This is a genomic window from Acinetobacter boissieri (assembly GCF_900096955.1).
Taxonomy (GTDB): Bacteria; Pseudomonadota; Gammaproteobacteria; order Pseudomonadales; family Moraxellaceae; genus Acinetobacter; species Acinetobacter boissieri.
This window is the reverse complement of sequence record NZ_FMYL01000006.1, coordinates 57,672-115,342: the sequence shown is the minus strand read 5'-3', so window position 1 is coordinate 115,342 and position 57,671 is coordinate 57,672. Positions and strand designations below refer to the sequence as shown.

The following is a 57,671-nucleotide window of genomic DNA, read 5'->3' as shown; positions in this document are numbered from 1 at the left end:
ATAATACGTTTTGTTAAATACATTATTGAGTGTCGCTTGGAAACGTAAATTACTGTTTGCTTCATAGTAAGCATTAACGTTCGCTATGGTATATGCAGGCAAATTAAAGCCATTGTCTGCCATGCTACCTGAGCGTGAAGACATGTACTGTACATTACCACCTAAACCAATTTTTTGCTCGCCAGATTGCCACAAGTCATAGCTTGCTAACACGTTTGCACTGTTTTTAGGGCTATTTAAAATACGTGCGCCTTGATAATCACCTTTTTCAACTTTGGCATGAGTATAAGTATATGCAAGCTTCAGGTTCAAACGTTCAGTCGGTTGAGCCGACAAGTCTAACTCAACACCACGACTTTTTTCTTCGCCGTTGGCCATATTAAATGCCGGATCTAAAGGATTGGCAGCCAACACATTTTGTTTTTTCACGTGGAACACTGACATTGATGAGGTCAATAAACCATCTAGTAGTTTTGCTTTTGCACCTAACTCATACGTCCACGATTTTTCCGGATCAAAACCATTGCCATTAATATCTAGGCCTGAGTTTAAGTGAAATGCCTGTCCTGCACTGGCAAACACAGACCATTGATCATTCACTAAATAATTGATTGATGCTCTTGGACTAAAGTGTGTAAAGTTGTCTTTACCTAAGCCATTGGTTCTTTTGTTCAAGAGTGATTGCTTGTAATAGTCTAAACGACCACCTAACAACACAGACCAATGTGGATCTAATTCAATAAAATCACTTAAGGTTAACGCCGCATTTTTTTGAACTTCTTTCGTACTCGATACTGTACTAGTCACATCTGGTAAATTGGTTGTATAAACAGGATTATAAATGTTAATAAAATAAGAATTGGCACGATAACGTTTTAGAGTGTTTTCAAGCGTTAACTCACTTAATGTTGTCCCAATCACCACTTTATGTTCAATACTACCTGTAGCAAACTCACCCAAAAGATCATGGTTGAGTAAATAACTGGTCGAATGGTTATCACGTAAACGACGTTCTCGGTTTAAGTTTCCATTGCTTGCAACTTCTTGCAAACGTGCTTCAGTTGAATACCCTGTTAAACTGTTATCTTTATAAGTGAATGAGGCTTGGCTTTTCCACGCATCATTCCACAGATGTTCAACACGTAATTGCTGTAAATAGTCTTTCATGGTCAGCAGACCATCATTTTTTTGACCTAAAAATCGACTGATTGGAATCACACCAAGCTGATTATTTACAGCGACTACACCACGGTCAAACTGGGTGTGAATGGTTGAATATTCACTGTCATAATCCACTTGTGTTTGCTCTGACGGTTTCCATGTCAGTTGTGGCGCAACAAATACACGATCATTCTTTACAAAATCTCGAAAACTATGATTGTTTTCATATGCCGCATCGAAACGGTAAGCTAAAGTATCTGTAATGGCATTGGTTGAACCAACTGCAACACGGTATTGGTCGTGTGAGCCTGCACGTGCAGAAACTTCATGCTCAGGACTAAATTTTGGTTTTTTAGTGACAACATTTAGCGTACCACCTGGGTCGCCTGCCCCATACATGGCCGCTTCAGGGCCTTTTAAAAATTCAACTTGCTGAATATTAGACATATCTCTTGAAGCAGATAAACCTAAATTATTAATACCATTACGTAAACTTGATGCACCAATGGTTTGATCCGTATAAAAACCTCGCACCGAATAGTTATCCCATAACCCACCAAATGGATTCAGTACAGATACGCCACTCACCACAGCCAATGTATCGCTAATACGCTGCGCATTGGTATCTTGTAATACTTTCTCAGAAACAACAGCCACATTTTTTGGCGTTTTCATGGGGTCAATTGCGAATTTGGTAGATGCGCTTGAAGGCTTACCTGCATAAGGCACTTTGACTGTGCTGTCTGACTTAAATGAAAGAGAATCTAATACCGCAACATCTTGATGATTGGTCGCTTTTTGTTCTTCTGCTTGCGTCAAAGGCGTCACGCAAAGAAGAGATAAAGGTACAAGGTTGAGCCATTGTTTCATGTGGTTTAACTTCGATAAAGTTTACGTTATAATGTAACATTGTAACTATAATTTATACAAAAATTCAATATTTATTTAAGGTTGATCATGGTCTAAAGATAATAATGTAGAACCTATCAATTATTTTATAAATAATAAATTACAGTTAACATATTAAAAATAAAAAACTTTTAAATTAGATAAATGGAAACCATCCTTATTTTTTTTATGTGGTTGTTTCTGATAAAAAAATATGTATTTTTATGATTTTTTTAGATTATATGCGTAAAATCCAACATCGTTTGGCGTTTTTATTTAATACAGTGTGTGGAACAAATATCTAGAAATGTATATTTTTCGTCAAAAAATATGGCATATTGTGATGCATATGCTTTGTGTCACTTTGTCACTCAGCGCATGCAGTGTACCTACATCTGTAGCCGAATCTGACCATTCTGCTATTTTATCTGCCCACATACAGGTCACAGATGCTTTAAACCACACAGTGACATTAACACGCCCTGCACAGCGTATTGTTGTGTTATTTGAAGCCAGTCTAGACGACTTATACATGCTCGGTGCAGGCAATGCTGTGGTGGGTATACCTGCTAAAATTTACCATTCACCAAACCTTTTTGCAGCCTATCGTTTACTTGATTCACGTATTGCACAACAAAAAATTGCGACCCCAAGTAGCTGGGAAGCATCGACCAATTTAGAAAGCATTGTGGCATTACAGCCCGATTTAGTTTTAGTCAACTCAGGACAACAAGACGTCATAGAACTGCTAAAAAGCATGCACATTGCCGTTTATGCAGTACAGTCAGAAAATTATCCCCAAACGCGTAAAGAACTGCTTGATCTTGGAGAGCTCACTGGAACATCGAATCGAGCTAATCAATTAACGCATTTTATTGAACATGAAATTAAAACCATGCAGAACAGCAGTCGTACCCCTCCAAAGCAGGTTTATTACGCTTGGTCAGGTGGACGTATTTTTTCAACTTCTGGGCGTAACTCTATGCCAAATACTGTAATGACGTTGGCAGGTACTGAAAATATTATTAAAATAGATGTAGACCAGCCCACAGTGAACCCAGAACATTTAATTGAATGGAATCCAGACGTGATTTTGCTATGGAACTCTAATCCAGAGCTTATTTATGCACGTCCCGAATTACATGCCCTAAAGGCTGTACAAAACAAACATGTATTCAGCTTAAATCCAAGTTTTTTATTTAACCCACATACGCCAAAAATTTTACTGGCTGCCAATCAGCTACATCATTGGGTCAACCCATCAGCACACTCCGTTACGCACGCTAGCCAAGATCAAAAACGTATTTTAAGCATGTTTTATGGCCCAATCATTGCAGAGCAGTTACTGCAACTTGCTAAAAATACGTAAGGATATATTTTGAAAACCTCTGTTTTTTACATGATTTATGTGTTTCCTATTCCATTTATTATTTTTTCTTTACTCATTGGACCCTCACAGCAATTTGACTGTATAGATTATGCCCATGCATTGATTAGCTTTGTCTTACCCTCACACTACTTTAGCCAATACCATGCCAATGATCTTGCTATGATGCAAAATATTATTATAAATATTCGCATGCCTCGGGTGTTTTTAACTTTTTTAGTGGGTGCTGCACTCGCCTCTTCAGGCAATGCTTTACAAGCGCTGTTTCGTAATCCATTGGTCGACTCTTATATTTTAGGCATATCATCTGGGGCGGCACTTGGGGCAGCTTTGGCATTGCTTACCCAGTGGTTACCAGTACAAATTTCAGCCTTTATTTTTGGCATTTTTGCCGTGTGTCTAACATATACTTTTGCACAACAACGCTATGAAAAAAGTTCTGTGGTCGTGATTTTACTGTCAGGCATGATTGTGTCGGGTTTATTTATTGCAGGACTGAGTATTGTGCAGTATTTAAGTGATCCTTATAAACTTCAAGCAATTGTACAATGGACCATGGGTAACTTACATCAAGCGACATGGAGCAAAGTACATCAAGCAGTACTTCCGATTTCGGTATCACTGCTTGTTTTATATATTTTACGTTGGCGTTTAAACTTACTGGCTTTGGGTCATTTAGAAGCACAAGCTGTAGGAGTCGACCCCAAAAAAGATCAGTTTATTGTGATTCTTTGCGTGACTCTAGCCACGTCTTCTTCAGTGGCTGTCGCAGGAATTATTAGCTTATATGGCTTATTTCTCCCCCACCTTATTCGTATGATGATTGGTCCAAACAATGCCAAAACTGTACCTGCAAATATTTTTTTAGGTGGTTCTTTTTTACTACTCATTGACAATATTTCACGCACTTTTTCTAGCTTTGAAATTCCAATTGGTATTTTTACCATGCTACTTGGTGCACCCATCTTTTTATATTTAATTCGTCGCTACAACATGAACTGGGCGTAATCATGACCAATATTTATATTCGTGAATTAAGTTTTCAGTACCAAAATCGCCAAATATTAGACCATATTAATTTACAATTTAATGCAGAACGTTTTTCTGTGTTATTGGGTAAAAATGGCAGTGGTAAGTCAACTTTATTTAACCTTATGGCAGGCATTTACCCACTACAACAAGGTCAAATTTTATTTGAAACACAACCTTTACAGGTACTAAAAGGGACACAGCGGGCCAAACAGTTTGGTTTTTTGGCACAAAACCATCACAGTGTATTTAACTTTCAAGTACTCGATGTCGTATTAACTGGACGCAGTGCCTTTTCAGGCTATAAACCCTCTTCAACAGATCAAGATCAAGCCTTTGATGCTTTAAAATCTTTAGATATTCAACATTTAGCACAACGAGATTATACCACGCTCTCGGGCGGTGAGCGCCAATTGGTCATGATTGCACGAATTTTGACACAAAATCCGAAAGTCATTTTTTTAGACGAACCAACCAACCATTTAGATATGTACTATCAAGCATTTTTAATGGAAAAATTACAGCATTTAAGCCAACAAGGCTACACCATTGTTGCCATTATGCATGACCCTAATTTAGCATTTTTATATGCAGATGACTTTTTCTTTTTAAAACAGCAACAGATTATAAAAGCAGATAATAAAGACCAAGCTACTTGTCCTATACATCTACAGCAGGTTTACGGTTTGGCCTTTGAACAAGGATTCGTGGCAGGTGAACCCATGGTTATGCCCAAAAAAAACACATCAACATGAAGAGCAGGCTTTAAAACACAAGCGAGCACATAGCCCTGAAAGCTCAGTAGAACTCGAGAGTACGAGCTTTCCGTCTATTAAAGCCAAGGCTGTATCAACAATAGATAAGCCTAGACCACTTCCAACCACGTGTTGCTGGGTCTCTACTAATCGTACAAATTTGTCTCTTACCATTTGAAGTTGATGCTCAGGTATACCTAAACCACTATCATGTACTTCAACGATAACATTTTGATCTAAAAGCATCACTTTTACTAAAATATAGCCATTATCAGGTGCATACTTAATTGCATTGTCTAAAATATTTAAAAGAATACTTTCAATAGTGGCATAAGTTGCCCAAATATATGGTGTATTTAATTCTGGCTGAATATCTACATTAAAGTGCATACCTTTTCTAAGCAATGCAGGTTGCAGTTGACTGATCGACTGCCTTAAAACATCCAACAAATCTACAGCAACAAACTGCTCAACATTCATATCATCTTGATGTGCCAGTTTCATTAACTGTTCTACCAGCCGTGCCATACGCTGTGTACTGAGCTGCAAGTCCGCTAAATTATCTTGATAAATAGCACTAGCACTGTGTTGTTGTGTTCGCTGTAATAGCTCAACATGTAACTGTATGGCTGTTAATGGTGTTCTTAGCTCATGTGCTGCATTTGCAACAAATAATTGTTGTTGATTTTTCGCATATTGTATCCGCTCAAACAAATGATTTAATTCATTAATGGCAGGAATAATTTCTGTAGGCAGTTTAGCAATTTTTATTTCTGATAAATCAGAGTGATGGCGGTGAGAAAAAACCTGTTTTAAGTCTGCCAGTGGTCTTAAATGCTTTTTAATCAGGCGATGAAGTCCCCATACACCCAAAGGTACAAAAAACAAATACGGCAACAGCATATTCATAGCAAGCTCTTTTGCCAAAGCTACCCTTACACGCATAAGTTGGCTAATTTGTATTTGCTTAGCTCCAACAGGGCGAACATAAATTTTCAAGTCCCCCCGAGAAGTCATTTGGTTAGTAAAATAAGCACGTTGTGCTACGGGCATCAAATACCCGTGTGACAACCCCGTATGTTTTAATTCTGATTTTTCAACCACATCAATAAATACATCGGCTTCATTATAACGATATTGCGGATTAAACTCTGACGTTCTAAACTCTTGATTATGCCCCTCTAAAAAATTAGCCATTTCTTGCATTTGACGATCAATGACTTCTTGCGATTCTTCTAAAGAAATACGATAAGCCGAGATACCAATCAGTAATAATAACACCAAGCTAAAAATACAGATGGTGACAGACATTCGTTTACTGAGTGAATAACTATAATATTTGGCACGTAGTTTTTTTAACATATGCATGTCATCAATGATTTTTTCCATCTGAAGTATTTAAACAATACCCCAAGCCACGTACATTTCGAATTCGGTGTTTACCTAACTTTATACGTAAATTATAAATATGCACTTCAATCGTATTACTTTGAATATCATCGTCCCAATCATATAGTTTTTGTTCAAGCATATCTCTTGAGAAAATCTGATTGGGATACATCATCATCGGCTCAATAATTGCCCACTCTTTACTCGACAAAATAATCTGTGTGTCATGGTCAAAAAACCGATGTGTTTGTGGAAACATGGTCAATGTCCCCACTTTAAAACATACTTCTTCATCGCTATGTGCCACACCACGACGAATCACAACTTCGATACGAGCCAATAGTTCATCAAAAACAAAAGGCTTCACCAAATAATCATCTGCACCGAGTTTAAGCCCTTGTACTTTATCTTTCGTTTGGTCACGGGCACTTAAAATAATCACGCCTGTTTTGTGTAGATTGAGTGTTTTTCGTAAATACTGCAACACATCTATCCCATCGTACTCGGGTAACCCAAGATCAAGTAAAACAAGGTGATAAAACTGTTTAGACAAACAGTCTAATGCTTCCAACCCTGTTTTAGCCCAATCGACATGATAATTTTCATAACTCAAAAGCTGCATGGTTGTTTTACTAATCATTAAATCATCTTCAATGAGCAGTATTTTAATCATTTCAGTTTCCCTGACATTGATGCAGTAAGTCTAAGCTTAAATCTGCAACTTGGGTTTTTACATCAATTAAATTAAGTACTGTAGGAAATAGATTATCCTGACTCACAGCATCATGGCTTTTCGCTTTCAGGCATGCTGTACTTCGTACTTTATTTGGCCACTGCTCTGAGAACCATAGCATCATTGGAATATGTGTTTGCTCTTTTGGTGCAATTAAATATGGCGCACCGTGCAAGTACATGCCATTTTCACCTGTAGATTCACCATGATCAGATAAATAAAACATACTAGATGCCACAGGAAGTCCTTGCAACTGTTTCACGACACTACTAATAATATAGTCGGTATAAACAATCGTATTATCATACGTGTTAATGAGTTCCTCACGACTACACTTTTGAATACTGTTGGTTGCACATACTGGCTTAAATGTTTCAAATTCTTTTGGATAGCGTTTGTAATATGCAGGCCCATGACTACCGACTTGATGTAAAATAATCAATTGATTTTGTTTAAGTGCTTTCACATCTAAGGTACTTAAATAGTTATGGAGTCCTTGCAACAGTACTTCATCATAGCACTCACCACCTTCACACCACTGTTTATATTTCGGGTCATTTTCAGGAATAATTACGTGTTGAATACGGTCACATGCCCCTTTACACCCCGAATTATTATCTATCCAAGTCACTTCATAGCCTGCACGTTTTGCAATATCTAATAAACCTTCACGGTGCGAAGCCAAATCTTCATCGTATTGTTTTCTTGGCATACCAGAAAACATACAAGGTAAGGAAACAGAGGTCTGTGTTCCACAAGATGACGCTGCTGTAAAGTTAACTAAATCAAGCTTACTTAGCGTTGGATTCGTTGGACGATCATAACCATTCAGACTAAAACTTTGTGCACGACCTGTTTCACCCACAATAAGGACTACAATTTTTGGCTGCTGTGCTTGGCCTACAAATTTAGCATCTGTACCATAATGTACTAAGGGTGGATTCCCTTGTTTAAATTGCTTTTTAAAATAACTTGTACCATTTGCAATGATATTGAGTGGTGAAATTTGACCTTTTAATTCACGATGTTCTCTAAAAATAGGTGCATATTGGCTATAAAATGAAAATAGACCTAATCCTACGACAAATAATGCGATGAAACTAACGATAACTTTTTGATAAATAGTACTCAAAAAAGGTTTAGGCTGAATGCGAATACATAGCAGTACAAGAAGTGGAATGAAGAAAAACTCAATAAAATGTATGAAAAAAGGGATAGAAATTAAATCCTTTACTTCATTCACATCTGTTTGCATCACATTTTGAATTTGCTCTTTAGTAATATCTATGCCTAACTGATTGACAAAATAACTACTACTAGATGTAAGAATAATAAATAACAGTGCTATGATCTTTGCTGTACGATGCCATGAAATAAACTGTAATATAAATAAATAAAGACAGCTCAAAATAAGAAAAGTAACTGCTAAGAATACAAAATCATAAATACCATGAAAAGCACTGTACTCAGTGATTTTCTGATAAAAACGAAAATTTGCAAAACCTGACATCCATATCGCTAATAACAAATTAAACATGAATAAACTCATATTTAACTGTTTAAATTTAAAAGGTAAACGCATAATGACCATCTATATATTCACACATACGCTATTACAGCGTACAAAAATTAAGAGTTTATGAGTGCTCTACGGCAAGTGGCTTAAAACCTAAAAAAAATCTACGAAAAGCTTTATATATGATAAATGCAACAAGCCACGACCACCATAAAGACCACAAATTATGGCTTAAAAAGTGTGCGCCTCTGACCATTTGAACCCAGCTCATCATAAAACCAAGCACTAAGGCAATTGTTAGTCCAATACGTGCAAGCCGAGGGTAATCATGACGATATGCAAAAAATAAAATAATGAGGGAGAAACCACCAGAAGCATGTCCACCAGGGAAACATCTTGCACTTGTTTGCATATCTTGAAGCCACTGTACATGACCCAAATGAATACTCACCATAGACCAAGGACAAGCATGCGCAGAAAAAGATTTAAGTACTGCAATATAACTGACAGAGCAAGCCATTGAAAGTAGAACCATCATACATATTTTTTGTAATCTTGGATTCTTTTTATTCATCTTTAAATAGATCAAAATAATGAGGTGCATTACAGCAATAAAAATGACTACATATTTAAGCCCATAATGCCCAATTGATACCAAATATGGATTATTCATATAGGTATAGTCACCCACAGGACTTACCCAAGGTGCTGAAAAAAACTGATCTATACGACCACCGATAGGTATAAAAATATTTAAAACAGCACAGGACAAGCATAATAACCATATATTCCATAAATCTAATGCCGTTAGGCTATTTTTTGGCAAGACCATACACCTTTTATATTTAAAGATGCACGTATTAGAAAAGGCAAATATGAAGGTTTTATTAGCTATAAAGAACAGATATTCTGTTTTATGTCTACAATGACTCAAAGTAAATATGTCATTTAAAAGACAGCTTTCTACGATTTTTCGTACACGTTTAGACACCAAATAGCTCTACACCTGTAGTTTTAATTTTCGTTACAATAATGGAATCGCAAAGGAGCTGTACATTTCAAACTGAAGTGATGTACAAATGCGTAAGTATCACAGGATATGATACTTCTCTCGGTGAATATCATGAAGGTGCTTAATAGGATGTTAAGCACCTTCATACTCATCACTAAATATATTTTTGAATCTTTTGATTCGACTTCAATGTGTCCGATGGTGACTCTAAAAATAAACGCTTATAGTCATAAGCAAATTGTGAAAGATGCCAAAAACCGAAATGGGTGGCAATTGTACTAATTGAACTATTTGCTGTGATTTGAGCAAGCTCTTTTCTGACTTTATTTAATCTTAAATACTTTAAAAATAATGCTGGACTCATACCTGTACTCTTTTCAAAGCAACTTTGAAGTGTTCTTCTAGACGTATTGGTAATTGAACATAAATCAGAAATAGCAAAGAGTTGATCACAATGACTGTGCGTATACTCAATGACTCTATTCACAACAGATGTCGCTTTTTGAGTAGAGACCATTATTTTTTCAGGTTGATGATCAATGCTTTGAATAATCAGATCAAGCAGATCATCTTGTATTTGTGTCCGCGTACGTTCCGTTGCAACGAGCATTGGATGAGATAAAAGTGTATTTACCAAGGTTCCAATTTTAGGATAAATGGTTACCTCTATCTCCTTTTGAATAGTAAAGCCCGTGAGGAGCTTTTCTTTTGTAGCATCCTCAAAACACGAAATTGGAATACTCAGTCCTAAACAGACAGACTCTTCAGGAGTCATGAGCATGAGTTCTTTATTCCCCATAATCGCGATGATTTCATTGTGCTTTAAGTGTCTGCCTTGCCAAATGATTGGTATTTTATGATCTACATATAAACCAAGGTTAAGACAATTACGTCTTGCAGCGCCTTGTTGAAAGATAGAGGTTGAAAAACATTCGCGATAAAGGTCTATATTATTAAACGTTAGGCTATCAAGGGAACTTTTAAATTGACCTGTTGATATTTGATTATAAGATAATTCCCAATCTTGGAACATTTGTGCATGATGATTGATTTCAAGAATATTTGACGCTTTACAAAAACTATTTTGATGATCCATTGTTATGAATTCTATCTTTTAGGATAGTATTCAATAAGCAAAATACAGACCAATTTTGTGTAAATAGCACTCAAATATATAAGATTGCTATTTACACTTTATAATCGCAGTTAACGCTCTAAAATGGGAAGAGTTACTTTTTTATTTTGATATTTTACATGTAACGCTTTTAAAAACCCAAGTAAAATCGTACCAAGTATAATCCAAGGTAATGCCAGTAATACAGGAGATGATGACCCACTAATGACCTTCAGATTTTCAAACACATTAAATAGTACATAAGTCATACCTGCTGCAGAAATAGCAGGAGCAATGACTGCACTCCATTTAGAAACATTGAGATGTTTATTCATTTTAAAGAAACGAATAACAGCAAAACATACTCCAACTTGTAGTGCTAAAATAGCCATACTTCCAAGAACAGATGACCAAGCAAAAACATTATTCATGGGATCAAGTTTAAATAGTCCAAACAATAACAGCATAATGATCATGAATATCCCTTGTACAATCCCTGCCATATACGGTGTTTGATGCTTTTTATGAATATCTGAAAGCCTTGACCACGCTAATTTGTCCCGCCCCATCGTAAATAAATAGCGTGAAAGTGAGTTGTGAAATGCTTGATTGGCAGCAAAAAGACTGGTGACGAGTAATATAGACATTGCCTGTACAGCCCAATCTCCAAGTAACTGTTGTGTCATACTAAAAATAAGCGTTGTTGCATCAATTGATGCAAAATTTACTGTTTTACTCAAGCTCGTTAAATGCTGTATAACAGCCCAAGCACTAAATGAAAAGAATAAAGTGATTATAATGACTGCAATAAATGTTGCTCTAGAAATATTTTTCTCTGGGTTCTTACACTCTTCTGCATAAAGCGCTGTTGCTTCAAAACCAATAAAAGAACAGATGGCAAACACCATGGCAATACCAAAATTACCACTAAATAAAGTAGATGGTGCAAATGAACTAAATTCAATTGTTGATGTACGATGAAGAATCGCGTAATCAAGAAGCATGACAATACCAATTTCAAAAATCATCAACAATCCAAGGACTTTACCACCAATTTCTACTTTAGATATACCAAGCAGAATGACAATAATCTGCATGAATATTGAATATCCCCACCAAGGAATAGGCGAATGAATATGAAATGATTTAATAAGTTCATCTGTGAAAAAGCCAAACATTGCGCTGATTGCAAATTGCATGCAGATATAACCAAGAAGCGCTAAATTTAAGCCAGCTAAACCCGATGAGAAACCTAGTCCTTTACTAATATAAGCATAAAAAGCCCCCGATTCGGAAGTATGTTTGCTCATTGCAACAAAACCAAAGCTAAATAAAACCAGTAATATTCCTGCCAACAAATACACACCCGGAACACCTGCCCCATTTCCTAGCGAAAAAGCGACAGGAAGTACACCAACAATTCCTGTCAAAGGTGAGGCTGCAGCAACAACAAAGAAGACAATGGAAAATAGTCCAAGGCTTCCTGATTTTAATTTATTTTCTGATGACATTTTATCCTACCAATATTGACCTTTAATAACAGTCTAGATCGGTCGCTATTATAAGAGTTATCGAAATTGAGCAATTTTATATATAAAAGTTATTATTTAAATATCTTTCTTTAATAAAAAATGTTCTTATTAAATTAACTATGAATCATGTTTTTATAATAAATTTTTTTATAAAAATCTAATTTCAAACATAGTAAAGAAATTGCATCCATTAGGTGCAATCTCTTTACTATGTCTAAAAAATGCATTAAAAAGGAGCTTATTAAAAGATCACTTATTTTCAATGCAGTACTAAAAAATTAAGAATACGCCCAGTGCACGTAGTGTAAATGTATTTCTTTTCAATAAAAAATTTATATTTTTAGATTACATAACAAATTAGGAACAAAAATTGCATTAGCTATGTATATCATTTGGTCTTGGTAGATTCGTAATGACTGGCAACAATTGGAACTCTTTTGTAGATCATTTTCTAACAGGTATTGGCAAATCTGTTCCTTTTACAAAGTTTTTTGCTTATGAAACAGATATCAATCAATCTGAATTAAATTGGTTTAATTATCAAAATATTCCTGCACAAGCAATGGATATTTATCTCAATAAAATGTGTAAATATGACCCTGTATTTTTCAAAAACAATCTTGATAATACAGAAGAAATTATCTTGCTCAATACAAAGACAATTACACCTAGATATCAAAGTTTTTTAAAAAATATTCATGTAATTGATAATGTAGAGTTGGTATTTAAAACCAGCAATCAGACCATTAAAGGGATTAGTTTAATTCGTGGAGAAAATGAAAGACATTTTTCAGACCATGAACTCATGACAATTCAAAGTTGCCATGCGATTGCAAAGCACTCCTTAGACTGTATTCGTTTAGAACCACAACCTCAAAATATAGGTTTGAATAGTCCTACAGATTGTCTAACAAATAAAGAGAAAAAGGTTTTATCTTTATTACTTGAAGGAAAGAAAAATCAAGATATCGCAAACTTACTTTTTATTAGCCTTGCAACTGTAAAAACACACATACAGCATATTTTTAAAAAAATGTTCGTAAAAAGCAAATTTGAGTTAATGTCTAAATACTATCACCTAGATTATAAAATATAATTTAATAATAAAGCCATAGATTTTAAATAACGTAAAGACCTACTCATTTAATATAAAAAAGTAAGTCTTTATAAATAAAAATCTATTTTAAAAACGATTAAAACGATAAGGTTCTGGATCGACAATAGGTGTCTGATTTGAAACCAAGTCTGCCGCCAGTTGTCCTGCCGCAGGCGATGTGCCAAAACCATGCCCAGAAAATCCAGATGCAATGAATAACCCAGGAATTTGATCAATCGCCCCGATCACAGGGTTAGAATCCGGAGTTACATCAATCACACCAGCCCAAGCATTGGCAATTTCAAGTTTTGAAAATATAGGCCATGCTGTTTTAAGGTTTTCAATGGCCTCATTATTAAGCGCATGATCTGTTTCAGGATCCATTATTCTCATTTTTTCAAAGGGTGAGGTCTGTTGACCACGCCAACGCCGTGCTAAAGAAAAATCCTTAAGGCCGTATTGACCAACAGACAACCTAAGAAAACCACCCTGCCCACGTAACTGTTTTAAATAACGCATACCAATCAAAAGATGATCTAAGGTTAGAGGTGCTCTTAGCGCGCCACGTTGTGTAATAATGAATCCACCATCACGATGTTTTCGAAATGAAAAATCAGGGGCACCTAAAGAAATATCTGTAGGGCCTTTCATCGGTGTTGTACGAAGTACAGAACAAATTAAAGGCAGTGTTGGTAAGTTAACATTTAAATTACCTAAAAAACGCCGTGACCATAAACCACCTGCAAGTAATACACGGTCGCATTTAATTTCACCTTTTTCTGTAACAACACCACTCACCTCACCCGCTGAAAAAGTAAGCGTTCTTACTGCACAATTTTCAATAATAATTGCACCTTTAGAAATGGCAGCTTTAGCAATCGCACTTGAAGCAAGCGTTGGCTCTGCACAACCATCTGAAGGGGTATAAACCCCTCCTGCCCATTGTGTATTGCCATGAGGAACCAAATTAGAAATTTCACGTGACGAAAGTAATCTAGAGTCTAAATTTAACCCTTTGATACCATTAAACCAATGCTCATAACCCGCCATTTGAGTATCTGTACGTGTGGTAAACATAATCCCTGACTTTCGATACCCCACATCAGATTGAACACGCGCATTCATTTCAGCCCAAAGCCGATCAGAAGCTTGGGCAAGTGGAATATCTTCAGCAAGGCGACTCGTTTTTCTAATCCAACCTAAATTTCTTGAAGATTGTTCCCCTGCTATTTGTCCTTTTTCCAAAACTACAACAGGAATTTTTCTTTCAGCTAACGTAAGTGCCGCTGTTAGACCAACGATCCCTCCTCCAATAATGACCACTGTTGTTGTAGATGGAAATACATCAGATGTTGTTACTGGAGAAATTGTTGGTCTCATCTCTTTTCCTTTAACGCATAAAATGGGATTGAAGTTTAAAATGTCAGCTTTTTAATTTCTGCTTTTGAAGCATTTCTATAGGCAGTGACTTCAACTTCAACTTTGTAATAAGATGCAACAAGTGGAGAGTTAGTCACTGTAATCGTTGGATCAATTCCTTTGAATTGTTTACCAAAAATATCCATAACAACAAAAGTATCTTTAGGATTAGGTACAAAAATACGTGCTGCAATCACATCTTCCAAACTTGAATCTACGCGAACGAGTGCAGTTTCAATATTTTTAAAAACCTGTTTGGTTTGTTCCACAAGATCTTCTGGAATTTCCTTTGTATCTGGATTTCTTCCTGCGGTATTAGATACAAATATCCAATTATCTACACTAACTATTCTTGAATAACTATATTCATCTTCAAATTTTGACCCTGTTTTAACTTTAATTACTTGTGTCATCTTTAATTACTCCATTGTTTTTTAATTAACGTAAAACTGGGCTTTCCCATAAATTCAATTTCGTTCCAATACCTTTTGAAATGGCATTTCGATAAACGACTGTCCCCCAAGCCACATCTTCAACAGGCATACCTCCAACAGATAAAATGATAATTTCCTCATCATTTGTTCGACCAACAGCATCGCCTGATACAATTTTCCCTAAGTCTTCCAAATCTTCTTGCTGAATTTTTCCCTCATGAACCATGTCTAAAAATTTCATACCGATCATTGGAATTTGTAAATGTGCAGGCTTAGGCACTTCTTCATACCAAGCTTCATACATACCCGGGTTATCAAGTACTTTTCTGACACTCTTTTGATTCATTAATTCATCAGTATCTGAATATGCAGGCATTGCTAAGAATGCACCGGCTTTTATCCACTCATGTTTTACAAGGGTATACGTATCTAAATCCCCCATAACACCTGAATTGCAATAGGTCACAATATCTGAACCACGTACAGCATCTTCAATATTTTCTACAACCTGAATATTTTCAATTTGTGGATGACTCTCTTTTAGCCATTCAATAAATTCATGAATACTTTTTTCACTACGCCCTTTAATTTTGATGGTGTCTAAAAGTGGACAGACAGCAATAAATGCAGATACTGCTGTTTTGCCCATCACACCTGGACCAACTAAGCCAATGACTTTAGAATCTTTTCTGGCTAAATGTCTTGCACCTACACCGGGAATTGCCCCTGTACGATAAGCAGAAAGCAGATTTGCAGACATATATGCAAGTGGTGCGCCGGTATCCGCATCATTTAAAGCAAACATTAAAATAGAACGTGGCAGGCCTTTTTCTCGGTTTGCAATATTAGAGCCGTACCATTTCATACCAGCCGTACGGAAACTACCGCCTAAATAAGCAGGCATAGCCATGAAGCGTCTGTCGGCTGTTGGTTTTGGCATCGTTTCAAAAGGAGAATGCTCTGGGAAAGTTACCATTGCACCATGTGAGTCACTATTTGCTCCAGCCATACGGTAATCACCGCTATAAAGCAGACCAAACATTTCTTCCATGGTATCAACACAAGTTGGCATATCTGTAACGCCAGCTTTAATCATGTCTTGCTCAGAAAGGTAAATAAAATCAATATTTGTATCAGTCACTTAAGCCACCTGCACGTTATTTTTACAATGTTTAATATTTGTCTGTAGAATTAGCATATGAAATGTATGACTAAAAAAAAATCATCCTAAGGGATGATTTTTTGTTGCTGAGATATGAATTAATTCATATAATTCAATAATTGTTGAAATATTGAAATGTTTTGATCATGTAAATCCAAACCCAATATAAAATTAACAACGAAAGTTTAACAAAGCTATGACAATCAACAAATGCCGTATATCTGGCAAAAGATCGTATCGTAAGTGAATACTCACTTACTCCCATAAAGTACTTTAACAGTTGGAAAACTAGGAGATATAACAGATGTTGGTTATTCACTCTATATATTAAGTCAGCTTGCAACAATAGCAGTGGCACCCTACAATCTTTCAAAAGTGAAATATTGGATATGTCATGTTAGAAAAAAATGCTTTAAATGCATTTGCTGCGTTATCACAAGAAACGCGTTTACGAATTGTGCGTTTACTTGTCGTTGCAGGTGCTGAAGGCATGGCTGCTGGACATATTGCTGAGGCATTAGATGGTGCTGCACCGTCTAGGATTTCATTTCATTTAAGTCACTTAGAAAATGCAGGGTTGATCCATAGTCGCCGTGAAGGTCGGCAAATTATTTACTGTGCAATTTGGGCTACCCTTGCAGATCTTGTTGCCTTTTTAATGCATGACTGTTGCCAAGGCCACTGTGAATATTGCGATAAAGCAATAGAGCTATTTACGCAATGTACAGGTGAACCAACTGAAGGTTATATCAAAAAAGTAAGATAATTTTTATCTTCTTCATATAACTGAGCAAATATATTCATGGAAAAGTTACGCCATCGCCTTGAAGATAATCAAGTCAAAATTTACTTTACTAGCATATGCCTTGGGGCTATTTGGGGACTGATAATCCATGGCATATCAGATTTAGAACCTTTAATTAATCCAGCACTAGCCCTCATGTTATTCGTGACTTTTTTACAAGTCCCAATCACTGAAATTCGACATGCATTTAAAAATATAAGATTTATTTCTGCGTTATTTATAAGTAATTTTATTGCTTTACCACTGGTTACAGCAGGCCTTATACAGTTTTTACCTGACAATTCATTCATTCGGCTGGCTGTTTTATTCGTACTTTTAGCACCTTGTATTGATTACGTGATTACCTTTACTAGCATTGGCAAAGGTAATGCTAAGTTACTTTTAGCCATGACCCCCATACTTTTACTCACTCAAATGGTGCTACTTCCAATATATATTGGGGTATTATTAGGTAATAATGTATCAAAACTCATTGAAGTAGGACCATTTCTACATGCATTTATTTGGTTTATTATTGTACCGCTTACTCTTGCAGCTTTAGTTCAATGGTTAAGTAATAAAAGTACGTCATTTACTAAGTTCACTGTACCGCTTAATTTATTGCCTGTGCCTGCTACAGCATTAGTCTTGTTTATTGTATTGGCATCTGTCACACCTCAAATTAGACTCGCACAAAATGCGGCCTTACAGGCATTACCTATTTATATTGCCTTTGCTATTATTTCACCAGTAATCAGTTGGATAATTGCTTCTTTATTCAAGTTAGAAGCCTCTTCTGCAAGAGCAATTTCTTTTTCTGCAAGCTACAGAAACTCTTTAATTATTTTGCCTTTGGCCTTGGCAGTCCCAGGTAGTATGCCAATCATTCCTGCTGTCATTTTAACGCAAACTATTGTAGAGCTTTGCTTTTTACCAGTATATTTACGATGTATTCCCAAAATATTTCCATCTAGAGCATAAAAATCAACAATAAGAATAGTCTCGAAGATCAATATTTGAGACTATTTTGCCTAAAATATCATCACTATTTTTCATTAAAGTACGCACCTGACTGAATAATAAAATCTTCACTAATTTTCACTTTTTCAACTGCATTTTGACCACTTTTAGATAGTAAAGCTGCTAACAGTGCTTCTGAAATACTTATCCCTGATGAAATAGAAGGGAAGAATGATGGGCTTTCTATAGAAAACCAAAGGGTAGATATTGCATGTGTTACAAGCGGTGATGTTATATGATCTGTGATTGCAAAAACTTTACTCTTTGCTTTTTGTGCATGATCTGCGACTAAGGTAATTTCGCGTGAATATGGTGCAAATCCAACAACAATTACCGTATCTTCTTTTGAAAAATCACGCATGTACATTTCTAAGTTACTTGCTAAACCATCAATTAATATAATATTTTTATTAAACAATTTGTATACGTAAAATAAAGACCAAGCTATTGGAAAACTTGCCCTAAAGCCACAAATATAAATATGGCCTGTGGTATCCACTAAATTAACAAATTGCTGAAAAGAGTCTTTATTTCGTTGGTGTGTCGTCACTAGATTATTCATTTGTGACTCAAAAAATAGATCGTATAAGTTATGATTTGAATCATTCACTATTTTTTGTGCTTTTGATGTATAGCTGTGATCTCGTAGTCCATTTAAGATAATAAATTCATCTTTTAAGCTATTCCACCCCTCATAGCCTAAAAATTTTGCAAGTCTTAATAACGTTGCAGGCTTCACTTGAGCCTTTTGAGCAAAGCCACGCATCGACAATACTATTAACTCTTGCTCATTATCTAATATAAACTGTGCAGATCTTTTAAGTTCAGGAGATAATTCCGAAAAATGATCAAGTATTTTTTGTCTAGGATTCATATCAGCTTATCGTCATTAAATAGGCGGTCTTAATTTGGGTATATTACTCACTAAATAAGCCGACTTCACCTTTATTTTCACAACCGTTCCGATCTTGTCCATATAACTCCCAACTCACCTTACCTTCTTGAACAGTAAATATAATTGTCGCAATGGTATTTTCATTGTCTGAATCATGTTCAGATGTTCTATAAATTGGAAATTCTGCATTTTGAGTATCGGAAAGTGCCTGTAAACAATCTAGAGGGGTGATGTACTTTTTTTGGCTAAAAATTGATTCTAATCTGGATTGTCTTTCTTGCGAACTGGTTGTAATAATTTGTGCATCAAATGTTTTATAAACTACATGGTTTGCGTGTAATCCAATACTTTCTATTATACGTACATTACTCTGCTTATTAATCGCTTCGATACATATAGAAGAAGTCGGTTTACCCAATTTTTTCTGTACCAACGTATGATGAAAACCTCCAGACCTTGGATACAATAAGGTATCGACTACCTCTTGAATGTCTGTTTTATTAAGTACTTCTCGTGCAAGCACCTGACGAGGATAACCCATTGTTCTGTTTTTAATTCTTAAATTATTTACCGTATTAACAATACCAAAACAATTGACTGAGAAGGTATGCCCACATAAAGATGCAGGGTACGCAAAACTCAAAAAAGAGGCTCCATTTTCTGTAGTTACATTCGCTAAAAAGCAATCATCCATCAATTCAGGTAAACCATCTTCATTATGTGCAACAAGCATATTTCCAGCTGTATCTGTACCAATAATTGTTGTACAACCATCTGCAGTCGAGGAAAGAACATCTCCTCTACAATTCCATAAAAAAACGGTCATCACACTTTCATCTAAGCCTTTGGCAAGCCCCATAATTTCTTGCCAAATATCAGGAAAATCATTTTGCACCTTTTTTTTGAGCTCAAGCATATATAAGCTATCTTGAAACGGTTGTAATTGTTTCCATAACGCTGTGTGTTTTATTTTACAGTGCCAAGCTGCTTTACCCAATTGACCAAGTGCTTCACCAATATGAAAAGCGCTCCCCGAAATATTAAATATTTTCATTTAATTTAATAACCTAAGATACATTATGTAAAAATTCTTTTAATCGTTCACAGCCTAAACCTTTAACGATTAAATCCTCAGGGTGACCATCTTCAGCAATTGTACCTTGATCAATAAAAATAAGACGCGAAGCAACATCACGTGCAAAAGCAATTTCATGAGTTACTATAACCATGGTCATGCCATCTTTTGCCAATGATTGCATGACTTGCAATACTTCATGACGTAATTCTGGATCTAGTGCAGATGTTGGCTCATCAAACAACATCATTTTTGGCTTGATGGCAAGTGCTCTAGCAATTGCAACACGTTGTTGTTGTCCACCTGAAAGTTCAGATGGATAATGGTCCTCACGAGCAGATAGTCCAACTTGAGCCAACAATTCACGAGCAATTTTTTGTGCATCAGATTTACTTTTTTTTCTGACTTTTGTTGGACCAAACATCACATTTTCTAACGCTGTTAAGTGAGGAAATAAATGGAATTGTTGAAAAACCATTCCTGCTTCTTTACGAATTTCACATTCATTTAAATTTGGGTCGGTCATATGATGACCAGCAACTAGTAAAGTACCAGAAGAAATATCTTCTAATTTATTAATACACCGAAGTAAAGTTGATTTACCAGAGCCTGATGGTCCAATAATCACAACAACTTCCCCCTCATTAATTTTCAAATTAATGTCATGAAGAACTCTTGTTTCACCAAAGCTTTTCGATACTTGATCAAATTCAACAATACTCATAAAATTCTCATTTTCTTTTCAATGACTTTTAATAAGAAGCTTAAACACAAAGTGACAACTAAATATAAGATTGCAACCGCACTCCACACCTCTAGTGATCTAAAGTTACCTGCAATAATCTCCTGCCCTTGACGCGTCAGCTCACCTACACCAATCACAATAAACAAAGAGGTATCTTTAATGCTGACAATCCATTGATTCCCTAAGGCAGGAATCATACGTCTAAGTGCCAATGGGATAATAATATTCAGCATTGTTTCTTTAGATGATAATCCTAAAGCAAGCCCTGCCTCTTTAAAGCCTTGATTAATTGATAAAATAGAGCCCCTCGTAATTTCTCCAATATAAGCCCCTGAATTAATAGTAATGGTTACCACTGCCGCAGTAATTGGCTCTATATGTATAGGCAGGGCTAAAGGTAATGCAAAATAAATAAACATTACCTGTACCATAATAGGTGTACCCCGAATGACCTCAATATAGACCAGTGCTATTTTACTAACTAATTTACCGCCAGTCGCACGTGCAATTCCTGTAACAATACCAATAAAAAAACCGGCAATTAGACCTATGACTGAAATAAACAGCGTCAGTTTTAAACCCTGTAGTAATATAGGAATTGCTTGCCAAACATAAGATATTTCGAAGTCCATTATTTATTACCTTCTATTATTTATTAGTCGGTGCTTTATTAAACCATTTGATATAAATTTTATTATATGTACCATCTGCACGCAGTTCACCTAAAGCTTTATTCACCTTTAGGGTATAAGGGCTATTCTTCTGTAAAGCAAAGCCGTATTGTTGGGCAAGAATACTGTCTTTTTCACCAGCAGATTTAATTTTTCCATGACCTGCAGTTTTTACATAATAAAGAACATTCGGAGAGTCGTGGACGACTGCATCTAAATTACCTGCTTGTAAATCGAGATATGCATTGTCAATATTAGGGAATTCAACAAACTTTGCATTCACATGTGCTTTCATATAAGTTGCTGCAGCAGTTCCTTGCTTTAGACCTACTTTTTTGTTGGCTAGTTCGCTAAATTTACTAATAGTCATATTCGTTTTAACGGCCATCAATAAATCAGCATCATAATAAGAGGTACTAAAGTCAACAACCTGTCTTCTCACTGGCGTAATGGTCATACCAGCCATAGCAACATCTAGATTACGAGATTGTAGACCGGGAATTAAACCACCAAAATCCATTGGCTTAAGGTCATAAGCTACACCCATTTTTTTCGCAATCGCGTCCCATAAATCAATATCAAAGCCAACATACTTATTGCCTTCTTTAAACTCAAATGGTACGAATGCCGTATCTACGCCTACTCGTAATTTGTCTTGCGCCATCGCAGACATACTCAATGCACTCAGCATTAAAGATGAAACAGCTAAAATAAATTTCATATTTTTACGCATTTGATTACCTATTTTTTAAAGTGAGAAACAATGAATTTAATTGCAATACACATGCCAACTATTTATAGAGTAAATACATGATTTTTATTAAAAAAAAGACACAACAAATCACAAACAACTAGTGTTTTTTTTCACGTTTTTTAATAGTGCATTTTTTATATTTAGCACTACTTTAGTACTTAATGAATGAGCTTAAATCCTGTATCTACCTCTGGTGTTTGTGCTGCATTCATGACCATTGATAAAAAAGTGTAATAGCCATTCACACCAATTAAATCAATCACACCTTTTTCACCAAATAAAGTGATCGCACTTTTCCAAGTTGCATCATCTACACATTTATTTTCATGTAGCTCAGTACAAAACTGATAAATTAATCTTTCGTCAGCTTGTAAAGATGTTGGTTCAATTTTTTTATTGATACTCTCCACGTCCACAGCTTTTATGCCTTGAGTAATCGCCAGAGGTGCATGAATAGACCACTCAACAGATTGATTCCAATGTCTAGCAGTCATTAAAATTGCCAATTCAGTCAATCTAGGTCCTATAGCACTTGAGTATCTGAGATACTCACCTAACCTTTGTGCATGTTTAAGCATTTCTGGACTTCGAAGTAATGGTTCAAATGGCGGAAGAACTCTGCCTCTTGGGCCACTGGTCATTTCTTGTATTTGTTCTTTTTGTGCTGAATCCCATTCAGACTCATTTAAGGCGGGCATTCTATTGGGATAATTCATTTTATTTACCCTCCAAAAAAGCCGCTTCTGTGACTGATTTAATCACGTCATACAGTGTTAAGACTAAAAAATCGATATCTGAATCTTCAATAATAAATGGTGGTGCAATGAGAATATGATCCCCCAATCTGCCATCAATTGTTCCACCCATAGGGTAGACCATTAAACCTCGGTCAAAGCATGTGGCTTTAATGATTTTATTGACATTACATTCAGGAGAAAAAGCTGTTTTTGATATTTTATCTTTAACAATTTCAACCCCTAAAAATAGACCACGTCCTCGAACATTCCCAACATGCTCTAAAGATGAAAGTTTTTTTATCAGTTGTTGATATAAATAATGGCCTTGTTTTTTCACACGTGTAAGTAAGTCATCACGGTAAATGACCTTTTGTACAGCTAAAGCAGCAGCTGCTGCTGTAGGGTGACAAATATACGTATGACCATGTTGAAAATTACCACTGCCTTTCTTAATTGCATCAATAATAAAGTCTTGTACTAAAACTGCGCCAATCGGTTGATACCCACCACCTAAACCTTTGGCAATCGCCACAATATCTGGAACAACCTCATCTTGTTCAAATGCGTGTAAAGTTCCTGTTCGACCCATGCCACACATGACTTCATCTGCAATATATAAAATCCCGTAACGGTCGCAAATAATTCGTACACCTTTCAAATAACCAGGCGTTGGTGGCACTGCACCTGATGTTGCACCAACAACAGTTTCTGCACAAAAGGCAATAATTTTCTCTGCACCAATCGATAAAATCCGATCTTCAAGTTCTTTCAGTAATCGAGCGGTATATTGATCTAAAGTTTCATTTTCATTTCGGCCACGGTATTCATTACACTCTGACACCCTTGCGACATCCATCAGTAATGGTAAAAATTGCTTTTTACGCCATTCATTTCCACCGACAGAAAGAGCACCTAATGTATTACCGTGATAGCTTTGTGCACGACCAATAAAAATTTTTCGTTCTGTTTGGCCAATTTCTACAAAGTATTGCCTTGCTAATTTCAGAGCTGTTTCCATAGCTTCCGAGCCACCAGATACAAAGTAAACTTTATTCAGCTCTGAAGGTGCTGTTTTAATTAAGTGATCAGCTAAATCTTCTGTAACTGATGTAGAAAAAAAACCTGTATGTGCATACGCTAATTGATCAATTTGTGAATGAATAGCATCTAAAACATCTGTATGACCATGCCCTAAACATGATACAGCAGCACCACCACAAGCATCTAAATATTGCTTTCCATGCATATCTTGTAAGTAACAGCCTTTGCCTGAAACAGCAATAATAGGTGGTTTATCCAAGCTTCTATGAATAATATGACTCATTAATATGTTCCGTTATATTTATACTTATATCATGCATGATACATATGCATCATTGCAATAAAAAAATGAATCAAATGTATTTTTAATTATTCCATTATCGTCAAAAAATTATAAAATATACTCTACTCAAGAATGAGTACAAATGAGCTTATGCCAACATACTCAAACAATAATTGGTATTTGTACTCTATATTTATTTGAACCCAAGACTACATTCTAATTTTTAAATTACTTATAAGAGCCCTAACCCTATTTAAGCTGAGTTACTTATCACCCCAATACTAGGCATTATTTTGATGGAAGCTGATACACATATAAAAATCCATAAATTCTAGATAAGTAATCGAATAGTCTTTGCTTTACATATAGCTAAGTGGTACTTCATTTTAAGTAAAATTAATTTTATATTTTCACAAAATAGATCAATAATTCAATACTTTGAAATTTAATTTATCCTTTAAATCTTGGCTAATACAGCAAAAAATACCGCTCCATAAAGATTTGAAATCATGTTCTAACTTCAGATATTTTTTATGCTGTGTAATACATCACGTCATTTTTGCATACATATAAGTAGCATAGTTTAATCAGTCTCAGTCTATAAATAGTGGCTTTGACTGTCTGGCATACGTCCTGTATACAAAGCATGTCATGCTAATATAGATATTGATCAACTAGATTATTACCTTAATAATAGAGTAAAGCCTTTAAGTATGATTTTTGATGGCTTTTCAATGAAAAGAAAAAATATTTAGAATTAATAAAGCATAGTTTTTATCATATTTTTTTAATACTACTAGGCGACTTCAAATTATATGAAAATCCATAAACTGCTAAAAAAAGAACCCAATCTAAATTAGGTTCTTACTCTATATTAAATACAATATTTAGTTATTGTATAGTCTAGAACGGTAAATCATCGTCTAAATCACTTGGTGCAGGCTGTTGTTGTGGCTTGCTTGGTTGAGCTTGCTGAACGTAACCACCTTGTTGCGGTGCACCACCGTATTGGTTAGATGGTTGGCTATTATTGTTATAGCCTGTGTTTTGGTTTTGATAACCTGAACCGCCACTTGCATAGTTGTTATTTTGCCCTTGTGGTTGTTGGTTAAAACGTGGCTCATTATAACCACTCTGACTTTGTGCATCAGGCGAGCGTGCTGAATCTAGCATTTGCATACTATCACCGCGAATTTCAGTGGTATAACGCTCTTGGCCATTTTGGTCTGTCCATTGGCGCGTACGTAGTGAACCTTCAATATATACTTTAGAACCTTTACGCAGGTACTGCTGTGCCACTTCGCCTAAACGATTATTTAACACAATACGGTGCCATTCCGTGTTTTCTTTACGTTCGCCCGTATTTTTGTCAGTCCAAGACTCACTGGTTGCAATTGAAAACTGAGTTAACGAGCCGCCATTTGGAAAGCTTTTAGTTTCAGGGTCTTTACCCAAAGTACCTACAAGAATTACTTTATTTACACCACGCATGGCTGTCATTTCCTCTATTATTTATAAAATATGGTCTATTTTAGCTCATTTATAAGATTCAGCACTAGATCGCTAGGTCTTTTCCAAACAACTGCGTCAAGTACTGTCGCCCATCATCAGTCAATACACGCTTATCCAACTTCACATAAGCCACATTTTGCTGTGCCATCACGACAACCTCTTCTACACCTTTCACAGCTAAAATATGCTGTGTAAGTACATTGGTATCTTGCTCAGGTGGTAATGTTAATACCAAAGACGATAGATAGCGAGGCTGTTTTAACCCAAAACTAATCACAAGCCATACCACTGCAATCAGTAACAGTATGCTCCAGCCTATCGCCGTTTGGTGTAATGTCAACAATTGACCACCTAATGTTCCACCACAAAATGCACCTAAAAATTGTGCACTGGCATTTACACCCATCGCTGTCGCTTTAGACTGAATTGGTGCAGCTTTAGACAACCACGAAGGCAATAAAGCTTCCATCACGTTAAATGCGACAAAGAATAATCCAAGGCCCAATAGTAAAATATATTTCGAAGTAAAACCAAATACCAATACCAATAAACCTAAAATGACACCTGTAATTGCGGTGAGAAAAATACCACGCATTTTACGATATTTCTCTGCCACAATAATGCTTGGAAAAGCAAACAGTACACCAATAAGCAAAAGTGGCAAATACACAAAACCATGCTTTGCTAATGGAATTTGTCCATACTCAATGAGTTGCGAAGGCACATAAATAAACATGGCCGTGAGCAGTAAATGTAATGAAAAAACTGAAAAATGTAAGCGATTTAAATCTGCCATTTTCAACACAGACTTTAACTGTTTTAAATAGCCTTGATCAAAATTGTGTTTTTGGTGGTGCCGTGTAGTTTTTGGCACCAATAACAACATAAATATGGCCAATAGGCCCATGACTGTCGTGACCCAAAACAACCCAGAAATTCCGAGTAAACCAGTCAACCACGGCCCAATACTAAATGCGACTACAAATGATAAACCAATACTCATGCCCATAATGGCCATGGCTTTTGTACGCTGTTCTTCACGAGTAACATCGGCAAGCAAAGCCATCACCACCGCAGAAACTGCCCCTGCCCCTGCAATTGCTCGGCCAATAATGACGCCATAAATCGTATGTGACATGGCTGCAACTGCACCACCGAGTGCAAATAATAATAAACCAAATATAATTAAAGGCTTACGACTAAAACGGTCTGCCCACAAACTAAATGGAATTTGTAAAATGGCTTGAGATAAGCCGTACACGCCCACGGCAAAACCAATTAAAGCAGGCGTAGCATATTGATATGATGTCCCTTCTACCGCAAACACAGGAATAATCATAAACAGCCCAAGCATACGCAATGCAAAAATACTGCTTAAAGCAAAGGTTGAACGGCGTTCTAAAGCATTCATCATATTCATTCTATCAATGGCTTAGGGTATTTAAATAACGTCTAAGATGGCCTAACTGCTGTCTAATGCGTTGCTTTGATCAAACAAAGCACATAAATACGACTATTTAAGAATCTTTCTATTATATACATTTTACTGAATATTGACTTAACCCAAATCGGATCAGTCGATCTGACTCTTGGCTTTATTATAACGCACAGAAGCAAACACTGCCCACACAATAAATGCAATTCCAATCAGACCAGTTACAATTTCTGGCACATGCACCCCGGTGCCACTTAAAAGCATAATCAATGCTAAAGCCCCAATCGCATAATGTGCGCCGTGCTCTAAATATATATAGCTATCTAACGTGCCTTGTTCAACCAAATAAATGGTCATTGAGCGTACAAAAAGTGCCCCTATAGCAAGACCAAGCATAATAATCACGACATCAGAGGTAATCGCAAATGCACCAATCACACCATCAAAACTAAATGATGCATCAAGCACCTCTAAATACAAAAATCCACCAATACCTGCTTTAACAACACCTTTGCTTGCACCATGTGAATCATGCATGATGGCTTGGCCGTGCTCATCTACTTCAGGTTCACCACCCAATAAATGGCCCAATACCTGTACACCAACATAAACAACAATACCCCACACACCTGACATCATCACTGCCAAACGTACATTTTCAGGCACTTGCTGTGCCACAATGAGTAGTGCAATTAAAGCAATAAAAACTGACATTGCAGGCACATCACCCAAATTGGCTAAACGCTGCTCTAAGGCTTTAAACCAATGCGTATCTTTATCTTCGTCAAAAAAGAAATTTAAAAATACCAGCAGTAAAAATGCACCACCAAAAGCTGCAATTTCAGCATGATGTGCCATTAAACGTGCCGAATATTCTGCAGGTTGATTCAAAGCAAGTTTCGCCACCTCAACCATGCCCATGTCAGCAGTTACAGCAACGATCACAATAGGAAATACCAAACGCATACCAAACACAGCAATTAAAATACCCACTGTTAAAAACAGCATTTTCCAAAAGGGTGTCCAGCCTTTAAGTACCGAAGCATTAACAACTGCATTGTCAAATGACAACGAAATTTCCATCACTGCCAAAATTGCAGTAATGGTCAAAGCTTTGAGCGTGGTTTCTAAGCCAGCTTCAGGCCCGTGCGTATAACCCCAATAGGCAGAGATTGCCAAACAAATCAGACTTAAAAAAATAGAAAAACGAAAATGTTTCATGTCACTGACTCACCAAAAACAATAAAAAACTACACCCGAATGCACCGTACTTTATTCTTCATCAGTGTCATTGCAAAATATACGGTGTAAAAGTGCGCTATAGTAAAAAGAACTTTCACGAATAGCAATGATATAAAAACGTTATGAACACATTTACCCAACAACTGTGGCAAGACAATGCCAACCTCTATCAGCACGCACTCAATCACCCGTTTAACCAGCAACTGGCTCAAGGCACATTACCCAAAGAGGTATTTCAACACTATATTATTCAAGATGCGCACTACTTAGTTGCATATGGTCGAGCTCTAGCAGTTACTGCAGCCAAAGCATTTGATGCTGATGATATTATACAATTTTCTGAAGGGGCTAAAATTGCCATTATTGTTGAGCGCAGTTTGCACCATGACTTTATGAAGCAGTTTGATATTGCACCAAATATTTTCGAAAATACGCCATTAAGTTTGGCCTGCCATCATTACACTTCATTTCTTACTGCAACAGCATGGTCAGAAAGCTACCCTGTCGTTTTAGCTTCACTGTTGCCTTGTTTTTGGATTTATGCAGAAATTGGTAAAGAGATTGTGAAGCAATCACAACCTGATAACCCTTACCAAGCATGGATTAACACCTATGCAGGCGATGAGTTTAATCATGCAGTACAAAATATAATACGGACTATAGACCATGTTGCAAGCCTATCAGACCCAAGTACTTTAGAAAAAATGAAACATGCTTATAGACATGCAGCCAAGCTTGAATGGCTATTTTGGGACAGTGCCTACCAACAAACGCACTGGCATGGTTTAGATCTACTCAAAAACTAACGATAAAATAAACTCCAACCATACAATAATACACCTGCAGCAACTATCCATGCGCAGGTGGCAAAGCCTAAACACGCAAGTAACGATACACGTGTTGAAAGCATATAAATAAGCCATAGGTACACGGTGTAAGGAATTAATGACCATAAACCAAACAGAGCCGTTTTTTGTAATGCTTGCGCCCCTTGTTCTTGAAATACTATCAGCTGCGCAATTAACGTAAAGGTTGGAAAAAGAGGAATCAGCCCTGCAATATAAAACGATTTACTTTTAGATAGCATTGAAAGAACTAATACCATCACAGCGCCTAGCATACATTTCAAAAATAAACCAACCACAGCAACCACCACCCATTTTCAAGACTCAGCCAATATTACGCAAAAATGCCACCCTAAAACCCATAACACCATATATTGTGTAAATTGTTTTAAAAAATACAATATATAGTATAAAATGTATAATATGGCTTAACAATTTGTTTTTAAATAACTTCTCTTCTACATCATACTTTATGTCACATACATAGTCATTGTTAATGTAAAAATAAGCTTGCTTTTACTGCTATTTTCTTGCAACCTAATATTAAATGATAACCATTTACAAATATAAATATGCTATTCACCATTACAGAAAAAGCGAGAATCTAACCATGCAACAGAACGATACCCAAGGTACTGAGGCAATACGCGCGATGACAACACTACGTCAATGCTGGGCAAATAACGAAGAAATTTATATTAATAAAGGCTGTTTACACTGCGGATCTGCCGCCACTTATCTCATTTATTTTACAAATCGTGATATACAAAACACCATGTTAAACTTTGTTGAAAAATACAATTGCAACCGTGTAGATCGCTTTGACCTACTTGATATTACCCACTTCCCCAATGAGTATGAGCAGGTTTTAGCGCAATTAGAACAACAGATTCAACACTATGCTCAAAATACACCTACAAAACCTCGCCAAATTTGTTTTGAACATGTCACTTCTATTTTTGAGCGTGAGCTCAATATCGCTTGCTAAACAACGATCACACAAAATTAAGCACAACTTCGGTTGTGCTTAATTTTTGATTGTTGAATAATAAACAAAGTTATAAAACAACCATGAAAATAACCGAACATTTATCTATTCAGCAAGGATACCCCCACGTTATGAGCCAAAGTCATATCCGTATTCGAGGTGCACGTACTCACAACCTTAAAAATGTGTCACTCGATATTCCACGTGATAAATTTGTGGTCATTACAGGATTATCGGGCTCAGGAAAATCATCACTGGCATTCGACACCCTTTATGCGGAAGGTCAACGTCGCTACGTTGAATCACTCTCTGCTTATGCACGCCAATTTCTTTCACAAATGGAAAAACCAGAAGTCGATTCGATTGAAGGACTTAGCCCAGCCATTGCCATAGAACAAAAATCAACCAGCCACAACCCTCGCTCAACGGTTGGCACAATTACAGAAATTTACGACTACTTACGACTACTTTACGCACGTGTAGGTACACCTTACTGCCCTGAACACGACCTACCCATGGTGGCTCAAACTGTATCTGAAATGGTCGACGCAGTGAAAGCTCTCGAAGAAGGCACAGCATTACTACTACTCGCTCCTGTTGTCCGTGAACGCAAAGGTGAATACACCCAACTGTTTGAACAACTCCAAGGTCAAGGTTTTGTGAGAGCCCGAGTCGATGGTGAAATTGTTGACATAGACACCCCGCCTACGCTCGACAAAAAGAAAAAACATACGATTGAAGTCGTGGTTGACCGCTTTAAGGTCAGAGATGACCTAGGCAATCGTATTGCAGAATCATTTGAAACAGCTCTTCGCCTAGGTAGTGATATTGCCATTTTATCTTGGATGAAAGGCGAACAGCCTGATCGTGTCTTTTCTGCTAAACATTCATGCCCACAGTGTGAACGAGCTGTTGGTGAGTTAGAACCACGCCTATTTTCATTTAACAACCCATTTGGTGCTTGCCCTACTTGTGATGGACTCGGTACACGCAGCCACTTTAGTGCGAATAAACTCATTCCCAACCCAGAACTTTCTATAAGCCAAGGTGCAATCCGTGGTTGGGATCGCCAAAAACCCTACTACTACACCATGCTTGCCAAAGTTGCCGAACATTTTAAGCTACCGTTAGATACGCCATGGCATGAACTCGACAAAGACACACAAAAGAAATTTTTACAAGGTACAGGTCGAGAAAAAGTCGATTTAAGCTATACAGATGAGCGAGGCAGAAAGCACAGTCGTATTCAAGCTTTTGAAGGTGTACTGCCCAACCTAGAACGCCGTTATAGAGAAACGGAAAGCAATTATGTGCGTGATGATTTATCGCAATATTTATCAAATGCTGCCTGCGATGCATGCGATGGCTCACGCCTAAATGAAATTGCACGTCACGTTAAAGTTAAAGACAAAACCATTGCAAACATTACCCAAATGTCGATTGGCGATGCTGAAAGCTATTACCAAGATCTGGCATTAACCGGTGCGAAAGGTGAAATTGCAGAAAAGATTTTTAAAGAAATTAAAGAGCGTCTACACTTTTTGGTCAGCGTTGGACTCAACTATTTAAGCCTGTCACGCTCGGCTGAAACACTCTCTGGTGGTGAGGCACAGCGTATTCGTCTTGCCTCACAAATTGGTGCAGGGCTCATGGGCGTGATGTATGTACTAGATGAACCTTCTATTGGTTTACATCAACGAGATAATGACCGTTTATTACAAACACTCATTCGACTACGTGATTTAGGCAATACGGTATTGGTCGTCGAACATGACGAAGATGCGATACGTGCAGCAGACCATATTATTGATATTGGCCCGGGTGCAGGCATCCATGGCGGTCATGTGATTGCTGAGGGTACAGCCAAACAACTGGCAAAACACAAAGACTCACTTACAGGCCAATACCTCTCCGGTAAGCTTAAAATTGCCATACCTGAAAAGCGACAGCAACCTGCGGACCCAAGTAAAGCCATTAAACTCATGGGTGCAAGTGGGCACAACTTAAAAAATGTCGACTTACATATTCCACTTGGTATTATGACTTGTGTCACAGGCGTATCTGGTTCAGGAAAATCCACCCTCATTAACCGTACATTATTACCTCTAGCAGCAACTCAGCTCAATGGTGCAACCACACTCACTGCCGAGAAGTTTGTATCTATTGATGGCTTGCAACATTTAGATAAAGTGGTTGATATTGACCAAAGCCCTATTGGACGGACGCCACGTTCGAACCCTGCCACTTATACAGGGCTATTTACCCCTATTCGAGAGCTTTTTGCACAAACCCCCGAAGCCAAAGCGCGAGGCTATGCCGCAGGGCGTTTCTCATTTAACGTAAAAGGCGGACGCTGTGAAGTCTGCGAAGGCGATGGCATGATTAAAGTCGCCATGCACTTCTTACCTGATATGTATGTACCGTGTGATGCTTGCCATGGTAAACGCTATAACCGTGAAACGCTAGAAGTCAGCTATAAAGGACAAAATATCTCAGATGTATTGAATATGACTGTTGAAGATGCAGCCACATTCTTTAGTGCAATTCCTGTAATTCACCGTCGTTTAGATACGCTCATGCAAGTGGGATTGGGTTATATCCGACTTGGCCAAGCGGCGACAACACTCTCAGGGGGTGAAGCACAGCGGGTTAAATTAGCACGTGAACTGGCAAAACGAGATACAGGACAAACACTTTATGTCCTTGATGAACCCACCACGGGCCTACACTTCCATGACATTGCCAAGTTGCTCGACATTTTGTATGAGCTCCGAAATAAGGGCAACACCATTGTAGTCATTGAGCACAACCTAGATGTGATTAAAACTGCAGATTGGATTGTGGATCTAGGCCCCGAGGGGGGTTCAGGCGGTGGACAAATCATTGCCGAAGGCACACCTGAGCAAGTGGCTGAAGTCACTGCATCGCATACAGGGCATTTTTTAAAGCCCCTCTTACAGGCTTAATTTGAAAAATAAAGCCAAAGTCCACAGCGACTTTGGCTTTATTTAAATCGGGTTTTATCTTTAATCACATGACAAAAAGATGATGTGATCTGCACTTTAATGGATACATTTGCATCAATTAACAATAATTTACATAAAAACATAGCACCAATTCAGGGATTTATGTTTTTTTTTATAACTAAATTTAGAATTTTATTTGATTTTAAAATACTGATATTTATCACTAAATACTAAAAAATAGACTATATCTTAGTAGAATGTTCTATTTTATCGCACTTTTTTGTATAAAAATCGTTTTTTGAAGCTTAAAACAGACGATTGACTAAATATTTTGTAACAATACAATAGCCCTATCAATTGACATAAACGACTCTATTTGGAAGTTTAGATATGAAAAAAATCGGTTTAGCAACAGCAGTACTATTAGCCATGACCGGCGCTCACGCATACCAAGTTGAAGTACAAGGTCAATCTGAATACTTACAAACTAAAGGGTATGAGAGCACTTATACAGGTGATGCTCAGGGTAAATTCTACTTTAAAGATGTAGATGCATCTAAAGGCCCACTTGCAGAAGCTGCATTTTTAAATAAAGCATCAAATGTACAGCTTGGCTACCACTTCGACCGTCAAAAAGAATTTAATGATCGTTCATCTAGTGTAAAAACACAGTCTTATGGCGCAAAAGCTGAAGGCTATTACACAACATCTTATGTACCTGTTCCAGTATATGGTAGCGTATCTTACAGCCATACAGATGTAACAGATAAAGAAACTGGTTACAAAGACAAAGACCGTGGCGACCGTTATGCGCTTGAAGTGGGCGCTATGCCAGCAGATAACTTCTTGCTTGCTGTAGGTTACACAAACGTAACTAACGGTGATTCACTTGATAATTTCAAAGCATTTAACAATGGTGTTTTAAATGCACGTAACGAAGAAAATACAGCAAACTATCGCTACAAAACTGATGCTGTGACTGCACGTGCTAAATACGTTGGTGCAATTGACAATACCAACATGGCTGTTGGGTTTGAAGTAGACAGCATTTTTGTACGTGGTAGCGCTGCATACGGTCTAGCAACTGACCTATACCTTACGCCTAAGTTAAGCGTTGGCGCAACTTATGCAGATACATCTGCATTTAACTCAGGTACAGACCACATTTGGGGTGGTAACGTAAACTACTTCGTTACTCCTGCAATGTCTGTAGGTGCAACATTTACTAAAGCAAATGCAACTGATGGCAACACAACAGACTCTCAAACTATTGGTATGAATGCACGTGTACGCTTCTAAGCACTAAAAATACCAATATAAAAAAGGGACACTTCAAGTGTCCCTTTTTATTGTCTAGCAAAAAACATGTTTAAATACAGACTTTAGTCATTTGCATTTTTTATGTACTTTAATCCAACCAATCTTGAAACAATCATTGCCAAATACATGACACCAAAAAACATTTGTAAAATAGCAATAATTTTTACCAAAGGATGAAGTGGTAATAAATTAGAGAGCCCTGTTGCAGTTTGCAGACTAAAACTAAAAAATAAAATATCTAGCCAAGATTGCTGTGTAAGGTTGGGCTGTGCAGAGTTCATAAAACCATGAGGAATCAGTAGCTGACAAATACTGTAAGCGTAAGCAAATGCCCATGCTAATAACGTAAAGGCAGCAGCCGCTGCAAATAACTCATCTTTACTAGAGTAACGGTCTGCGAGCATATAACGTATAAGGCCGTAAGTTGCACACAAATACACCCCTATTTCAAAACCATGCGCTGTCACTTGTATCCAAGCTTGATCTATTCCTAGCATCATCAGAAAAAGAAAAAAAATCGCCCCGACAATAAAAAACCGTCCAAGCCATTTAAAAATTGTTGTTTCGCGGATCACTCTAGAAATGGGCAGAAACGCAATAATACCTAAGCCCCATGTAATCACCTGATATAAACGATGTGATACTGGAAATGATGTCATGATTAAGATACACATTTGTATCACCAATAACCATGCTGAAGGAAGGAGCTTCCAATGTTGGATAAAGCTTTTCACAAAACAAAGACCATCTATAAGGTAATTTAGGCTAAATTATACCCTGAACACAAATTATCGCATATGTTGAAAAACCTATTAATTCAGTTACATTTTGTTTAGTACAATCACATTTCTACACTACGAACACATGTTTAAAAAGTGTACTGTGTAAAGCTAAACTTATTACACTTATAAAAAAACTATAGGAGCATACAGATGTCACTCGGTCGTACCCTATTTATGCTTGGTTGCGGTATATCGTTAGTCGCATGTGCTGAAACCAATACTATTTTAAAACAGCATGAAAATTTAATTGGTACTTGGAATGCCTCAAATAGTCAAATTAGCATTAAAAAAGATGGTTACTTAGAATACCAAACCAGTAGTCAACAAGAAAAAACTGCCAGTGGTGTGTATGAAAAAAGTAGTGCTGAATCTTACATGACAGCACCGATCAGTATTATTCAAGATAATACTATTCAGCTGAATAACGGTTCTACCAGTACTACTTTTAATATAGATAAACCACCCTATCAGGTCAAAGAAAAATGGCATGTCACGATTAATGGCCAAGACTATATAAAAAATTAGTCTGTTATGTACTTTTATTACTGACTTTAGCTGCATACACTGTTAGGATTTTGACACGCTTACGACATACTTAAATATATGGATATCATTAATTTTATTCTGAACATAGATCAGCATTTATTTGACTTTATTGTTCAATATGGCAAATGGATTTATGCCATTTTATTTATTATTATTTTTGTAGAAACAGGTTTAGTGGTCATGCCATTTTTACCTGGCGACAGTATGTTATTTGCTGCAGGTGCCTTAGCAGCCTCTACAGGTGTTATGGACCCAACAGTACTCATTATACTACTATGTGTTGCTGCTATTTTGGGCGATACGCTCAATTATCATATTGGGCGTTATATTGGACCACGAGTCTTTGAAATGGACTCTCGTTTTATTAAAAAAGAGCATTTAACCAAAACTCAGGCTTTTTTTGAAAAACATGGTGGAAAAACCATTATTTTTGCTCGATTCTTACCATTTTTTCGTACTTTTGCACCTTTTGTTGCAGGTGCAAGCAGCATGAACTATCGTCATTTTTTAATGTTTAATGTTGTTGGTGCCATTCTTTGGATCAGCTCTTTTATTATTTTGGGTTATTTCTTTGGTAACCTACCCATTGTCAAAGATAACTTCACACATCTAATTATTGGTATTATTATTTTAAGTATATTGCCTGCAATATTTGAAATTGTGCGTAACCGCTATAAAAAAACTCAGTAATAAAAAAAGAGGCACTAAGCCTCTTTTTTATTATTTATATTTTAAGGCTGTGTCATTGCGTCACGGCCAAGTTTCGGGTCATCCGTAAAGAAACCATCTATACCTGTATTAAGGTATCTTTTGATCTCTTGTACAGAACCACGCTCACAACGTTCACTTGGTATTTGGCTGCAAACGTCTTGTGGTGGCAAGAAATTATTTTCAGGCCGAAATGTGTAAGGGTGAACTTTTAAACCTAAAGCATGTGCATTTTGAACAAAACTGGTGGATTGCTGTGTATCTTTATCAATAATATATATTTTACTTGGTCCAACACCATCTGCATATTTTGCAACTTGTGTTAAACCTTGCACTGTTGCTAAATCTGCATAGGTCGTTTTTGCACCTTGATCTAATAAGTCGCCAGGGATCATTTTCGGATCATCGTAAAGCTGAATAATTTGTACATGCTTTAAGCCATATTGATTTAACTTTTGCTTCATATACTGAATATTCGTTGTTTCAAATGACTGCAAATAAATTGGGGCAATATTCTTACTATAATTGTTTTGAGCAAGCGTTTTCAGCAACGTATCTTCCATGGCCAAATGCTGATTTTTAAAAAATGTAGGGTGTTTCGTTTCAATATATAAACCTACAACTTTCCCTGTTTTTTTATAATGATTTTCAGCCAATTCAATAATTTGTTTAAGTGTTGGAATATTATATTGATCATTATATTTGGTATTTTCAGGACGTAATTTTGGAATACGCTCTCTGGCCTTCACTTGCTGTAATTCTTTAGCAGTAAAATCTTCAGTAAACCAACCTTGTATGCTTTTACCATCAATCACTTTAGTCGTTTGACGCTGTGCAAATTGTGGAAGCGTACTGATATTTGATGTACCCCCAATTTCATTTTCATGCCGTGCAACCAACATGCCATCCTTAGTTGAAACTAAATCAGGCTCAATAAAATCTGCACCGTCATCAATCGCTTTTTGATACGAAGCCAATGTATGTTCAGGGCGCAATGCACTCGCCCCACGATGCGCAATCACCAATACTTTTTCGCCTTGTTGTACTGCCAGTGATGGCATATTTTCAACAGCACTAGCATACTGAGTCAGAGCCAATATTGAAAATAACATATTGGCTAAAATGGTTTTCTTTTTCATAAATTAAAGTCATGTTATTTATTATGAAAGACCATATTGTAATAATTATTTGACCGTATGATGAAAAATGGCCACGATATTTAATCGTAGCCATATATTTAAAAATGTCTTATAGACCTTGTTTTAGACTCGCTTCAATAAACTTATCTAAGTCGCCATCTAACACGGCTATTGTATTTGAGTTTTCAACACCTGTACGCAAATCTTTAATACGAGAGTCATCTAAAACGTATGAGCGAATTTGACTGCCCCAACCAATATCAGACTTTGAGTCTTCAAGTGCTTGAGCTGCATCATTACGCTTTTGCATTTCTAACTCATATAGTTTTGCACGTAATAATTTCCATGCACGATCACGGTTGGCATGTTGTGAGCGCTCATTTTGACATGCCACCACCGTACCTGTTGGCGTGTGAGTTAAGCGTACTGCAGAATCAGTTTTGTTAATGTGCTGACCACCTGCCCCTGAAGCACGGTACGTATCTGTACGAACATCTGCAGGGTTAATATCAATTTCAATATTGTCATCCACTTCAGGAGACACAAACACTGCACTAAATGAAGTATGACGGCGGTTACCACTATCAAATGGTGATTTTCGTACTAAGCGATGTACGCCTGTTTCGGTACGTAACCAACCAAAGGCGTATTCACCTTCAATACGTATGGTCGCAGACTTTATCCCTGCAACATCACCGTCAGAGACTTCCATCAACTCTGCTTTAAAGCCGTGACGCTCAATCCAACGCATATACATACGCAACAGCATGGATGCCCAGTCTTGTGCTTCTGTACCACCAGAACCTGATTGTATATCTAAAAAGCACGGATTTGGGTCCATTGGATTATTAAACATACGGCGGAATTCAAGTGCTGCTAATTCAGTTTCTGCAGTATTTAACTCTGTCTGTACATCGACAAGTAGACTTTCATCATCTGCTTCAACAGCCAAATCGAGCATCGCCTTGGCATCATCCAGTTGTTCTGCCAGTGCATCGAGTACATTTAAAACGTTCTCAAGCTCGCCTTTTTCTTTGGCCATTTTTTGAGCTCGGTTTTGATCGTTCCAAATCGCAGGGTCTTCTAGTTCACGTAAAACCTCTTCGAGACGCTCTTTTTTCAGATCGTAGTCAAAGATACCCCCGTAGTGTTTGACCACGGTCAGATAGGTCTTTTAATTGAATTAAATACGGATTAATTTCCACGTAAATCTCTCTTACAATGTTTATATTATCGAGCATTATTTTAGCATAGCATCTGGTTTTGATATGCAATGATTAGAAAAATAGCCTGTATTTTAAGACATAAGAAGTGAGATATACCGACTAGTGTTTATAAAACAACAACATAAAAATACAAGATATGCATACTATTAATATAACAACACAATTTTAAAATTATTTAAAAACAAGTACTTAGTTGCAAATTGCCATAAAAAAATACATCTTACACAAATTAATGAAGCCACACAATTGACCAAATTGAGTTTTAATCTACACTCTAATATGTAACAAAACATGAATTTTATACTTCCAAGGGAGAGTAATCATGAAAAAGACACTTCTTGCAACTGCACTATTTGCAGGTCTTGCGATCACAGGCACTGCCAATGCATATCAATCTGAAGTTGGTGGTAACTATAGCTATTTAGACCCTGAACATAGCGGTGGTGTAAGCCAATTTGGTCTAAATGGTACATATTACTTTAACCCTGTACAAACACGTAATTCACCACTTGCTGAAGCTGCCTTTTTAGATAAAGCCAGTAATGTGAGTGCAACTGCTCAATACGGTAATAACAGTGGCGTTAAAAATTCGACCTACGGTGCTGCAGGTGAATACTATATTCCGAATTCACAGTTTTATTTAGGTGCAGGCGTTGCTCGTAATGAAGTTTCTTTAAAAAACACACCAGTAGATCAAAAAACTACGCTATATAACGCTGAAGTCGGTTATTTACCGGCACCAGGCTTATTGGTTGCAGTTGGTGTGCAAGGTTATGACGTAAAAGATGGTGGTGATGGCGCAGATCCTACTTTACGTGCAAAATTAGTCACACAAGTGGGTCAACATGATGTGAATTTAGAAGCACGTGGTGTTTTTGGTAGTAACAACAACCGCCAATACTATGTGGGTGGTGACTACTACATCGACAAAACATTCAGCGTAGGTGCAGACTACACCAAAGACAAATCACTTGACCAAGATCAATGGGGTCTAACTGCGAAGAAATTTATCTATCCAAACTTAAGTGTTGACGGACGTGTAGGTTTTGGGGACAACTACAATACCTATACTGTAGGCGGATCTTACCGTTTTTAAAATCACTTCAGTTAATTTACAAAGGCATGTATTTACATGCCTTTGTTGTATTCGTAGACAATAATAGGAGTTAAGCAACCATGGTATGCATCTTATAGCGATGATTTAATTGAAGACTACCCTCTACTCAGCCACTGTAAGTACCCTTACTTAATTAACAATAAGCAAGATCATTTACAGCCAGATCAATTAAATATCACATCGCTTGAATGGTCTTAACAACTCATAGATGGCTACGTCAAATATTTACAATCATGCTATTTCTGAAGTGAAATACAGCACTTTAAGCTGTAAACTAACCCGTCCTTGAAACTCATTTTTATCTAATGTATAGACCAATTTAATTTTTGTTTTTTGCTCATCAAAATAAAAATGATCTTTAGCATTGAATGCAATCGCATCAACACATTGCCCTGTACTTAATCTTAAACTCAGTTTTAAATGCTTTTCTTTCAGCCAACGAAAGTGATCTATAGTAAATATACCCTCAAATACAGGGCTAGGAAAATTTTGACCCCATGGGCCAAATTGCTCAATCAGTTGTGCAGTCTGAAGGGTTAAATCTGCTTCATTCAGCTCGCCATCTGTCCAAATTACTGCTTGAAACAGTGCTGTGTCACATTGCGCAATCTCAGCCTCAAATGCAAATTTAAACGCCTCAAAATCTTTTTGAGCAATGGTTAAGCCTGCTGCAGCTGCATGTCCACCAAAAAAACGAACTAAGTTGGGATACTGTTCGGCCACACGCTCAATGGCATCACGAATATGTATACCTTCTACAGAACGAGCAGAACCTTTGATATGTACGCCATCTTCATCTACAGCAAAGACAATACTTGGCCGATGAAATTGTTCTTTTAACCGCCCTGCCACAATACCAATCACGCCCTGATGCCAATGTGGTTCAAATAACACCAATGCAGTAGGTAAATGGGTTTGATCTAGCTGTATATTTTGTAAAATCTGTAATGCATCTTGTTTAATATCTGCTTCAACGGCACGACGCTCTTGGTTCAACTGTTGCAGTTGTTGTGCTAGAGGATAGGCTTGCTCAAAACTTTCAGCCAACAAACACTCCACTCCAATATGCATACTTTGCATACGCCCTGCCGCATTTAAACGCGGGCCTAGGGCAAAGCCTAAATCACTGGCAGTCATTTTATGCATATCACGCCCTGCGACATGTAGCAATGCCAAAATGCCTGCACGACACTGACCTTGACGAATGTGATTTAAACCATAATCAATTAAAATACGGTTGTTGTGGTCAAGTGCTGCCACATCTGCATATGTACCCAGTGCGACAAGATCTAAATATTGCACCATATTGGTGGTGCTTTTGCCTCGCTTTTTACGCTGTGTAACTAAATCTGCCAACACATAAAAGGCGACACCAACTCCCGCCAAAGCTTTACTGGCAAAGTCACATCCCAATTGATTTGGATTAACCACAGCGTCAGCGAGCGGTGCGGCTTTGGTGGTTAAATGGTGGTCTGTAACCACCACAGTCATGCCATATTTCTTCGCTTGCGCCACCCCTGCATGACTCGAAATGCCATTATCTACAGTAATGAGTAACTGTGGTGCATATTGTTGCTGTGCTAAATCTACAATTTTTTCTGTTAAACCATAACCATATTTAAAACGATCTGGCACTAAATAATGCACATCGGCACCTAAAGCACGTAACACCAAAACCATTAAAGCCGTACTGGTTGCCCCATCAGCATCGTAGTCTCCTACAATCACAATACGTTGTTCTTGATCTATAGCGTAGTCAATATACTCGACGGCCTTGCTTAAACCTTTTAATGTAGGTGGAAGTAAATGTTTGAGCTTAAGTTCCAGTTCATGACCAGAGGTTAAGGCACGGCGAGCTAAAATATTGGCCATAAACGGCGCAATGCCCTGAAAAATTTCAGGGCATGTATGATGTGGTCGAATTTTTATTTGAACATTAGACATAAAGGATTTAAGGCATTAAACGCTGTAATTGCCATGTTGCGTTGTCTTGTTTTTTGTACTGTAAACGGTCATGTAAACGGTTCGGGCGACCTTGCCAAAACTCGTATGCTGTAGCCTGTAAGCGGTAGCCACCCCAAAATTTGGGTTTATCTAACTCAGTTTTGGTCACAACAGATGCAGACAACTGATCAAAACGCTGTTGTAATACATCTCTACTCTCAATTTGACCACTTTGTGGTGTACTAATATGTGCTGCAATTTGACTATCTTTAGGGCGTTTATGATAGTAATTTGTCGACTCTTGCTCAGACACTTTCACCACTTGACCCGAAATACGCACCTGACGTTCTAAGCTTGGCCAATAGAACAAGATTTCTGCACGGGCATTTTGTGCCAAATCCATCCCTTTTTGGCTATCATAATTGGTATAAAAATCATAACCTAATTCTGTTGCGCCTCGGAGCAAAACCGTGCGAACATGTGGTTGTCCTCGTTCATCCACTGTCGCTAAATACATCGCATATGGCTCATCACTATTTACAGCTAAAGCATGGTTAAACCACTGTAAAAACTGGTCATGTGGATTTTGTGCCACCTGTGGCTCAAGAAGCTCTCCTTTTTCATAGCTAAGTCTGAGCTCACTTAGATCTTTAATCGTATCATTCATGACTATTATCCTTATGGTGATATGGCTTGATTCGCTTGTGCTGTAATCGCATCTGCCAAACGGTTTGCTAAAGCATGGACTTCTTCCGCCTGCTCACCTTCAACCATCACTCGAATCATCGGTTCTGTACCTGACTTGCGAATAAGCAAACGACCACGCCCTTTGAGTTGCTCTTCGGCCTGTTCAAATAAAGTAACCAATTCAGGTATTGCAAATGGGTCAATCATTTTTTCTAAACGTAAATTCACTAGAATTTGTGGAAATAACTCAAAGCCTTCCACTAACTCATGCAGTGCTTTATTTTGGTACACCATGACTGTTAACACTTGCAAGGCGGCAATAATCGCATCACCAGTGGTACTTTTATCTAGAGTTAAAATATGCCCTGATGGCTCTCCACCAATTGCCCACTGTTGCTCTACTAGTTTTTGTAATACATGGCGGTCACCCACTTGCGCTCTTAAAAAAGGAACGTCAGCCTGTTTCAATGCGAGCTCCAATGCCATATTACTCATGACTGTGCCGACAATACCTATCGGTTTTTTCTTCGCTTTAGTGGCTAAAATATACAAAATATGGTCGCCATCAAGTAAATGACCAAATTTATCTACCAACACTACACGGTCTGCATCACCATCGAAAGCAATACCAATGTCTGCACCATGCTCAAGCACTGATTTTTGTAATACATCTGGATGTGTTGAACCACAGTTTTCATTAATATTTTGGCCGTTTGGCTCATTGTTTATTGCTATGACTTTAGCACCGAGCTCACGAAAAACTGCAGGACCAACATTGTAAGCAGCACCATGTGCACAGTCGACCACTATCACAATATTGCGTAAGTTATAGTGATACGGAAAACTTGATTTACAAAACTCAATATAGCGACCATTGGCATCTTTCACACGAACACTTTTACCAAGCCCTGCCGTGTCTTCAATCACAATGTCGTGTTGTAGCTCTTCATTAATTTCGTTTTGTAACGATTCAGGCAATTTTTTTCCTTCAGATGAGAAAAATTTAATGCCATTATCAAAGTAAGGATTATGTGATGCAGAGATGACAATGCCTGCATCTGCATGTAAAGCACGTGTTAAATGAGCAATTGCCGGTGTAGGCAATGGGCCAAGTAAATGCACATAGACCCCTGCAGCATTGAGCCCTGCTTGTAAAGCTGCTTCTAAAATATAGCCAGAGAGCCGCGTATCTTTACCTAATACAACAACTGGTTTTCGGTCAACATTTTGTTTTTTAAGTACTTTACCTGCAGCAAAACCGAGTTTTAATGCAAACTCAGGCGTAATAGGCAACTGACCAAATTTTCCACGAATACCATCTGTACCAAAATAACTCATGCGTCTCTCATTCATTCATTGAACAGGCCATTTTTCTAACCTGTTTTTTGTTTTCCACTTTTTTACACTTTACACCAAAATCAAAAAGACCGTCATGCTTTGACGGTCTTTTTGTATTATTTCACAATGGGCAATTAACCAATATGGTAATTTGGTGCTTCTTTGGTAATGGTTACATCATGTACGTGTGATTCTTTCATACCCGCTGAAGTAATTTTGACAAATTTTGCATTTTGACGTAAATCATCAATCGTACTTGAGCCAGTATAGCCCATAGATGAACGTAATCCGCCCATCATCTGATGTAAAATGACACCCATTGGACCTTTGTAAGGTACACGGCCTTCAATGCCTTCTGGTACTAGCTTTTCAGCACCAGCTTTAGCATCTTGGAAGTAACGATCTGCTGAACCAGATGAACCCGCCATTGCACCTAAAGAACCCATACCACGGTATGCTTTATAGTAACGACCTTGGAAGAATTCTACTTCACCCGGTGCTTCTTCCGTACCTGCCAGTAAAGAACCGACCATAATCGTACTTGCGCCAGCACCAATCGCTTTTGACATATCGCCAGAGAAGCGAATACCACCATCTGCAATTAAAGGAATTTGCTCTTTTAGCGCATTAGCAACACTGTCAATCGCAGACATTTGTGGTACGCCAATACCTGCAACAATACGTGTGGTACAAATTGAGCCTGGGCCAATCCCTACTTTCACCGCATCTGCACCTGCATCTAACAATGCTAAGGCTGCATCACCTGTGGCAATATTACCGCCAATGACTTGAACCTGTGGAAAGTTCTTTTTCACCCAATTGACACGCTCAATCACACCTGCTGAATGACCATGTGCAGTATCTACAACAATCACATCAACACCAGCTTCAACCAATGCTTCAACACGTGATGGCGTTTCTGCGCCTGTTCCAACAGCAGCACCTACACGTAAGCGACCCAAATGATCTTTTGAACTATTTGGATATGATTCAGCTTTACGGAAATCAGTGACCGTAATTAATCCTTTCAGTGCATTGTTTTCATCAACAACGAGCACTTTTTCAATACGATGTTTTTGTAATAATGCTTGAATATTTTCTTTTGACTCACCTTCACGCACAGTCACTAGACGTTCTTGGGTGGTCATAATATTGCTGACAGGCTGCTCAAGGTTTGTTTCAAAGCGAGTATCACGCCCTGTAACAATACCAACCACTTTTCCATCTTTTACAACAGGTACACCACTAATATTATTGGCATGCGTAATGGCATTGAGTTCACGTACTGTTGTTTCTGGCGTAACAATAATTGGGTCTTTGACCATGCCCGCTTCAAATTTTTTAACACGGCGCACTTCCGCAGCTTGTGCTGCAATATCCATATTTTTATGAATAATACCGATGCCACCATTTTGTGCCATCGCAATGGCCATACGTGCTTCAGTCACGGTATCCATCGCGGCAGATACTAAAGGCACATTGAGATGGATGTCACGTGTTAAACGTGATTTGAGGGAAACATCTTTTGGTAGGACAGTAGAATAGGCGGGCACTAATAAGACATCATCGAAGGTTAGGGCTTCTTGAATGATGGTCAGCATAACAGTCTCACTGGTTAATTCCGTGAGCTATTATAAACAAATTTTTTTTCAAATTTCATTTATTCTGTATTTTTTTTCAAAAATCTTGTATTTGATCACTTCAATTATTTTAAAGTCTGCTCATTCAGCAAACATCAAAGTTATAAAATACTTATTCGGTAATACAGAACCCGTTTTGGATCTTTTCTATATAATATTAAGAATGACTGCTATTTCTTTATTTTTGTAATTACGTATTAGTTTTTATGATAGTTAATGTTGTATATTTTTAACCCGTAATCACAGTTGTATCCGTGTAAGTGTAGCATAAAGCTGAAAAACCAATACATGGAAAACAACATGAACCCATCAAGTTTTAAAGGTGATACTGTTTTTGACAAAGGTATTCATAGCCCAGAGTTTCAAGCTTTCTTTCAAGGAAAGGCTTATCGTAGTGATCTATCAAAAGATCAAGTAGAGATATCGAATATAACATTTGCAGCCGCTTCTAGAACGAAATGGCATTATCATCACAGTGGTGAAATTTTACTGGTAACAGGTGGTCTAGGTTGGTATCAAGAGGAAGGGTTGCCACCACGATTAATTCAAGAGGGCGATGTCATCAATGTAAAGCCTAAAACGAAACATTGGCATGGTGCCACCAAAGAGAGTTGGTTGTCCCATCTCGCGATCACAGTACCTGCGGAAAATACTAACACCGATGTCTGTGAAGATGTGAGTAACGAAATATATAACGCATTATAAATACAAAGCGCTCATTAGCCCTTCACTCGAGAGATTAGAAAACAAACAAGCATTTTGTTCAGTACCAATTTACATAAAATTAGTTTTATAACAAAAGATAGACTCTATTGAATGAATTCACTAATCACGCTAGACACTTAACAAAAGTACCTAGCGTGATAGACCTAGACTGAATATGATTCGAGCTAGCCACCCATTGGGCTTAAAATCAAATCAACCCAGTATTATTTTTTTATTACCCCATATAATGCTGTACCACTGCACTAATACCGACCACTAAAAAGATCACTGCACTAATTCTATGAATTAAAGTGATTGGAAGCTTTCCAGCTAATTTATTCCCTAAAAATACAGCAGGCGCATTTGCAATCATCATACCTATGGTTGTTCCGACCAACACAGTAACAATACTGTCAAAGCGTGCAGACAATGCAACTGTTGCAATTTGAGTTTTATCGCCGATTTCAGCCAAGAAAAATAAGATAAATGTCGCACCAAATACACCAAAGCGTTGCCATTTATAAATACTTTCAGCTTCATCGCCATCGAGTTTATCTGGAATAAGCATCCATACTGCCATACCAATAAAACCTAATGCTAAAATCCAGACCATTACAGTTGGGCTAACAACAGTGGTCAGCCATTGGCCTAAAACCGCAGAAATACCGTGATTAATGGTGGTTGAAAGTACAATCGCGAGCAAAATAGGCACTGGTTTACGAAAACGTGCAGCCAAGAGTAATGCGAGAAGTTGCGTTTTGTCTCCCATTTCAGCAAGGGCAACGATAGAGACAGAGATGAGAAAAGCATACATGACATGTTTTCCTTGGCCAGCACAAATACCTATGACTTACCTCTCCTGCTAGCCAAGATGCAGAGAAAGTAAATCAAAGGTCTTGCCAACAAAAGAAAAACTGGTTCTTTGCTATAATGGCCATGTTCAAAATGTATGAACAAGTATGTTGACCATCATCTATTTACGGTGCGTAAATAGCGGCTACTCCCCAATGAAGTTAGCGCCATTATATAAGAGTTACTATTTTTTTCAATCTCTACTAAAACAGTTGGATTTATTTATTTGCAACAATTTGTGTTTTTTAAGTCAATTTCAAGATAAATATATAAATAAGACTCTATCTTTGAGATCTTTGAGCAATTTGTATTGCCATATTTTAAAGACACCTACTGGCTCTTTTTAAGTGCACAATCACTTTAAAGTGTATGGTTTTTTTATTTTTGGTTTGTTTTTAATCAATACCCTCATAAAAATCACTATTTTTCAGCCTATCAAAAAACATAAGACACCTCATTGCAATAACTACTGTGGTAGTACTTCCTTTTAGTCTATGCACTTCATTTAAATAGTTAAAAATATAGCAGATTGATAAAATTTCTATATTTTTTCATACAAAAATCAATAAACAGTGAATTATTGGCATTAAAAGTGCTTAAAAGCTTCTTATGAACCAAATATTAATTTAAAGCAACCAAGTACCCCACGGAGAAAAATATGCCGTTTGATTGGAATTACACATTAAGTCAGCTCTGGAATATTTCTTTTTGGAAAGCCTGTTTAGTCGTGATCGAACTAAGTTTAGTTGTATGGTTAGCAGGTACTATTTTTGGTTTTATTTTGGCATTGGCTAAACAATCAAAGAATCGTTTTATTGCTAAATTTACCTCAACATATATTTGGTTTTTTCGTAGTCTCCCATTATTAGTACTCCTTGTTTTTACCTACAATCTACCTCAAATTTATCCATCAACCAGTACATTTCTTGCCTCTCCGTTTATTGCGGGCGCAATTGCAATGTTTCTCAATGAATCGGCTTTTATTGCTGAAATACATCGTTCAGGGCTTAGCTCTATTCCCAAGGGTCAAATAGAAGCAGGAAAAGCATTGGGTATACGCTATGTAGGCATACAAAAACTAATTGTCATTCCACAAGCATTACGTGTAGCAATGCCCTCTTTAAGCAATGAATTTGTGACTATTGTTAAACTTACCTCTTTAGTTTCTGTTATTTCTTTGACCGAAATTTTATTGGTTGGACAACGTCTATATACTCAAAACTTTCTAGTCATGGAAACCATGCTAGCGGTTGCTTTTTATTACATCTTAATTGTCACTGTATTTGGTTGGGTGCTCACATGGTTTGAAAGAAAATTAGATGTTTCATTACGCCAACCGGGACTACTTTCAGCAGATAGTCCATTAAATAATATGCAATACACCACACAAGCAGAACCAATACCAAGCAAAAAAAATCCACTTCACCGTGGTGAATATGCACTCGAAACACATCAGGTCTGTAAATCTTATGGCGATCATCAGGTCATTAAAGGCATTGATTTAAAAATAAAGTGGGGCGAAGTTGTTTGTATTATTGGCCCATCAGGCTCAGGCAAAACCACATTTATTCGTACACTTAATGGTCTTGAAGAGCTCACCAGTGGTAAAGTTTCATTATTAGATCAGCCTTTTTTATCGTCAGAAATAAATCTTAAAGACAACCAAAACTACCAAAAAAATATTATTCATGTTGGCATGGTTTTTCAGAGTTTTAACTTATTTCCACATAAAACGATTTTAGAAAATGTCACGCTTGCGCCGAACTATCATCAAAAATCTGATGCATTAATTAACAAGATTACTGCCTTAACGATGTTAGAAAAAGTGGGAATGAAGCAACATGCCAATAAATATCCGCATCAACTCTCTGGTGGTCAACAACAACGTGTGGCAATTGCTCGTGCCTTAGCCATGAAGCCTTCTGTCATTTTATTTGATGAACCAACGTCTGCACTCGACCCAGAGTTAGTGGGCGAAGTATTAAAAGTGATTGAAGATCTCGCTAAAGAAGGCATGACGATGATCATTGTTACACATGAGATGGATTTTGCACTCCAAGTGTCTAATCGAGTGGTATTTATGGAAAATGGTCATGTGGTAGTCGATGAGTCTCCAGCGCAAATCATTCAATCAGACAACCTTCGTTTACAGCAATTTATGGGCTTAAACGCAAACCAAACACAAGGTTAAAAGTACGACTAGTATAGGAAAGCGATATGTATAAAGACTATCCATCGGCCTATCAGGGTGGAAAAGACTCCCCTCTTGATATCGATAAAAATTTTTATGACCGTATTCGTGAAACAACAGATGCAAGAACACGCATTAGCCAAGTTGAAGTGCCGATTCGTTCGGGCTATGCATGGACAGTAAAAGCAGGACAAGTGTTTAGAGTCACTACTCCTAAAGGTGCACAAGTCGGTGATTTCAATATTTGGAATGCTCACAACCCAAGAGAGCGCCTCTGGGCCTCTCGTACCAGACAATTACAAGGCTCGCATGTCAGTATCTATGACCGCCTATGGTCAACACTGCCATTTATGCGCCCACTGGTCACCATTACCGATGACAGCTTAAAAGATTACGGTATAGATGAACACGGCGGACGTATTCATGACTTACTCGGTACACGCTGCGACCCATATATTAACCGTATTTTAACGGGTAAAGATTTTGACCATCACTGCCACTCCAACCTCACCCGTGCAGTTTTACCGTATGGTTTAACTGAGTTTGATGTGCATGATGTACTTAATATTTTTCAAGTCACTGGCCTGAATCATGAAAGTAAATACTTTATGAAAACATGCCCTGCTCAAGTCGGTGACTATTTAGAGTTTTTTGCTGAAATTGATGTTCTATGCGCCTTATCGACCTGCCCAGGGGGAGACCTCTCTTTACCAATGTGGGGGCCTGATGCTCAAGACCCTATTTCGGTATGTAGACCGCTTGGTGTAGAAATTTTTGACCTAGATCCAGAGCTGATTAAAGGCTGGAAATCACCCCAATGTTCTCCATATGCTGGACAACATGGACTCACTTTAACAAAGTAATTTAACAATATAATTTTAGGAATAAAATATGTTTAAAAAAATACCTCTTGCGACTTTAATCACGTCATTAGTCATTGGATTGTCTGCATGTAGCAAACCAGAAGAGAAAAAAGAAGCACCTGTAGATACTGCAGCTGCCGCACCAGCGACACTGCGTATTGGTTCAGATTTAACATACCCTCCTTATGCTTTTTTCAAAGATGATAAACCACAAGGTTTTGATGTTGAACTGCTTGGCTTACTGGCCAATACTAACCAACAAAAAACTGAGTTTGTCGATACTCGTTTTGCAAGCCTGATTCCAAGCTTAAACAGCAAGAAGTTCGATGTGATTGCATCTTCAATGTTTATTACGCCTGAGCGTGAAAAACAAGTCAACTTTATTGCTTATGCAAAAGTAGGTAATGCATTAATCGTTCGTACTGGTGAGTCATTCGCACCGAAAGATCCAAAAGATCTTTGTGGTAAAACATTGTCTATTCTTAAAGGCTCAGCAGGAATTCCTAAGCTAGATGAGGTGTCAAAAAACTACTGTGCTGCTAACAACAAAAAAGGCATTACGATTCGTGAGTTCGACACATCTCCTGAAGCACTACAGTCGTTACTTTCTAAGTCTTCAGACGTACAATTTGACGATACAGATGTTGCAAAAAGCTTTATTGAAAAAGTGAAGGGTAGAGTGATGATTTCTACAACTGAACCTATCTACCCACAAACTCTAGGTCTTGCTGTACGTAAAGATGACCCTGCAACGCTTGCAAGCCTGACAAAAGCTTTAGAAACCATCAAAGGCAATCAAGAATATCAAAAACTTCTTGATAAATATGGCATTAAAGGTATTTAACCAATACACCTTGAATATCATGCATCGTTCTTATCACGATGCATGATTTTTTATTCAATCATTAATATGCGCAACAATATCATCTGCCTGAATATTGACTTGGCAGGCCTGATCAATGGTGAGTACACCTGTTTGATGGGCTAAAATAGGCACTTCCATTTTCATGGCTTCCATGAGTCCAATGATCTGATTTTTCTCTACCAGATCTCCCGTTTGAACTCTCCACTGCGTAATTACACCATTCATTGGCGCAAGCACTGCACCACTACTGAGTGGCTGATTCGATGCTGTTTCAGGTAACTGGACCTGTTGACCCAATACCCCTAAAAATGCAAGCGGCAAGCCCACTTGATGTAACTTGCCATCAATTTCTAAGTCTACATACTGCATGGTTGTGCGACTACGCTGTTGGCTACGCGGATAAGGTGCATAGTCTGCGGTAAAGTCTTGCTCTATCCAACGTGTGTGTACTTTAAACGCATCTATAAAGTCAGGTTCATTTAAAATAGCCTGATGAAATGGTAAAACGGTTGCAACACCTTCAATTTTAAATTGGTTCAATGCCCGTTTGGCTCGTTGTATGGCCAACTGACGTGTCGGTGCAGTAATAATAAGTTTAGCAAGCAATGAGTCAAAATGACTCGATACTACACTGCCTTGTGTCACCCCGGTATCTAAACGCACACCTAAACCACTCGGTGCAGAAAATTCTGTCAACTCACCAAAAGCAGGAATAAATCCTCTGGCAGGGTCTTCAGCGTTTATCCGAAACTCAATCGCATGACCTTGTGGCTCAGGCATACTTTGTATAGATAGTGGTTTGCCTAAAGCAATAGAGATTTGTTCGGCCACCAAATCTACATTTGAGGTTTGCTCGGTAATTGGGTGCTCTACTTGTAAACGGGTATTCACCTCTAAAAAAGACAGCATACCATCTTGGCTCAGTAGATACTCAACTGTACCTGCCCCCACATAATTCGCTTTTTTACAAATGGCCGTAGCAGAATCTATAATCTGTTGCAAAATCTTTTTAGAGATAAACGGTGCAGGTGATTCTTCGACTAACTTTTGGTTACGGCGTTGTAATGAACAATCTCGTGTACCCACCACCACCACATGACCCTGTTGATCAGCAATAATTTGCGCCTCTATGTGTCTTGGACGGTCTAAATACTGCTCTACAAAACACTCACCACGGCCAAACGCAGTCACTGCTTCACGCACTGCAGAGTCATACAGTGCTTCTACATCATTTAAATCTCTTGCCACTTTTAGCCCACGACCACCACCACCAAAAGCAGCTTTAATGGCAATCGGCAAGCCATGTTCAGATGCAAAATTATAGGCTTGTTGTGCATTTTGGAGTGGCTCAGATGTACCTTTCACCAATGGTGCACCCACGGCCTGTGCAATTTTTCGGGCTTCTATTTTATCGCCTAAAAGCTGAATACTTTTGGGTGATGGGCCAATCCAAATCAATCCTGCATCAAGTACTGCTTGTGCAAATTCAGCACGCTCAGATAAAAAGCCATAACCGGGGTGGATCATGGTTGCGCCTGACTGCTGTGCTACTTTTAAAATGGCATCAATATTTAAATAAGTGTCTTGAGCTGTGATGCCCTTTAATGACCATGCTTCATCGGCATATTGACAATGCAAACTGTGAATATCTTCTTCTGCATAGACCGCAATGGACGGAATATCTAAATCTTTACAGGCTTGAATAATGCGTACAGCAATTTCACCACGATTAGCAATAAGTAATTTATGTGTGCTCATACGTTCATATCCATAAATTCTGAAACTTTGTTAAATTTAATCAGGCAACCTGCAGGAATTTGTGCCACTAAATCTAAATGATAATGTGCAACCGTTGCAATCACAGGGTAACCACCTGTGAGTGGATGGTCATTCATAAACAAAACAGGTTGCCCACTTGGTGGTATTTGCAGTGCACCCGTAACTGTACCTTCACTGGAGAGCTCTTGATGCTGTGTACGTTTTAACGCCACCTCACCCTGTAAGCGCAACCCCACGCGATTAATATCGTTACTCACTTTCCATAACTGATTCAACAACGTCTCTAAGCTCTCTGCTTCAAACCAATCTGCTCTTGGACCAAGTACAATATCTAGTACCACTGTATCTTTGGATTGAGGTAGGCATTTGGGTGGTTTGCTGTCTGTAGACACGGCCTGTTTTGGGGATTGGCCAACCGCTACTTCATCGCCAGTAGATAGTGGTTTCGGGCCCAATTCAGCCAAAGTGTCAAAACTATAACTGGCTAAAATTTTTTCAGCCAACACACCACCACGTATGGCTAGATAATTTCTAAGCCCTGCTTGTGGTCGTTTAATTTCAATGGTGTCACCCGCATCGAGTGCGATGGCTTGACCACAGGAAACTTCCGCGACTGTACCATCGGCATATTCAATCACACAGGTACTGATTGCACCTGTAATTGCAATGACTGTTGGAGATTGAACCTGTGCTTTAAAACCACCATTTAAAATCTCAAGCACTGCATCATTAAGCGCATTGCCAACACATTGGTTTGCAGCCTGCATTGCACCCACATCAAGTGCACCACCCACCCCAACACCCATGGCAAATTTCCCAATACGGCCACGGTCTTGCACTAAAGTTTGCATACCTGCATTTAAAATTTTTAATATACCCCGTGCGATTGGTAATGGTTTATGTGCTTCTGCATCGTGCTTTATGATGTGGTCTGGCACACTCACCTGAGCCACATGTTTAGCCTCTTTAAACACAATACTGTTACCCGGCAATAATAAGGCAGGCGGGTCACGGTGAATGTCCCACATGGTTTCCGCAGTATGACCAATCAACTGCCAGCCACCGGGGCTGTCTTTAGGATACACACCCGTATACTCACCTGCTAAAGCAACAGCCCCTGCCACAATACGCTTACGGGGTGTACTTAAACGAGGAATACTACCAAAAGGACGTTGCTCACAATTTAAGTAACCAAAACCCGGAGCAAAACCAATGAACGCTACTTTCCACACATGTTGAGTATGGCGCTTTATTACCTCTTGTGTGGTCACGCCTAAAAGTTCAGCCACTTGAGCAAGGTCTTCACCCTCATAATTCGCTGCAATGATCACTTCAGTGCCTTGTACGGTATGCTCATGCTGAATATGTTGTTGTGACAACCAACTAATGAGCTGTTTTTGTGTGGTTTTAAACACAGAAAACTGAATCAAAATGGTTTTTTCAGCAGGAATCATGTCTACAATGGCAGAGTGATTGTTACGCTGTAAATGCCTAAAAAAATGCGTGGTTTCTAATAAATCATGAAACTCAATAAGAAAGCTGTCTAAACTGACCGATAAAAATCGCACAATGCCTCCTTTGTACTAAATAGACCATGTACGGTCAGGTATATCTGTAATCAGCATATGGCCGGGTGCATGGCTAATCGCAAATGGAATTTTTGACTGCATAACCGCTGCTTGTGGCGTTACACCACATGCCCAAAACACTGCAATTTCATCGTCTAAAATACGAGGGGCATCGCCAAAATCTGGACAATAAATATCTTGAATACCCAATAAATGTGGCGAGCCAATATGTACAGGTGCACCATGTACTTTTGGTACTTTCGCCGTGATTTGTACCGCTTGAGGCACTTGATGTGCTTTCATCGGACGCATAGACACCACCAACTGGCCCGATATTTTTCCTGCCGAACGACACGCAATATTGGTTAAATACATGGGTACATTTTTTTGGTCTGCAATATGGCGAACCTCTATACCTGCGGCCATTAAGTCGGCTTCAAAAGAGAAGCTACAGCCAATTAAAAAAGTCACCAGCTTAAGTTGTTGTTGCCATATATTAGAAATGTCGGTCACTTCTGCAGTTTTTTGACCGTGCTCCCAAATATGGTATTTGGGAAAATCTGTTCGAATATCAATTCCTTCACCCAATTGTGTGTGGTATTGACCTGCTTCGATCACATCTAGTACAGGGCAACTTTGCGGATTACGCTGTGCATAGAGTAAAAAATCCCATGCCCAGTCTTCGGGTACGCAAATCATATTCACTTGGGTCAGACCTGTCGCCAAACCTGCTGTGGGCTGATCATAACCTTGTCTGATTTTAAGCCGTGCTTGTTGTGCTTGCTTTAACTGGTCTGCCGTTGCAAGAAACTGAATACTAGACATATTACCCTTCCTCTTTAGCAGAAAATGCAGTGACCCCAATATGACTCTCACTCAGTGCATCAATAATTTTTTGAGTGATTTCAAGTGCGCCTTGGGTGTCACCATGCACACAAATGCTGTCTGCTTTAATGGTGGTGAATGTGCCGTCTATAGACATCACACCACCATCTTCCACCATGCTGACCACACGTTTTGCAATTTGGTTTGCATCATGTAAAACAGCACCTTCTAAACGTCTAGACACCAAAGAACCATCTGAGTTATATGCGCGGTCGGCAAAGGCTTCTGACACCACATGCAAGCCCTGCTCTCGTGCAAACTGAACCAAATCAGACCCTGCCAATGCCACCAATATGAATGCGGGATTAAACGCTTTAATAGCATCGACCACCGCTTTTGCTTGCGTTAAATTGTGTGCAATAGTGTTATATAATGCCCCGTGCGGTTTCACATAACTGACCGTTGCACCTATGCTACGTGCCAAACCGTCTAAAGCCGACATCTGGTACAACACATCTGCATACAGTTCATCATATGACAAGTCCATATTACGGCGTCCGAAACCGACCAAATCTGGGTAAGCTACATGAGCACCTATAGCAACCTTCGATGCATGGGCTTGGCGTAAGATCGATAAAATCCCTTGGGGGTCTCCTGCATGAAAACCACACGCAATGTTGGCACTGCTCACCAATTTTAAAATCTCTTGGTCATTGCCCATACGCCATGAGCCATAACTTTCACCAAGGTCACTGTTTAAATCAATCTTCATGATGGCATGCTCTTATAATGATTTTAAGTAATTGAAAATGGTGTTAAACGAAATGTAGCCCATGTACCATGTCAGTATGCATGTAATAACACCAAGTACAGTTAACCACATTGGATAGTCATAGCCACCGAGTAAGTCTTTTCGACACGCTGCAACATATACAAAAAGGGTGAGGCCAACAGGTAAGACCAATCCATTTAAACCACCTACAAAAATCAGTAAGCTTGCAGGTGTTGCACCTAAAATCACAAACAATAAAAGTGCAGCAGCAATAAAAATAATGGTGCAGACATTACGCTGTTTTAAGGTAATATCTTTTTTAAATGCCGTGAAAAATGAAACCGATGTATACGCTGCGCCAATCGCACTACTAATACCGGCAGCAAAGAAAATTAAACCAAATAATTTAAAACCAAACATACCCGCTGCATATTGAAACGCTTGTGCAGCAGGGTTTGCATTTTTTCCTGATAAATCAATCACAGCACCGCTAGCAACCACACCAAGTACAGCTAAGAAAAGGACATACCGAACAATACCAACCACAATAATCCCTTTGGTTGCGGCTCTTGATACTTCTTGAATATGCTCAGGCCCTACCGCACCTTTGTCTAATAAACGGTGTGCCCCTGCATAACAAATATAGCCACCGACCGTACCACCTACAATAGTGGTAATACTGGCAAAGTCGATATGGCTTGGTAAAATAGTTTGATGAAAGGCATCAGCAACAGGTGGTGCAACAATAATAGCCACAATCACCACCAATAAGATTTTTACTACACCGAGTAAAATCATACTTTTATCAATCACCACAGTGGCTTTTTTTGACGCAAAAATTAAAATAGCAATTGCACCACTAATCACCCCACCCCATTTGGTATCTAAACCAAATAAAGCATTTAGACCTAAAGCTGCCCCTGCAATATTACCAATATTAAAAAAGAAACCACCAAAAATTACTAAACCCGCCAAAACATAGCCACTGCCCGGCAATGCTGCATTGGCCACTTCAGGGGCTCGCATTTGAGTAAGCGTCACCACACGCCAAATATTTTGCTGTACCACATAATCAATAATAATAGAGAGTAAAATACCAAAACCAAAAGCGGCCCCCATTTTGGCAGTAAATGTGGCTGTTTGCGTTAAAAATCCGGGCCCCATGGCAGAGGTTGCCATGAGAA

General features: G+C 38.0%; 51 protein-coding genes and 1 riboswitch (2 of these 52 cut by a window edge). Of the genes, 17 read left to right on the top strand and 34 right to left on the bottom strand.

Annotated elements, in window-relative coordinates; all coding sequences use genetic code 11:
* A protein-coding gene (locus BLS38_RS07485) for a TonB-dependent siderophore receptor (protein WP_092748215.1) crosses the window boundary here: on the bottom strand, positions 1–2,031 show its 5' portion. The gene continues 78 nt to the left of window position 1, outside the view; only the first 2,031 of its 2,109 coding nucleotides appear in the window; it begins with the start codon at positions 2,029–2,031; its stop codon lies beyond the left edge, outside the window.
* A gap of 361 nt (positions 2,032–2,392) precedes the next feature.
* On the opposite strand from BLS38_RS07485, the gene BLS38_RS07480 reads away from it, so the two are divergent.
* From BLS38_RS07480 to BLS38_RS07470, 3 genes are read left to right on the top strand one after another with little or no spacing between them, the layout of a single operon-like run.
* On the top strand, positions 2,393–3,418 hold the full coding sequence (locus tag BLS38_RS07480; RefSeq protein ID WP_092748382.1) for an ABC transporter substrate-binding protein: 1,026 nt from the start codon (positions 2,393–2,395) through the stop codon (positions 3,416–3,418).
* 30 nt (positions 3,419–3,448) lie between these two features.
* Positions 3,449–4,444, top strand: coding sequence for a FecCD family ABC transporter permease (locus tag BLS38_RS07475; RefSeq protein WP_171258555.1), 996 nt, complete (start codon positions 3,449–3,451; stop codon positions 4,442–4,444).
* Between the two features lie 2 nt (positions 4,445–4,446).
* Complete coding sequence (locus BLS38_RS07470; protein WP_092748211.1) at positions 4,447–5,220, top strand: ABC transporter ATP-binding protein; 774 nt, start codon at positions 4,447–4,449, stop codon at positions 5,218–5,220.
* On the opposite strand, the gene BLS38_RS07465 is transcribed toward BLS38_RS07470, so the two are convergent.
* The 6 genes from BLS38_RS07465 to BLS38_RS07440 all read right to left on the bottom strand — a co-directional run bounded on the left by BLS38_RS07465 (position 5,212) and on the right by BLS38_RS07440 (position 12,495).
* Positions 5,212–6,582, bottom strand: a complete 1,371-nt coding sequence (locus BLS38_RS07465; protein WP_244518228.1) for a sensor histidine kinase — start codon at positions 6,580–6,582, stop codon at positions 5,212–5,214. The genes BLS38_RS07470 and BLS38_RS07465 overlap by 9 nt on opposite strands.
* Positions 6,583–6,592: 10 nt before the next feature.
* The gene (locus tag BLS38_RS07460) at positions 6,593–7,282 is read right to left on the bottom strand and encodes a response regulator (protein WP_092748209.1); all 690 of its coding nucleotides are present in this window, start codon (positions 7,280–7,282) and stop codon (positions 6,593–6,595) included.
* A 1-nt stretch (position 7,283) separates the two neighbouring features.
* Positions 7,284–8,933, bottom strand: a complete 1,650-nt coding sequence (locus BLS38_RS07455; RefSeq protein WP_483069162.1) for a phosphoethanolamine transferase — start codon at positions 8,931–8,933, stop codon at positions 7,284–7,286.
* Positions 8,934–8,979: 46 nt separating this feature from the next.
* On the bottom strand, positions 8,980–9,684 hold the full coding sequence (locus BLS38_RS07450) for a phosphatase PAP2 family protein (RefSeq protein ID WP_244518226.1): 705 nt from the start codon (positions 9,682–9,684) through the stop codon (positions 8,980–8,982).
* A 340-nt stretch (positions 9,685–10,024) separates the two neighbouring features.
* Positions 10,025–10,966, bottom strand: a complete 942-nt coding sequence (locus BLS38_RS07445; protein ID WP_092748205.1) for a helix-turn-helix domain-containing protein — start codon at positions 10,964–10,966, stop codon at positions 10,025–10,027.
* A gap of 110 nt (positions 10,967–11,076) precedes the next feature.
* Positions 11,077–12,495, bottom strand: a complete 1,419-nt coding sequence (locus BLS38_RS07440) for an APC family permease (RefSeq protein WP_092748203.1) — start codon at positions 12,493–12,495, stop codon at positions 11,077–11,079.
* A 433-nt stretch (positions 12,496–12,928) separates the two neighbouring features.
* Between BLS38_RS07440 and BLS38_RS07435 the strand changes: the two genes are divergently transcribed.
* Positions 12,929–13,612 carry a response regulator transcription factor gene (locus BLS38_RS07435; protein ID WP_092748201.1) on the top strand — a complete coding sequence of 228 codons (684 nt, stop codon included), beginning with the start codon at positions 12,929–12,931 and terminating at the stop codon, positions 13,610–13,612.
* An 87-nt stretch (positions 13,613–13,699) separates the two neighbouring features.
* On the opposite strand, the gene BLS38_RS07430 is transcribed toward BLS38_RS07435, so the two are convergent.
* From BLS38_RS07430 to BLS38_RS07420, 3 genes are read right to left on the bottom strand one after another with little or no spacing between them, the layout of a single operon-like run.
* Positions 13,700–14,992, bottom strand: coding sequence for an NAD(P)/FAD-dependent oxidoreductase (locus BLS38_RS07430; RefSeq protein WP_092748199.1), 1,293 nt, complete (start codon positions 14,990–14,992; stop codon positions 13,700–13,702).
* Between the two features lie 35 nt (positions 14,993–15,027).
* Positions 15,028–15,444, bottom strand: a complete 417-nt coding sequence (locus tag BLS38_RS07425; RefSeq protein WP_092748197.1) for a Rid family hydrolase — start codon at positions 15,442–15,444, stop codon at positions 15,028–15,030.
* 25 nt (positions 15,445–15,469) lie between these two features.
* Positions 15,470–16,606: an ornithine cyclodeaminase family protein gene (locus BLS38_RS07420; RefSeq protein WP_092748195.1), complete on the bottom strand. Its 1,137-nt coding sequence runs from the start codon at positions 16,604–16,606 to the stop codon at positions 15,470–15,472.
* 415 nt (positions 16,607–17,021) lie between these two features.
* Here BLS38_RS07420 and BLS38_RS07415 point away from each other — a divergent pair, with 415 nt between their 5' ends.
* On the top strand, positions 17,022–17,393 hold the full coding sequence (locus BLS38_RS07415; protein ID WP_092748193.1) for an ArsR/SmtB family transcription factor: 372 nt from the start codon (positions 17,022–17,024) through the stop codon (positions 17,391–17,393).
* 36 nt (positions 17,394–17,429) lie between these two features.
* Positions 17,430–18,392 (top strand): arsenic resistance protein, encoded by a 963-nt coding sequence (locus tag BLS38_RS07410; RefSeq protein ID WP_092748191.1) that lies wholly within the window; start codon positions 17,430–17,432, stop codon positions 18,390–18,392.
* A gap of 64 nt (positions 18,393–18,456) precedes the next feature.
* On the opposite strand, the gene BLS38_RS07405 is transcribed toward BLS38_RS07410, so the two are convergent.
* From BLS38_RS07405 to BLS38_RS07360, 10 genes are all read right to left on the bottom strand, one after another.
* Positions 18,457–19,305: a MurR/RpiR family transcriptional regulator gene (locus BLS38_RS07405; RefSeq protein WP_092748189.1), complete on the bottom strand. Its 849-nt coding sequence runs from the start codon at positions 19,303–19,305 to the stop codon at positions 18,457–18,459.
* Between the two features lie 43 nt (positions 19,306–19,348).
* Complete coding sequence (locus BLS38_RS07400; protein ID WP_092748187.1) at positions 19,349–20,380, bottom strand: C45 family autoproteolytic acyltransferase/hydrolase; 1,032 nt, start codon at positions 20,378–20,380, stop codon at positions 19,349–19,351.
* A 13-nt stretch (positions 20,381–20,393) separates the two neighbouring features.
* On the bottom strand, positions 20,394–21,125 hold the full coding sequence (gene glnQ / locus BLS38_RS07395) for a glutamine ABC transporter ATP-binding protein GlnQ (protein WP_092748185.1): 732 nt from the start codon (positions 21,123–21,125) through the stop codon (positions 20,394–20,396).
* A complete protein-coding gene (gene glnP / locus BLS38_RS07390) occupies positions 21,122–21,778 on the bottom strand; it encodes a glutamine ABC transporter permease GlnP (protein WP_092748183.1) in 657 nt (218 codons plus the stop codon). The genes glnQ and glnP overlap by 4 nt, the downstream gene beginning before the upstream one ends.
* 16 nt (positions 21,779–21,794) lie before the next feature.
* On the bottom strand, positions 21,795–22,538 hold the full coding sequence (gene glnH, locus BLS38_RS07385) for a glutamine ABC transporter substrate-binding protein GlnH (protein ID WP_092748376.1): 744 nt from the start codon (positions 22,536–22,538) through the stop codon (positions 21,795–21,797).
* A 191-nt stretch (positions 22,539–22,729) separates the two neighbouring features.
* On the bottom strand, positions 22,730–23,287 hold the full coding sequence (locus BLS38_RS07380; protein ID WP_092748181.1) for a carboxymuconolactone decarboxylase family protein: 558 nt from the start codon (positions 23,285–23,287) through the stop codon (positions 22,730–22,732).
* Between the two features lies 1 nt (position 23,288).
* Positions 23,289–24,632 carry an aspartate aminotransferase family protein gene (locus tag BLS38_RS07375; protein ID WP_092748179.1) on the bottom strand — a complete coding sequence of 448 codons (1,344 nt, stop codon included), beginning with the start codon at positions 24,630–24,632 and terminating at the stop codon, positions 23,289–23,291.
* Positions 24,633–25,535: 903 nt separating this feature from the next.
* Complete coding sequence (gene ssb, locus BLS38_RS07370) at positions 25,536–26,123, bottom strand: single-stranded DNA-binding protein (RefSeq protein WP_092748177.1); 588 nt, start codon at positions 26,121–26,123, stop codon at positions 25,536–25,538.
* A gap of 64 nt (positions 26,124–26,187) precedes the next feature.
* The gene (locus BLS38_RS07365) at positions 26,188–27,558 is read right to left on the bottom strand and encodes an MFS transporter (protein WP_092748175.1); all 1,371 of its coding nucleotides are present in this window, start codon (positions 27,556–27,558) and stop codon (positions 26,188–26,190) included.
* Positions 27,559–27,717: 159 nt separating this feature from the next.
* Complete coding sequence (locus BLS38_RS07360; protein WP_092748173.1) at positions 27,718–28,800, bottom strand: DUF475 domain-containing protein; 1,083 nt, start codon at positions 28,798–28,800, stop codon at positions 27,718–27,720.
* Between the two features lie 143 nt (positions 28,801–28,943).
* On the opposite strand from BLS38_RS07360, the gene tenA reads away from it, so the two are divergent.
* Entirely contained in the window at positions 28,944–29,627 is a 684-nt protein-coding gene (tenA, locus tag BLS38_RS07355) for a thiaminase II (RefSeq protein ID WP_092748171.1), read from the top strand.
* Here the strand turns inward: tenA and BLS38_RS07350 are convergent.
* The gene (locus BLS38_RS07350) at positions 29,624–29,965 is read right to left on the bottom strand and encodes a GlpM family protein (protein WP_092748374.1); all 342 of its coding nucleotides are present in this window, start codon (positions 29,963–29,965) and stop codon (positions 29,624–29,626) included. The two genes, tenA and BLS38_RS07350, sit on opposite strands and share 4 nt — an antisense overlap.
* A 311-nt stretch (positions 29,966–30,276) precedes the next feature.
* Between BLS38_RS07350 and BLS38_RS07345 the strand changes: the two genes are divergently transcribed.
* From BLS38_RS07345 to omp33-36, 3 genes are all read left to right on the top strand, one after another.
* A complete protein-coding gene (locus BLS38_RS07345; protein ID WP_092748169.1) occupies positions 30,277–30,654 on the top strand; it encodes a hypothetical protein in 378 nt (125 codons plus the stop codon).
* A 131-nt stretch (positions 30,655–30,785) separates the two neighbouring features.
* A complete protein-coding gene (uvrA, locus tag BLS38_RS07340; RefSeq protein WP_092748167.1) occupies positions 30,786–33,620 on the top strand; it encodes an excinuclease ABC subunit UvrA in 2,835 nt (944 codons plus the stop codon).
* Between the two features lie 390 nt (positions 33,621–34,010).
* Positions 34,011–34,919 carry a porin Omp33-36 gene (gene omp33-36 / locus BLS38_RS07335; protein ID WP_092748166.1) on the top strand — a complete coding sequence of 303 codons (909 nt, stop codon included), beginning with the start codon at positions 34,011–34,013 and terminating at the stop codon, positions 34,917–34,919.
* 83 nt (positions 34,920–35,002) lie between these two features.
* Here the strand turns inward: omp33-36 and BLS38_RS07330 are convergent, their stop codons facing one another.
* Positions 35,003–35,674: an ion channel gene (locus tag BLS38_RS07330; RefSeq protein ID WP_244518224.1), complete on the bottom strand. Its 672-nt coding sequence runs from the start codon at positions 35,672–35,674 to the stop codon at positions 35,003–35,005.
* Positions 35,675–35,872: 198 nt separating this feature from the next.
* On the opposite strand from BLS38_RS07330, the gene BLS38_RS07325 reads away from it, so the two are divergent.
* Positions 35,873–36,247 (top strand): hypothetical protein, encoded by a 375-nt coding sequence (locus BLS38_RS07325; RefSeq protein WP_092748164.1) that lies wholly within the window; start codon positions 35,873–35,875, stop codon positions 36,245–36,247.
* Between the two features lie 78 nt (positions 36,248–36,325).
* Entirely contained in the window at positions 36,326–36,958 is a 633-nt protein-coding gene (locus tag BLS38_RS07320; RefSeq protein ID WP_092748163.1) for a DedA family protein, read from the top strand.
* Positions 36,959–36,999: 41 nt separating this feature from the next.
* Here the strand turns inward: BLS38_RS07320 and BLS38_RS07315 are convergent, their stop codons facing one another.
* Together BLS38_RS07315 and prfB are read right to left on the bottom strand one after the other, a co-directional pair.
* Positions 37,000–38,115 (bottom strand): glycerophosphodiester phosphodiesterase, encoded by a 1,116-nt coding sequence (locus tag BLS38_RS07315; RefSeq protein WP_092748162.1) that lies wholly within the window; start codon positions 38,113–38,115, stop codon positions 37,000–37,002.
* 109 nt (positions 38,116–38,224) lie between these two features.
* Positions 38,225–39,320, bottom strand: a protein-coding gene (gene prfB, locus BLS38_RS07310; protein ID WP_143230118.1) for a peptide chain release factor 2 whose coding sequence is annotated in 2 segments (ribosomal slippage) — positions 38,225–39,247 and positions 39,249–39,320 — 1,095 coding nt in all. Because the reading frame shifts where the segments join, the coding sequence is not laid out codon by codon here.
* A gap of 343 nt (positions 39,321–39,663) precedes the next feature.
* On the opposite strand from prfB, the gene BLS38_RS07305 reads away from it, so the two are divergent.
* Positions 39,664–40,437, top strand: a complete 774-nt coding sequence (locus BLS38_RS07305; RefSeq protein WP_092748160.1) for a putative porin — start codon at positions 39,664–39,666, stop codon at positions 40,435–40,437.
* Positions 40,438–40,689: 252 nt separating this feature from the next.
* Here the strand turns inward: BLS38_RS07305 and recJ are convergent, their stop codons facing one another.
* The 4 genes from recJ to guaB form a co-directional block, all read right to left on the bottom strand.
* Positions 40,690–42,402, bottom strand: a complete 1,713-nt coding sequence (gene recJ / locus BLS38_RS07300; RefSeq protein ID WP_092748159.1) for a single-stranded-DNA-specific exonuclease RecJ — start codon at positions 42,400–42,402, stop codon at positions 40,690–40,692.
* Positions 42,403–42,409: 7 nt separating this feature from the next.
* Positions 42,410–43,069, bottom strand: coding sequence for a pyridoxamine 5'-phosphate oxidase (gene pdxH / locus BLS38_RS07295; protein WP_092748158.1), 660 nt, complete (start codon positions 43,067–43,069; stop codon positions 42,410–42,412).
* An 11-nt stretch (positions 43,070–43,080) separates the two neighbouring features.
* Complete coding sequence (gene glmM / locus BLS38_RS07290; protein ID WP_092748157.1) at positions 43,081–44,427, bottom strand: phosphoglucosamine mutase; 1,347 nt, start codon at positions 44,425–44,427, stop codon at positions 43,081–43,083.
* 134 nt (positions 44,428–44,561) lie between these two features.
* A complete protein-coding gene (guaB, locus tag BLS38_RS07285) occupies positions 44,562–46,028 on the bottom strand; it encodes an IMP dehydrogenase (RefSeq protein WP_092748156.1) in 1,467 nt (488 codons plus the stop codon).
* A gap of 339 nt (positions 46,029–46,367) precedes the next feature.
* Between guaB and BLS38_RS07280 the strand changes: the two genes are divergently transcribed.
* Positions 46,368–46,772, top strand: a complete 405-nt coding sequence (locus BLS38_RS07280; RefSeq protein ID WP_092748155.1) for a cupin domain-containing protein — start codon at positions 46,368–46,370, stop codon at positions 46,770–46,772.
* A gap of 235 nt (positions 46,773–47,007) precedes the next feature.
* Here BLS38_RS07280 and BLS38_RS07275 read toward each other — a convergent pair whose 3' ends face one another.
* Positions 47,008–47,586 (bottom strand): TMEM165/GDT1 family protein, encoded by a 579-nt coding sequence (locus tag BLS38_RS07275; RefSeq protein ID WP_092748154.1) that lies wholly within the window; start codon positions 47,584–47,586, stop codon positions 47,008–47,010.
* A 71-nt stretch (positions 47,587–47,657) separates the two neighbouring features.
* Positions 47,658–47,790: riboswitch (yybP-ykoY riboswitch) on the bottom strand.
* A 492-nt stretch (positions 47,791–48,282) separates the two neighbouring features.
* Between BLS38_RS07275 and BLS38_RS13285 the strand changes: the two genes are divergently transcribed.
* The 3 genes from BLS38_RS13285 to BLS38_RS07260 are packed head-to-tail and all read left to right on the top strand — an operon-like array spanning position 48,283 to position 51,522.
* Positions 48,283–49,815 (top strand): amino acid ABC transporter permease/ATP-binding protein, encoded by a 1,533-nt coding sequence (locus BLS38_RS13285; protein ID WP_092748153.1) that lies wholly within the window; start codon positions 48,283–48,285, stop codon positions 49,813–49,815.
* A gap of 26 nt (positions 49,816–49,841) precedes the next feature.
* Complete coding sequence (locus tag BLS38_RS07265) at positions 49,842–50,678, top strand: urea carboxylase-associated family protein (RefSeq protein WP_092748152.1); 837 nt, start codon at positions 49,842–49,844, stop codon at positions 50,676–50,678.
* A gap of 28 nt (positions 50,679–50,706) precedes the next feature.
* Positions 50,707–51,522, top strand: a complete 816-nt coding sequence (locus BLS38_RS07260) for an ABC transporter substrate-binding protein (RefSeq protein ID WP_092748151.1) — start codon at positions 50,707–50,709, stop codon at positions 51,520–51,522.
* Between the two features lie 54 nt (positions 51,523–51,576).
* On the opposite strand, the gene BLS38_RS07255 is transcribed toward BLS38_RS07260, so the two are convergent.
* The 5 genes in view from BLS38_RS07255 to BLS38_RS07235 are tightly spaced (at most 15 nt apart) and all read right to left on the bottom strand, a layout consistent with a single transcriptional unit that may run on beyond the window.
* The gene (locus BLS38_RS07255; RefSeq protein WP_092748150.1) at positions 51,577–53,301 is read right to left on the bottom strand and encodes an acetyl/propionyl/methylcrotonyl-CoA carboxylase subunit alpha; all 1,725 of its coding nucleotides are present in this window, start codon (positions 53,299–53,301) and stop codon (positions 51,577–51,579) included.
* Positions 53,298–54,890 carry a 5-oxoprolinase subunit B/C family protein gene (locus tag BLS38_RS07250; RefSeq protein WP_092748149.1) on the bottom strand — a complete coding sequence of 531 codons (1,593 nt, stop codon included), beginning with the start codon at positions 54,888–54,890 and terminating at the stop codon, positions 53,298–53,300. The genes BLS38_RS07255 and BLS38_RS07250 overlap by 4 nt, the downstream gene beginning before the upstream one ends.
* Positions 54,891–54,905: 15 nt before the next feature.
* Complete coding sequence (locus BLS38_RS07245) at positions 54,906–55,715, bottom strand: putative hydro-lyase (RefSeq protein WP_092748148.1); 810 nt, start codon at positions 55,713–55,715, stop codon at positions 54,906–54,908.
* A 1-nt stretch (position 55,716) separates the two neighbouring features.
* Positions 55,717–56,487, bottom strand: a complete 771-nt coding sequence (locus tag BLS38_RS07240; protein ID WP_092748147.1) for a LamB/YcsF family protein — start codon at positions 56,485–56,487, stop codon at positions 55,717–55,719.
* A gap of 12 nt (positions 56,488–56,499) precedes the next feature.
* On the bottom strand, positions 56,500–57,671 hold the 3' portion of the coding sequence (locus BLS38_RS07235) for an NRAMP family divalent metal transporter (protein WP_092748146.1). It continues 61 nt past the right edge of the window; 1,172 of the gene's 1,233 nt are visible here — the last part of the coding sequence; its start codon lies beyond the right edge, outside the window — the gene reads right to left on this strand; the stop codon is at positions 56,500–56,502.

Bases quoted from the DNA above. Each gene is read 5' to 3' on its own strand.
- BLS38_RS07480 (WP_092748382.1), top strand. From the start codon at position 2,393: ATGCATATGCTTTGTGTCACTTTGTCACTCAGCGCATGCAGTGTACCT.
- BLS38_RS07475 (WP_171258555.1), top strand. From the start codon at position 3,449: ATGATTTATGTGTTTCCTATTCCATTTATTATTTTTTCTTTACTCATT.
- BLS38_RS07470 (WP_092748211.1), top strand. From the start codon at position 4,447: ATGACCAATATTTATATTCGTGAATTAAGTTTTCAGTACCAAAATCGC.
- BLS38_RS07465 (WP_244518228.1), bottom strand. From the start codon at position 6,582: ATGTTAAAAAAACTACGTGCCAAATATTATAGTTATTCACTCAGTAAA.
- BLS38_RS07460 (WP_092748209.1), bottom strand. From the start codon at position 7,282: ATGATTAAAATACTGCTCATTGAAGATGATTTAATGATTAGTAAAACA.
- BLS38_RS07455 (WP_483069162.1), bottom strand. From the start codon at position 8,933: ATGGTCATTATGCGTTTACCTTTTAAATTTAAACAGTTAAATATGAGT.
- BLS38_RS07445 (WP_092748205.1), bottom strand. From the start codon at position 10,966: ATGGATCATCAAAATAGTTTTTGTAAAGCGTCAAATATTCTTGAAATC.
- BLS38_RS07440 (WP_092748203.1), bottom strand. From the start codon at position 12,495: ATGTCATCAGAAAATAAATTAAAATCAGGAAGCCTTGGACTATTTTCC.
- BLS38_RS07435 (WP_092748201.1), top strand. From the start codon at position 12,929: ATGACTGGCAACAATTGGAACTCTTTTGTAGATCATTTTCTAACAGGT.
- BLS38_RS07430 (WP_092748199.1), bottom strand. From the start codon at position 14,992: ATGAGACCAACAATTTCTCCAGTAACAACATCTGATGTATTTCCATCT.
- BLS38_RS07425 (WP_092748197.1), bottom strand. From the start codon at position 15,444: ATGACACAAGTAATTAAAGTTAAAACAGGGTCAAAATTTGAAGATGAA.
- BLS38_RS07415 (WP_092748193.1), top strand. From the start codon at position 17,022: ATGTTAGAAAAAAATGCTTTAAATGCATTTGCTGCGTTATCACAAGAA.
- BLS38_RS07410 (WP_092748191.1), top strand. From the start codon at position 17,430: ATGGAAAAGTTACGCCATCGCCTTGAAGATAATCAAGTCAAAATTTAC.
- BLS38_RS07405 (WP_092748189.1), bottom strand. From the start codon at position 19,305: ATGAATCCTAGACAAAAAATACTTGATCATTTTTCGGAATTATCTCCT.
- BLS38_RS07400 (WP_092748187.1), bottom strand. From the start codon at position 20,380: ATGAAAATATTTAATATTTCGGGGAGCGCTTTTCATATTGGTGAAGCA.
- glnQ (WP_092748185.1), bottom strand. From the start codon at position 21,125: ATGAGTATTGTTGAATTTGATCAAGTATCGAAAAGCTTTGGTGAAACA.
- glnP (WP_092748183.1), bottom strand. From the start codon at position 21,778: ATGGACTTCGAAATATCTTATGTTTGGCAAGCAATTCCTATATTACTA.
- glnH (WP_092748376.1), bottom strand. From the start codon at position 22,538: ATGAAATTTATTTTAGCTGTTTCATCTTTAATGCTGAGTGCATTGAGT.
- BLS38_RS07380 (WP_092748181.1), bottom strand. From the start codon at position 23,287: ATGAATTATCCCAATAGAATGCCCGCCTTAAATGAGTCTGAATGGGAT.
- BLS38_RS07375 (WP_092748179.1), bottom strand. From the start codon at position 24,632: ATGAGTCATATTATTCATAGAAGCTTGGATAAACCACCTATTATTGCT.
- ssb (WP_092748177.1), bottom strand. From the start codon at position 26,123: ATGCGTGGTGTAAATAAAGTAATTCTTGTAGGTACTTTGGGTAAAGAC.
- BLS38_RS07365 (WP_092748175.1), bottom strand. From the start codon at position 27,558: ATGATGAATGCTTTAGAACGCCGTTCAACCTTTGCTTTAAGCAGTATT.
- BLS38_RS07360 (WP_092748173.1), bottom strand. From the start codon at position 28,800: ATGAAACATTTTCGTTTTTCTATTTTTTTAAGTCTGATTTGTTTGGCA.
- tenA (WP_092748171.1), top strand. From the start codon at position 28,944: ATGAACACATTTACCCAACAACTGTGGCAAGACAATGCCAACCTCTAT.
- BLS38_RS07345 (WP_092748169.1), top strand. From the start codon at position 30,277: ATGCAACAGAACGATACCCAAGGTACTGAGGCAATACGCGCGATGACA.
- uvrA (WP_092748167.1), top strand. From the start codon at position 30,786: ATGAGCCAAAGTCATATCCGTATTCGAGGTGCACGTACTCACAACCTT.
- omp33-36 (WP_092748166.1), top strand. From the start codon at position 34,011: ATGAAAAAAATCGGTTTAGCAACAGCAGTACTATTAGCCATGACCGGC.
- BLS38_RS07325 (WP_092748164.1), top strand. From the start codon at position 35,873: ATGTCACTCGGTCGTACCCTATTTATGCTTGGTTGCGGTATATCGTTA.
- BLS38_RS07320 (WP_092748163.1), top strand. From the start codon at position 36,326: ATGGATATCATTAATTTTATTCTGAACATAGATCAGCATTTATTTGAC.
- BLS38_RS07315 (WP_092748162.1), bottom strand. From the start codon at position 38,115: ATGAAAAAGAAAACCATTTTAGCCAATATGTTATTTTCAATATTGGCT.
- BLS38_RS07305 (WP_092748160.1), top strand. From the start codon at position 39,664: ATGAAAAAGACACTTCTTGCAACTGCACTATTTGCAGGTCTTGCGATC.
- recJ (WP_092748159.1), bottom strand. From the start codon at position 42,402: ATGTCTAATGTTCAAATAAAAATTCGACCACATCATACATGCCCTGAA.
- pdxH (WP_092748158.1), bottom strand. From the start codon at position 43,069: ATGAATGATACGATTAAAGATCTAAGTGAGCTCAGACTTAGCTATGAA.
- glmM (WP_092748157.1), bottom strand. From the start codon at position 44,427: ATGAGTTATTTTGGTACAGATGGTATTCGTGGAAAATTTGGTCAGTTG.
- guaB (WP_092748156.1), bottom strand. From the start codon at position 46,028: ATGCTGACCATCATTCAAGAAGCCCTAACCTTCGATGATGTCTTATTA.
- BLS38_RS07280 (WP_092748155.1), top strand. From the start codon at position 46,368: ATGAACCCATCAAGTTTTAAAGGTGATACTGTTTTTGACAAAGGTATT.
- BLS38_RS07275 (WP_092748154.1), bottom strand. From the start codon at position 47,586: ATGTATGCTTTTCTCATCTCTGTCTCTATCGTTGCCCTTGCTGAAATG.
- BLS38_RS13285 (WP_092748153.1), top strand. From the start codon at position 48,283: ATGCCGTTTGATTGGAATTACACATTAAGTCAGCTCTGGAATATTTCT.
- BLS38_RS07265 (WP_092748152.1), top strand. From the start codon at position 49,842: ATGTATAAAGACTATCCATCGGCCTATCAGGGTGGAAAAGACTCCCCT.
- BLS38_RS07260 (WP_092748151.1), top strand. From the start codon at position 50,707: ATGTTTAAAAAAATACCTCTTGCGACTTTAATCACGTCATTAGTCATT.
- BLS38_RS07255 (WP_092748150.1), bottom strand. From the start codon at position 53,301: ATGAGCACACATAAATTACTTATTGCTAATCGTGGTGAAATTGCTGTA.
- BLS38_RS07245 (WP_092748148.1), bottom strand. From the start codon at position 55,715: ATGTCTAGTATTCAGTTTCTTGCAACGGCAGACCAGTTAAAGCAAGCA.
- BLS38_RS07240 (WP_092748147.1), bottom strand. From the start codon at position 56,487: ATGAAGATTGATTTAAACAGTGACCTTGGTGAAAGTTATGGCTCATGG.